This window comes from Asanoa hainanensis (assembly GCF_900188485.1).
In the GTDB taxonomy this organism is placed as follows: Bacteria; Actinomycetota; Actinomycetes; order Mycobacteriales; family Micromonosporaceae; genus Asanoa; species Asanoa hainanensis.
Map to the genome: position 1 here is coordinate 210,336 of NZ_FZPH01000006.1, position 56,912 is coordinate 267,247.

Below are 56,912 nucleotides of genomic sequence, written 5' to 3' on the forward strand. Positions count from 1 at the left end.
GTCACCTCGACACCCCGGCGCTGCAGTTCGAGGGCGATCCGGCCGCCGCCCACGCCGATGTCGAGCACGCGTCCGCGTACCCGCGAAAGCGCTCGATGGTCGTGATCCGGCCACGCTTCCGGCGGCTCGAGATAGGGGGCCGCGGGCGCGCCGTTGATCAGGCCGTCGTCACGCTCGATGATCTCGATGACGGGTCGGGGAAGCCGTCCACCGGCCAGCGGCCGAGGTCCGACCCCGGTGGCCACGGCGAGCGCGTCACGGATGAGCTCGCCGAACGCGTCACCGACAAGGGGTTGTTGCTGCTGCACCAGCCGAACTCTAGACACGCATCAGGGGCGGGACCCACACGGTTGACGTGTGGCTCCCGCCCCTGTCCGACGAACGTTCGACCGGGGGGTTGGTCAGTCGCCCTGGCGCTGCTGGGGAATTTGCCCCTGCAGCAGGGCGCGAACCTCGGATTCACGGTAGCGGCGGTGGCCGCCCAGCGTGCGAATCGCGCTGAGCTTTCCGGCCTTCGCCCACCGGGTCACCGTCTTCGGGTCGACACGGAACATCGACGCGACCTCTGCCGGCGTGAGTAGCGGCTCGGGTTCGTGCGTACGCGATGCCATCGGTCACTCCTCCACAGGTACCTATAGACATCGGCCGGGGTCCCGCCGGCCGACGCGTCTCTCATGGTCCGGCTAGTCCCCGATGTCCGACATGGGCCGAACGGCCGAACGTCCCTGGATGGACGGATGAGCAATGACCGATTTATGGCGATTTTATATGCCAGAAACCGCCTTATTTGGACTCTACGTCACCCTTCGTGTTCAGAGAAACACGAGGTTACCTCATTCAAGCCCACCTATTTGCACCCTAATTACACCGTTCGAGGAGCTGGATCGCGCGCCAACGAGTGACCAAGTTCTCATAGACCTCTGTGGCCCCATCAGCATCACCACGGGACAAAGCGGCCAGTCCGGCAGCGACCAGACCCGGCGAGTCGTCCTCCTCGAGGATGGTGTCCGAGAGCAGATCCACGAGCCCGCCGTAGTCGAGCTCGACCACCGAACGCGGGTGGAACTCCTCGAGCCACCGGGCGCCCTCCTCGACCGCCTCGGTGATCGGCGCGTCGCCCACCGACTTGCGCAGAACGGACAGCGCCCGGGAGGCCCGGCGGCGCGCCTTGGAGATCTCGGTGCGGTAGCGCAGTGACCGGCGGCCTTCGCGCAGCACGAGGTCGCGCTCGCCCAGGTCGACGAAGACGAACCAGCGCAGCGGCACGCCCCAGGTGGCGATCTGCTCGTGCACGCGGGGCACGCCGTGCTCCAGCACCCGGGCCCCGCTGCGCCAGTCGTCGACCACCGCGCGGGCCTGGCCGGCCAGCACCGGCGGCACGAACGCGTCGGCGATCACCGAGGGCACCCCGTCGCGGGCGCTGAGCGCCGCCTCGGCGACCCGCAGCCGCAGGTTCCAGGGGCAGACCAGCAGGGTGTCGTCGGCCTCCAGCACGTAGGCCTCTTCGGGCAGGTCGGGCAGCCGCGTCCAGCCGGCACCCAGACCCTCGATCACGGCGGTGCGCTGGCGGACCGGGCCCTCCTGCGGCGCGACGGCCCGACCCTCCCGCACATAGCGGCGCCAGAAGACCTGACGTTCGCGATCGAATGCGGTCAGTGGCTCGTAGACGCGCAGGTAGGAAGCGAACAGCGACGGCACGGCGCGATCCTCCCACGAATCGGTCCCGCTCCGTAACGACAGGTGACGCGCGTCCGCACCGGGTTGCCAACGGGAATATCGTCGTCGCAGAGACCTGCACCACCCCGCCGGTCTGACCCAGCATGCGTGCGCCCCACGAGGACGCACGTCGAACCCAGGAGCAGCGATGGGCGTATTCGCCAGCACGGAAGAATCGGACTCCACCGGCCACGAGCAGGTCGTCTTCTGCCAGGACAAACAGAGCGGCCTGAAGGCGATCATCGGCATCTACTCGACCGCGCTGGGCCCCGCGCTCGGCGGCACGCGCTTCTACCCGTACGCCAGTGAGGCCGACGCCCTGCGCGACGTGCTGGAGCTCTCCCGCGGCATGGCGTACAAGAACGCCCTGGCGGGTCTGGACCTGGGCGGCGGCAAGGCGGTCATCTGGGGCGACCCCGACAAGGACAAGAGCGAGAGCCTGCTGCGGGCGTACGGGCGGTTCGTCCAGTCGCTCGGCGGCCGCTACTACACCGCCTGCGACGTCGGCACCTACGTGGCCGACATGGACGTGGTGGCCCGGGAGACCAGCTTCGTCACCGGCCGCAGCGTCGAGCACGGCGGTGCCGGTGACTCGTCCGTGCTCACCGCCTGGGGTGTCTTCCAGGGCATGCGGGCCGCGGCCGAGCACATCTGGGGCAACCCGACCCTGGCCGGGCGCCGGGTCGGCGTGGCCGGGCTGGGCAAGGTCGGCAAGCACCTCACCGCCCACCTGATCGAGGACGGCGCCAGCGTCGTCGCCACAGACGTCAGCGAGCGCGCGCTCGAGTGGGTCCGGGCCACCTACCCCCAGGTGGACCTGGTCACCGACGCGTCCGCGATGGTCTCCGCCGACATCGACGTGTACGCGCCCTGCGCGCTCGGCGGTGCCCTGGACGACGACACCGTCCCCGCCCTGCGCGCCAAGATCGTCACCGGAGCGGCGAACAACCAGCTCGCCCACCCCGGCATCGAGAAGCAGCTCGCCGACCGCGGGATCCTCTACACCCCCGACTACGTGGTCAACGCGGGCGGTGTGATCCAGGTCGCAGACGAGATCGAGGGCTTCAACTTCGAGCGGGCGAAACTTCGCGCGACGCGGATTTACGACACCACGCGCGAAATCCTCCAGCTCGCCGAGGCCGAGGGCGTGCCGCCGGCGGTGGCCGCGGATCGCCTGGCAGAGCGCAGGATGGCCGAGATCGGCCGGCTGCGGACCATCCACCTGCGCTGACCAGAGCGCCCCTTACCGGCCGTGTCGCCGACCGCCCGTCGGTGGGCGATACGGCCGTCCGGCGACGCGCTGATCAAAAACGTGATCGACGCGCCGGCCGCACGGGGCAACCCGAGGTGTCGAACCTGGCCATCCCCATGTACCGTAAGAGCCACGAGAGATGCCTGACGTCATCGGGGCCCGCCTTCGTGCTGCCCCGAATTCTGTGCGAGGGGGTCGAGCCATGGGGCGCGGCCGTGCTAAGGCCAAGCAGACGAAGGTGGCCCGGGAGTTGAAGTATCACTCCCCGAACACCGACCTCGCCGCGTTGCAGCGAGAACTCGGCGGCAGCGGCAAGTCGGACCACGACTTCGACGACGACTTTGGCAACAGCCAAGTCGACGACGAAGACGAGGACGACAACGCAGTAGACGACGCTTCCAACAACTGGTCGTCGCACTCCCGCTGACCCCCAGGTCACCAACGAGCACGCGGGTCACACCGCGTGCTCGCCCGTGTCCAAGGGGTCAGCGGGCCGCTCGGTGTCTCAGCGGGGGCGGTTGTTCCAGTTGTAGAACGTCGGGATGTTCTCGAAGTGGTTCCAGGCGCACACCGCACCGCCGGCCGGATCGGCCGCCTCGGCGCGGGCCCGGCGTGCCTGTTCCGCCTCGGACAACAGTGCGCTCAGCCCTGCCCGGGCACCGGCGACCCGCTCCGTGAGGTCGTCGGCGTCGCCTCCGGCGGCTCGCTCGCCTTCGAGCTGGTCAGACGGCCGAAGGCTGGTGGTCTCGGGCATGCTGCAACACCCCTTCCAGTAGGCGGATCTTGCTGTTGCGGCAGTGGTCGGTCTCGGTCGTGTCGAACCGGCCGTGTTCGAAGTAGCGGTTGGCCGCGTGGGCACCGCCGCAGAAGCCGAAGTACGGGCAGCTCGCCCGGCACGCCTCCACGCCGTCGAGGAACTCGGCGACCCAGGGCGTGCGACGTGCCGCTTCAGCGATGATCTCGGTAAGGGGTGTCGCGAGGACGTTGCCGCTGCTGAAGTCACCGTGCCGGGGATCGTCGAAACCGGCCAGCTCCGGGGACAGCAGCACCACCGAGCCGTCGTACGCCACGGTGGGTATCGGGTCGAGCTGCCGGGGCAGCACGCTGTCGGCCAAGCCGGCGAGCACCGCCTCGGTGTAACGCAGCGACCACTCGATCTCGCGGACGTGGATCCGCGGATCCCGCCGCCAGGCCGTCACCAGCTCCGCCCAGAAGTCGACGACCTGCCCGGCGGGATGGGCGTTGCCCCGGGTGTTGGTGCCCTCGGTCTCCTCGATGTTGATGCCGAGCACGTCGCACCCGAGGTCGAGGAAGTAGTCGTAGAGCTCGGTCGCTCGGCCCGGCGCGGGGTCGGAGACCACGCACAGGGCGGAGTAGCCGATGCCGTGCGCGCGCAGCGTCTCGATGCCGCGCACGATCCGGTCGTACGCCGGGCGCCCGCCCCGGGTCACCCGGTCGCCGTTGCGCTCGCGCGGGCCGTCGACGCTGACGCTGACCCGCATCTCGTGCTCGGCGAAGAACTCGCACCACGCGTCGTCGATCAACGTCGCGTTGGTCTGCACGTGGTGTTCGACGCCGGCGTCGAACGGCGCGAGCAGCGCGGCCAGGTGCTCCCGGCCGACGGCCAGCGGCTCGCCGCCGTGCCAGACGACCGAGAAGCGGCCCTCGCGGGCCCAACGGTTGACCGGCCCGGCGACGGCGGCGGCTACCCCGACCGCCATCTTCCGGTCGGCGGACCGAAACGGGAGATAGCAGTAGGCGCAGTCAAGGTTGCACAGCGTCGTGGGCTGCATGACCACGTAGGAAGGCACGGGGGCGATGCCGCGCATCCCGGTGAACTGGGCCCGCTGGACAACCACCCGCCCTCCTCTCCCCGTCGAGGTGTCGAGGCAGGACTTTAGGTTAGGCGGCGCTGGCCAATCGGGTAAGACCCAATCAGGTGGGCGAACGATCACCTAGGTTCAGGCGCGGGGTCAGCCGCGCGTGTGCTGGCCGATCATCTGAACGGTCCCCGTGCCCTCGATGATCTCGCCGGCCTGCCAGGCGTCGATGCCGCGGCCGGCGAGGAACGCCAGCGCCCGGTCGGCGTCCTCGGGCGAGACGATGGCGAACATGCCGACGCCCATGTTGAAGGTCGACTCCATCTCCGGGTCTTCGATCCGGCCCTTGGACTGGACCAGGTCGAAGATGGGCTGCGGCTTCCAGGTGGACCGGTTGACCACCGCGTCGACGTGCTCGGGCAGCACCCGCACCAGGTTGCCGGGGATGCCACCGCCGGTGACGTGGGCCAGCGCCCGCACCTCGGCCTCGGAGATCAGCTTGAGGCAGTCGCGTGCGTAGATCTTGGTCGGCGTGAGCAGCTCCTCGCCGAGGGTGCGCTGCTTGCCGAAGTCGTCGACCACCGTGTCGAGCCGCATCCGGCCGGCGCCGAGCAGCACGTGCCGCACCAGCGAGTAGCCGTTGGAGTGCAGGCCGGAGGAGCGCATCGCGATGACGACGTCACCGACCTCGACCCGCTCGCGGCCGAGGATCTCGCTCTCCTCGACGACGCCGACGCCGGTCGCGGACAGGTCGTATTCATCAGGGCGCAGCACGCCGGGGTGCTCGGCCGTCTCGCCGCCGAGCAGGGCGCAGCCGGCGTAGCGGCAGCCGTCGGAGATGCCGGCGCCGATCTCGGCGACCTTGTCGGGGACGACCTCGCCGCAGGCGATGTAGTCGAGCAGGAACAGCGGCTCGGCGCCGCAGGCGACCAGGTCGTCGACGACCATCGCGACCAGGTCGATGCCGACCGTGTCGTGGATGTCGAGCTGCTGCGCGATCACCAGCTTGGTGCCGACACCGTCGGTCGACGAGGCCAGGATCGGGTTCTTGTAGCGCTTGGTGTCGAGCCGGAACAGGCCCGCGAAGCCGCCGAGGTCACCGAGCACCTCGGGGCGCTGGGCCTTGGCCACCTTGCTCTTGAGGAGCTCGACGGCGCGCTCGCCGGCGTGGATCGAGACGCCGGCGTCGGCGTACGTAACTGTGCGCTTGCGACTGGTCCGTCCGGATCCGGCTGTCCACGGCTGTAGACCTTCGGTGCCCGAGTTGTTGGCCGGGCCGCCGCCCCGCTCAGTAACGTGCGTCACGATTTCTCCCTTAACGCCTGACGCGCGGTGTCTCGCTGGAGACGCCGGCTAGGAATGGTGCGTGCCGCCGCCGTTGGAGCTGGCCGCCATCCGCTGGACGACCAACGGAAGGTCGCCCGGCTTGCCACGGTCGGCTCCGCCATCGCTGCGCTGCTCGGCTTCGGCGTCGACCCGACGCGCGACGCCTTCGAGCACGTGCTTGCCGATCAGGTTGCCGGCCGGCAGCGGGATGGGGTATTCCCCGTCGAAACACGCGCGGCACAAGCGCGTCTTCGGCTGCTCGGTCGCGGCCACCAGACCGCCGAGTGATACGTATCCCAACGAGTCGGCACCGATGGAACGCCGGATGCCTTCGTTGTCGAGGCCGTTGGCCAGCAGCTCCGCGCGGGTGGCGAAGTCGATGCCGTAGAAACACGGCCAGTTGACCGGCGGCGACGAGATGCGCACGTGCACCTCGAGCGCTCCGGCCTCACGGAGCATGCGGATGATCGCCCGCTGGGTGTTGCCGCGCACGATCGAGTCGTCGACGACGACGATCCGCTTGCCGCGGATGTTCTCCCGCAGCGGGTTGAGCTTGAGCCGGATGCCGAGCTGCCGCAGGGTCTGCGACGGCTGGATGAAGGTGCGCCCGACGTACGCGTTCTTCACCAGACCTGAGCCGTAGGTGATGCCGGACTCGGCCGCGTAGCCGATCGCGGCCGGCGTGCCCGACTCGGGCACCGGGATCACCATGTCGGCCTCGACCGGGTGCTCCTTGGCCAACTGGCGGCCGATCTGCACCCGGGCGGCGTGCACGTTGCGCCCGGCGATCGTGGTGTCGGGGCGCGCGATGTAGACGTATTCGAAGAGGCAGCCCTTGGGCTCCGGCACGGCGAACCGGAAGGAGCGCAGGCCGTCTTCGTCGATCGCGATCAGCTCGCCGGGCTCGATCTCACGGACGACGCTGGCGCCGACGATGTCGAGGGCCGCGGTCTCGCTGGCCACCACCCAGCCGCGCTCCATCCGGCCGAGCACCAGCGGGCGCACCCCGTAGGCGTCGCGGGCGGCGTAGAGGGTGGTCTCGTCCATGAACACGAAGCTGAACGCGCCCTGCAGGGTCGGCAGCACCTCGAGCGCGGCGGCCTCGACGGACATGTCGGGCCGGCCGGCGAGCAGCGCCGTGACCAGGGCGGTGTCGGAGGTGGTGGCCGGGTCGGTTGACAGCCCCCGCTCGGAGACCTCACGAGCCAGGTCGGCCGTGTTGACCAGGTTGCCGTTGTGCGCCAGGGCGATGGTCGTGCCGGCGCTGGTGGCGCGGATCGTCGGCTGCGCGTTTTCCCAGGTGGAACCACCGGTGGTGGAGTAACGCGTGTGGCCGATGGCGAGATGGCCGCGCAGGCTGGCCAGGGTGGGCTCGTCGAAGACCTGGGCCACGAGGCCGAGATCCTTGTAGACCACCACGCCGGAGCCGTCGCTGACCGCGATGCCGGCCGCTTCCTGGCCACGGTGCTGCAGGGCGTAGAGCCCGAAGTAGGTCAGCTTCGCGACCTCTTCACCCGGCCCCCAGACACCGAAGACACCGCAAGCATCTTGCGGGCCGGGCCGTTGGGGGTCGAGGTCCTGGCTCAATCGGCCGTCGCCTCGGGGCACCTACCGCTCCTCGCTGCTGAACTGCTCAACTTCCTGGCACGTCTTGCTCGGGCCAGTGTACGCGAGTTCGCGCCGGTCACCGTCGGCCACCTTGGCGGTGCTGACCGTCAGCCGACCCGTTCGGGCGACCCGGATTCTGGCGGCTCGGGGAGATATGGGGAGAGATCGGCCCGGCTTCCGGAGGCCTTGATCTTTCCCGCCGCGACGGCCTCCGCCCACGGGAGTCGGCCAGTGGCGACCAACACCCAGGTCACCCCGTCCATTTCGACCACATTAGAGGGGGTACCACGGGTATGTCGTGGTCCGGGAACGCATTGCACGGCGCCGTATGGTGGGACCCGCACCTCGACCGAGCGGCCGGGAACCCGCTTGGCGAGGTCGGTCAGCAGCGCACGCACGGCATCACGGAGAGTGACCAACTCGGGGCTTCCCCCGGCGTCGAGGGCAGCGAGGACGGCCGCCACCGCGGGTGACTTAATGTGCGCAGGGGACATGACGGGACGATACGACCTCTTCACGTTCCAGTTCCTTCGGCCCCTGGGTCGCGCTGATCCCGTCGGACAGGGCATAGTGACCGACGGTGTACTCGTTCGGGGGTGAGACCGGAAGGCGGTGGACGTGACAACACCACGACGAGCCTGGCGTTTGCGGGCCGGTGTGGTCGTGGCGCTGATTGCTGGCGCACTGGTCACAATATTTCCCAACCCCGCGCAGGCGGCACCGGAGAATGTGTCGGTCAGCGTTGGCAACGCGACGCTATCGCCCGGACAGACCGCGACCGTACGCGTTCGTTTCCGTAACGCGAGCACCGACACGGTCACGGCCTCCGTCAAGGTCACCAGCAGTTTCAGCGAGCTGAGCTGCGACCGCTGTGACGGCGACGTCGAAGACATCGCGCCGGGCGCTTTCGGACAGTTCGAAGCGCAGGTCCGCGCGGGTAACGTTCCTGACGGCCAGACCCGGTCCGGCCAGGTCAACGCGGAAATCACGATCAACGGTGAGAAGGCCACCGGCTCTCGCCCGATGTCGGTCCGTGGAAACCAGGCGCAGCAGCCGCCGGCGGTGGAGACGGTCAAGTCCATCAGCGGCAAGGTCACCAACCAGGCCGACGGCAAGCCCGTCAACAACGCGTACGTCGCGCTGAGCGACGGTGCCGGCAAGCTCCACGAGGACTTCGCCGACGACAAGGGCAACTACCGGTTCGAGGGCACCGAGCAGAAGCCGATCGCCCCGGGCCGGATCACCATCGGTGCTTCCAAGGACGACAAGCGGAACACCAAGGTCATCAACGTGAACGCCGGTGGCACCGCGTCGGGCGTGACGATCACGCTGCAGCTCGCGGTCGAGGCCACCGCCAACCCGAGCTCGATCCCGACCGAGCAGCCGCTCGACGACGAGGTCACCGAGGATCCCGAGTCGACCGACACCGCTGGCGCCGTCGACAACGCCAGCAACTCCGAAGATGGTGGCGGTTTCGGCAACTGGCTGGTCGTGCTCGGTGGCGGTCTGCTGGTGGCGTTCGGCGTCGGCGGCATCGTCTGGGTGATGCTGCGCCGCAAGGAAGGCGGGGACGACCCCGACGACCAGACCTCGACCACCGGCGTACGCCCGGCGGTGCCGGCGGCCGCGGGCGGCTACCGGGGCGGCAACGACGCGACCCGGATCGGCGGACCAGGCGGCGGAGCCCTCGCCGACGCACCGACGATGCTGCACACCCGCGCACCGGTCGACGAGTTCCCGGACCCCTACGGCGCGCCCATGCCGCCGCAGGGGCCGAGCTACGGCGGCCAGCAACAGCCCGGCTGGGGCGGCGGCAACAACGGCTACGGCGGCCACGCCACGCAGGCCGGCGGCTATGACCAGGCCACGCAGATGTACGGCGCCGCACAGCCCACGCAGTTCGGCAACGCGCCGGGCTCGGGCGGCGGCTACGGTGCCGGCGGCTACGGCGACGCGCCGGGCTCGGGCGCCGGCTACGGCGGCGCGCCGTCCTCGGGCGGCGGCTACGGCGCGGCACCGGGCGGCGGTTACCCGCAGGCCGGTGGCGCGGGCGGTGGCTACGGCGAGCGCTTCGACGAGCCGACCGGCCGCTACCAGCCGACCTCCGGTGGCGACGACTACGGCCAGCAGGGCGGCGGTGGCTACGGCCAGCAGCCGGCCGGCGGTGGCTACGGCGGCGCGAACGGCGGTTACGGCGACGAGCGCGGCTACGGTGCCGAGCCCAACGGCTACGACCAGGGCGGCAACGGCTATGGCGGTGGCGGCCAGCGCGGCGGCTACGACCAGGGCCGGGGCGGCGGCTACGAGGCCGGTGGCGGCTACGGCGGCGCGCCTTCGGGCGGCTACGACGAGACCCGCAACTACCCGGCCGGCGGCAACAACGGCTACGACCGCGGCGGCTACGAAGCCGGTCCTCCCCCGGGCTACGACCGGGTGCCGGAGCAGCGCGGCGGCGGCAACTACGGTGGCCCCAACGGTGGCTACGGCGACCAGGGCGACTACTACGAGGGCAACGACGGTCGCGGTGCCCGCCACGGCGGTCGCGGCGGCGAAGGTGGCCGCGGCGGCGACCGGCGCGAACTGGGCTGGCTCGACGACTAAGAACCGACATAAAAGAGGGGGCCGCTTTCGCGGCCCCCTCTTTTGCTTGCTGTATCAGCCGAACAGCTTCGGCATGGTCGACGTGTGCGCCTCGCGCAGCTCGTCGAGCGGCACCGAGAACTGGCCCCGGATGTCGAGCGCGCCGTTGTTGCCGTCGGTCACGCCGATCGGGCTCCACGGGACGCCCCGCTCGGCGCACAGCCCGGTGAACGCCTTCTCGTGCCCACGCGGCACGGACACCACGGCCCGGCCGGCAGACTCGCTGAAGAGGTAGACGAACGGCATCGAGCCCGCCGAGAAGTCCTCCGGCAGCGCGATCCGGGCGCCGACACCGTTGCGCAGGCAGGCCTCGACGAGCGCCTGGGCGAGCCCGCCGTCGGAGACGTCGTGCGCCGCGCTCAGGTGACCGACCCGGGACGCCTCGGCCAGCACCTCGGCCAGCGCCTTCTCCTTGGCCAGGTCGACCTTCGGCGGCACGCCACCGAGGTGCTCGTGGGTCACCCACGCCCACTCAGAGCCGGACAGCTCGTTGGCCGTCTCGCCGAGCAGGAAGATCAGGTCGCCGTCGCCGGTGGCCGGCTGGGCGAACCCGATCGGCACGCGGTCGGCGACGTTGTCGATCACACCGAGCACGCCGACCACCGGCGTCGGGTGGATCGCCGCGGCGCCGGTCTGGTTGTAGAAGCTGACGTTGCCGCCGGTCACCGGGATGCCCAGCTCGAGGCAGCCGTCGGCCAGGCCGCGGACGGCCTCGGCGAACTGCCACATGACGGCCGGGTCCTCGGGCGAGCCGAAGTTGAGGCAGTTGGTGACCGCGACCGGCTTCGCGCCGCTGACGGCGACGTTGCGGTAGCTCTCGGCCAGGGCCAGCTTGGCGCCGTTGTACGGGTCGAGCCGGGTGTAGCGGCCGTTGCCGTCGACCGACAGCGCGACGCCGAGCCCGCTCTCCTCGTCGATCCGGATCACGCCGGCGTCTTCGGGCTGGGCGAGCACGGTGTTGCCGAGCACGTACCGGTCGAACTGCTCGGTGACCCACGACTTGTCGCAGAGGTTCGGCGAAGCGATCATCCGCAGCAGGGTCGCCTTGAGATCGTCCGGGTTCGCCGGCCGGGGCAGCGTCTCGGCCCGGTCGGCCTGGAGCAGGATCAGGTCGGCGGGCTCGCGCATCGGCCGGGCGTAGACGGGGCCGTCGTCGACCAGCGAGGCCGGCGGCACGTCGACGACCAGGTGGTCGCGCCAGGTGATCCGGAGCCGGCCGGGCAGGCCGCTGACCTCGGACGGGGTGACCTCACCGATCGCGGTGGCGAGCACGCCCCACTTCTCGGCGACCCCGAGCACCTCGTCGAGCTGCTCGGGCTTGACGATCAGCAGCATCCGCTCCTGCGACTCGCTGGCGAGGATCTCGTGCGGGTCCATCGACTGCTCGCGCAGCGGCACCCGCTCCAGCCAGACCCGCATGCCGGTGCCGGCCGAAGCGGCGGTCTCGGTGAGCGCGCAGGTCAGGCCGGCGCCGCCGAGGTCCTGGATGCCGACGACCAGGTTGGCGTCGTAGAGCTCGAGGCAGGCCTCGATCAGCAGCTTCTCGGTGAACGGGTCACCGACCTGCACCGCCGGGCGGTTGGCCGCGCTGCCGTCGTCGAAGGTCGCGCTGGCCAGCACGGACACGCCGCCGATGCCGTCGCGCCCGGTCTTGGCACCCATCAGCACGACGATGTTGCCGGGGCCGGCGGCGTCTTTCTTCTGCAGCCGGTCGACCGGCAGCACGCCCAGGCAGAGCGCGTTGACCAGCGGGTTGCCCTGATAGGTCGGGTCGAAGACGACCTCGCCGCCGACGTTGGGCAAGCCCAGCGAGTTGCCGTAGCCGCCGATGCCGGCGACCACGCCGGGCAGCACGCGGGCGGTGTCCTCGTGGTCGGCCGCACCGAACCGCAGCGGGTCCATCACGGCGATCGGCCGGGCGCCCATCGCGAGGATGTCGCGGACGATGCCACCCACGCCGGTCGCGGCGCCCTGGTACGGCTCGACGAAGCTCGGGTGGTTGTGCGACTCGACCTTGAACGTCACGGCGAGCTCGTCGGTGATCTGGATGACGCCGGCGTTCTCACCGATGCCGGCGAGCATGCGGTCGTTCGGCGGCGCCTTCTCGCTGAACTGCCGCAGGTGGACCTTGCTCGACTTGTACGAGCAGTGCTCGCTCCACATGATCGAGTACATCGCCAGCTCGGACTGGGTCGGCCGGCGGTCGAGGATGCCGCGGATCCGCTCGTACTCGTCGTCGCGGAGCCCGAGCTCGGCGAACGGCTGGAGCTCGTCCCCCGTGGCGTTGGCCCGCTCGACGGTGTCGGGACCGTCCAGGTTGTCGTACGAGACCTGCGCCGGCAGCGACATCTCGCCCGCCTCGCTCGACGCCGTGTCGGGCTGAGTTGTCATGCCGAGGCCCCCGCCAGGTGCTTGAGAATCGAGGTGAAGAAGCCCAACCCGTCGAGCGACGGACCGGTCAGTGCCTCGATCGCGTGCTCGGGGTGGGGCATGAGACCGACGACGTTGCCGGCCTCGTTGGTCACTCCGGCGATGTCGCGCTCGGAGCCGTTCGGGTTGCCGCGCTGGTACGTCGCCACGATCCGGCCGTTGGCGGCGAGCTCGTCGAGGGTCGCCTGGTCGGCGACGTAGCGCCCCTCACCGCTCTTGAGCGGGACGAGCACGTCCTGGTCGGACTCGAACGAGTTGGTCCACGCGGTGTTCGTCGCGGTGATCCGCAGCCACTGGTCGCGGTTGCGGAAGTGGAGGTGGCTGTTGCGGGTGAGGGCACCGGGCAACAGGTGCGCCTCGCAGAGGATCTGGAAGCCGTTGCAGATGCCGAGCACCGGGAGCCCGCCGCGGGCACCATCGATGATCGACTCCATCACCGGCGCGAACCGGGCGATCGCGCCGGTGCGCAGGTAGTCGCCGTAGGAGAAGCCGCCGGGCAGCACCACCGCGTCGACTCCGTGCAGGTCGCTGTCGCCGTGCCAGAGGCGGACCGCCTCGCCACCGGCGACCCGGACCGCGCGGGCGGCGTCACCGTCGTCGAGCGAACCGGGGAACGTCACCACCCCGACGCGGGCACTCATGCCGGGTCACCCGCGGGGACGGCCTCGGCCTCGGCCGCCGGCTCGGCGACCTCCTGGATCGTGAAGTCTTCGATCACGGGGTTGGCGAGCAGCTTGTCAGCGATCTCGCGGACGCGCTCCGGGTCGGCCGCACCGGCGAACTCGATTTCGATGCGCCGGCCGATGCGCACAGAGCTGACGTCGCTGATGCCGAGCCGTGGCAGCGCGTTCGCGACCGCTTGGCCCTGAGGATCGAGGATCTCCGGCTTGAGCATGACGTCGACGACGACGCGAGCCACTTGGCACTCCTGACTTTTGTACACGGTAAGCGCGCCAAGAGTACCCGGTAGATAGACGCTGACCGGCACCCGCCCAGCCCTCGGACAGGCGTCGTGGACAGGCATTACACGTGAGTACGAGCACTCACGTGGCACTCATGTCCTCATTGCGACCACCATCAACGCGAGCCACCTGCCGTTGAGGAGACGGATGGGATTTCGGCCACACGGGCAGGCCCGCAACGCCGGTCGTATGACCTGGATTTGATGATTGTGAATGTATCGATGCTTAACTAGCGTCTCGGTAGTCCGATCCACCCCCTCGGATAGGAGCCCAGATGCGCACACGCCTGACCCTGGCCGCGCTCGCCATCGGCCTGACCGGCGTCTTCCTCGCACCCAGTGCGGCCGGCGCCGTACCCGTCGGCCCGACCGACCCGGCACAGATCATCGGTGGCAGCACGGTCGCCTCGGCGCCGTGGGCAGCCGCCGTGTTCAGCGGTGGCTCGTTCACCTGCTCCGGCACGATCATCGCGCCGACCTGGGTGCTCACCGCCCGGCACTGCATCAGCGGCTCGATGTCGGTCCGCGTCGGCAGCGTCAATCGCGGCTCAGGCGGCGTCACCCGCACCGTCAGCGCCACCTACACCCGCAGCGACCTGGCCCTGATGCGGCTCAGCAGCTCGGTGAGCACCAGCTACGTGACCCTGTCGAGCGCCTACCCGCCGGTCAACTCGACCAACACGATCTACGGGTGGGGCATGACCTGCTACAGCGGCTGCAGCGCCTCCACCGTGCTCAAGACCGCTTCCGTGCGGGTGACCAGCACCAACGTGACCGACGCGTACGGCGGCCGGGCGATCCGCAGCACCCGGATCAACGGCAACGCGTGGCGCGGCGACTCCGGCGGCCCGCAGTTCTACAACGGCGCGCAGGTCGGCGTCGCGTCGACGGCCGACGGCGTCAACATCCAGAACTACGGCAGCGTCGCCTACAACCGGGCGTGGATCACCTCCACCGCTGGCGTCTGAGCAACGCTCTCCCACAAGGCGTGGCGCCTCCCCTGCCCCGGGAGGCGCCACGTCTTTCTCGTCCTAGAGGATCGGGCGAGGCGAGTAGGCCGCGGCGGCCGGGTGTGCGCGCACGACCTCGGCGATCTTGTCGGCCACGGCCGCCACCTGGGCGCCGGCGGCGCCGACGAAGGCCGCCCGGTCGGCGACCAGCGCGTCGATCTCGCCCCGGCTCAGCCCCAGCCGGCCGTCGGCGGCCAGCCGGTCGAACAGGTCGTTGTCGCCAGCGCCCTTCTCGCGCATCTCCAGCGCCACGGCGACCGCGTTCTCCTTGATCACCTCGTGTGCCGTCTCGCGGCCCACGCCCCGGCGTACCGCTGCGACCAGGATCTTGGTCGTGGCCAGGAACGGCAGGAAGCGGTCGAGCTCGCGGGCCACCACCGCGGGATAGGCGCCGAACTCGTCGAGCACGGTCAGGAACGTCTGGAAGAGGCCGTCGGTGGCGAAGAAGGCGTCGGGCAGGGCGACCCGGCGGACCACCGAGTCGGACACGTCACCCTCGTTCCACTGGTCGCCGGCCAGCTCGCCGATCATCGACACGTAGCCGCGCACCACCACCGCGAGCCCGTTGACCCGCTCGCTGGAACGCGTGTTCATCTTGTGCGGCATCGCGCTGGAGCCGACCTGGCCGGGCTTGAAGCCCTCGGTGGCCAGCTCCTGGCCGACCATCAGCCGGATCGTGGTGGCCAGGCTGCTCGGCGCGGCGACCACCTGGGCCAGCGCGGTGACCACGTCGAGGTCCAGCGAGCGCGGGTAGACCTGCCCGACGCTGTTCAGCACCGACGAGAAGCCCAGGTGGGCGGCGACCCGGCGCTCGAGCTCGGCGACCTTGGTCGCGTCGCCGTCGAAGAGGTCGAGCTGGTCGGCGGCCGTGCCGACCGGGCCCTTGATGCCGCGCAGCGGGTAGCGGGTGATCAGGTCGTCGAGCCGCTGGTAGGCGATCAGCAGCTCCTCGCCGGCCGACGCGAACCGCTTGCCCAGCGTGGTCGCCTGCGCCGCGACGTTGTGCGAACGGCCCGCCATCACCAGGTTCTCGTGCTCGACGGCGAGGCGGGCCAGCCGGGCCAACGTCGCGACGACCCGGTCGCGGATCAGCTCCAGCGAAGACCGGATCTGGAGCTGCTCCACGTTTTCGGTCAGGTCCCGCGAGGTCATCCCCTTGTGGATCTGCTCGTGCCCGGCCAGGGCGGCGAACTCCTCGATCCGGGCCTTCACGTCGTGCCGGGTGACCCGCTCGCGCTCGGCGATCGAGTGTAGGTCGACGTCGTCGAGCACGGCCCGGTAGGCCTCGACCGCGCCGTCCGGCACGTCGATGCCGAGGTCACGCTGTGCCTCCAGCACCGCGATCCACAGCCGTCGCTCCAGCTTCACCTTCTCGGTCGGCGACCAGAGCGCGACGAGCTCGGGAGAGGCGTATCGGGCAGCGAGAACGTTCGGTACCTGGGTCACCCGGCCATTCTCTCAGGCCTAGATCGCGTGGCGTAGGTGACGGACGTCGCGGCTGAGCAGCATGGCCAGGGTGGCCAGGCCGATCAGGGCGGCGGCGCCGTGCAGGGTGTTTCGCACCCCGAAGTGCTCGGCGATCGGACCCGCCAGGACCTGGCCGATCGGCACCGCGAGGATCGAACCGAGCATGTCGTACGAGTAGACCCGGGCCAGCAGGTCGCTGGGCACGTGTTCCTGCATGGTGGTGTCCCACGCGACCGTGAACTGCTCGAGCGCGAAACCGACCGCGAACCCGGCCAGCAGCAGGACGAGCACCGTCGACGTGAGGCCCAGCGCCAGCACCAGCAGCACGTCGCCGAGGCACCAGAGCACGCCGTAGAAGAGCAGTCGGCCGGTCCGGACCCGCATCGCGACGAGGGCGCCGACGATCATGCCGGCGGTCTCCACGGCCAGGATCAGACCCCAGGTGGCCCGCCCGAAGCTGTCGTCGGCGACGACGGGGCCGAGCACGCTGATCGAGCCGGTCAGCGCGGCGTTGATCACGCAGAAGCCGGCGACCACCGTCCACAGCCAGGTGCGGCTCTTGAAGGCCGTCCAGCCGAGGCGCATGTCGGCGAAGATGCCGGTCCGGCTCGCCGCCTTTTCGACCTTGGCCACGCGGACCAGCGCGAACAGCAGGCCCGCGACCAGGAACGTGCCGGCGTCGACGGCGAGGCCCCAGCCCGGCCCGGCGAACGCGACCAGCAGGCCACCCAGCGAAGCGCCGGCGATCATCGCGCTGTTCCAGGCCAGCCGGTTGATGGCGTTGGCCTGCTGGAGCACGGCCGCCGGCACGGTCTGCGGCAGGATCGCCGAGATGGCCGGGAACGCGATCGCGGCGGCGACGCCGTTGACCGCCGAAAGGGCCAGCAGCAGCGGGATCGACGCCGTGCCGGTGAGCACGGTGACGGCGACGGCCGCCTGGGTCGCGCCGGCCAGCACGGACGCACCGACCATCACCAGGTGGCGGGGCAGCCGGTCGGCGATCACGCCGCCGAACAGCACGAAGATGACGTTGAACAGCGATCGGACACCGACCACCAGGCCCAGGTCACGGGCCGAGCCGGTGAGGTCGAGCACGGCGAAGGCGAGCGCGATCGGCGCCACCGCGTTGCCCAGCATGGTGGTGGTGCGGCCGGCGATCAGGTAGCGGAAAGCGCTGTGCCGCAACGGCGCCAGCATGCCGGGGCGGGGCGGTTCTTCGGTCGCGGGCGCAGCGGCGGGGGTGACCGTGCTCATTTCGCGTCAGGCTCCATTCTGAACAGTGCGATCGTGGCGTTGACCCGGATCGCGCCGGGGGTACGGGGTGCGACGGCGGCGAGGTGCAGGGCGCGGCTGGCGTTGGTGATCTGCTCCTCGACCTCGGCCCAGACGGCAGGGTCGACCCAGAGCTCGGCATCGGTGAGGTGGTTGCCCTGCGCCCGCATCAGCGAGCGGGACCGGCGGCGGAGCTCGGAGGCGAGGGCCTCGTAGATGAGCAGGTGGTCGGCCGTCCGCTCGGCGCCCTCGGGAATCTTCGGCTTCGGCGACTCGAAGCCGGCCTCAGGCAGGTGCCGGTAGCGCTTGGCCACGCCGCCGCGGATCTTCTCCTCGCCGGCGACCTCGATCTGGCCGGCGGCCAACAGATGCCGCAGATGATAGCTGGCGTTGGCGTGGGTCAGGTCCAGCTCCCGCGCCACGTCGGCCGCGGTCATCGCCGAACCGGTCAGCAGCGAGAGGATGCGCAGCCGCAGTGGGTGGGCCAGCGCCCGCAGCTTGACGGTCGGATCCTCATCTCCCAAAGACATGTTTGACAGTCTGGGCGATGCCCGCCCAGACTGTCAAACGTTCATTTGGGAGTTAGCGTTCCAGGATGGCCACCACGCCCTGGCCACCGGCGGCGCAGATGGAGATCAGGCCGCGCCCGCCGCCCTTCTCGGCCAGCAGCTTGGCCAGCGTCGCGACGATCCGCCCGCCCGTCGCCGCGAACGGGTGGCCGGCCGCGAGCGAGGAGCCGTTGACGTTGAGCTTGGCCCGATCGATCGCGCCGAGCGGGGTGTCCAGACCCAGCCGCTCCTTGCAGAACTCGGGCGACTCCCAGGCGGCGAGGGTGGCCAGCACCTGCGACGCGAACGCCTCGTGGATCTCGTAGAAGTCGAAGTCCTGCAGGCTCAGGCCGTTGCGGGCGAGCAGCCGGGGCACGGCGTACGCCGGTGCCATCAGCAGGCCTTCGTCGCCGTGCACGAAGTCGACCGCGGCCGTCTCGGCGTCGACGAAGTGCGCCAGCACCGGCAGCCGGCGCTGCTCCGCCCACTCGTCGGACGCGAGCAGCACGGTGGACGCACCGTCGGTCAACGGCGAGGAGTTGCCGGCGGTCATCGTCGCGTGCTCGGCGTCGGGACCGCGGGTGCCGAAGACCGGCCGCAGCTTGGCCAGCTTCTCCAGCGAGGTGTCGCCGCGCAGGTTCTGGTCGCGGGTCAGCCCTAGATAAGGAGTCACCAGATCGTCGAAGAAGCCCCGCTCGTACGCGGCCGCCAGCCGCTGGTGCGAGGCCAGCGCCAGCGCGTCCTGCGCCTGCCGGTCGACGTTCCAGCGCAGCGCGGTGATCGCCGCGTGGTCACCCATCGACAGCCCGGTGCGGGGCTCGGCGTTGCGCGGCGCCTCCGGCATGAACGCCTGGTGCGGCCGCAGCCGGGCGGCGGCGCGCAGCCGGGCGCCGGTCGTGCGGGCGGCGTTCATTTGCAACAGCGTGCGCCGCAGGTCCTCGTTGAGCGCGAGCGGTGCGTCGGACGTGGTGTCGACCCCGCCCGCGATGCCGGCGTCGATCTGGCCGAGCGCGATCTTGTTGGCAACCAGGATGGCCGCCTCGAGGCCGGTGCCGCAGGCCTGCTGGATGTCGTACGCCGGGGTGGTCGGGTCGAGCCGCGAGCCGAGCACCGCCTCGCGGGTCAGGTTGAAGTCACGCGAGTGCTTGAGCACCGCGCCCGCGACGAGCTCGCCGACCCGCGCGCCGGACAGCCCGAACCGGGCGATCAGCCCGTCGAGCGCCGCGGTGAGCATGTCCAGGTTGCTCGCCGCCGCATAGCGGCTGTTGGAGCGGGCGAACGGGATTCGGTTGCCGCCGACGATCGCGACTCGTCTGGTCTCCATCAGTCGCCTCCCTCCGGGGTTACCCGCAAGTAGGCTATCGCTATGAGCGACCGTTACGCGAGCTTCGCGAACTCCGGTCCCGGCCGCGCGCTGGTCAAGCGGTTGGGCCTCCCGACACCGCCGGTGCTGCGCCGCTACCACCCCGGAGATCCGCTGGTCACCGGCCCGGTCATGCTCGCCGGGGCGCCCGGCGGGCGGCTCGACGGCCCGGTGCGCAAGATGCTCACCATCGCCGGCGTCGCCCTCGACGGCGGGCCGCGCTGGTCGGCACTGGTGTTCGACGCGACCGGCATCGTCGACGCCGCGGGCCTGCACCCGCTCTACGAGTTCTTCCACGCCAACGCCCGGTCGCTGACCGCGGGCGGCCGCGTGATCGTGCTCGGCACCCCGCCGGCGGCCTGCTCCTCCCCGCGGGAGGCGACCGCACAGCGCGCGCTGGAGGGCCTGACCCGCAGCATCGGCAAGGAGTTCGGCCGGGGCATGACCGCCCAGCTGGTCTACGTCGAGCCGGGCGCCGAGGAGTTCACGGACTCGACGATGCGCTTCCTGCTCTCCGGGCGCTCGGCGTACGTGTCGGGTCAGGTCATCCGGATCGGCCAGGTGAGCTCGTCGCCGCTGACCGACTGGGACCACCCGCTGGAGGGCAAGGTCGCCCTGGTGACCGGCGCGGCCCAGGGCATCGGCGCCGCGATCGCCCGGGTGCTGGCCCGCGACTGTGCCCGGGTGGTCGTGCTCGACGTGCCGGCCGCCGGCGAAGCCCTGGCCCGCGTGGCCAACGAGATCGGCGGCCACGCGCTGCAGCTCGACCTGACCCGGCCGGACGCACCGTCCACGCTGGCCGCGCAGCTGCTGTCCCGGCACGGCAAGGTCGACATCGTGGTGCACAACGCCGGCATCACCCGCGACAAGACCATCGCCAAGATGTCGGCCGAGCAGTGGGACGCGGTGATCGACGTCAACCTGGCCAGCCAGGAGCGGATCAACGACGCGCTGATCCCGCTGCTGCCCGAGGGCGGCCGGATCATCTCGGTGTCGTCGACCAGCGGCATCGCCGGCAACCGCGGCCAGACGAACTACGCGACCTCCAAGGCCGGCGTGATCGGCCTGGTGCAGTCGATGGCCCCGATCCTCGCGCCGCAGGGTGTGACGATCAACGCGGTGGCGCCGGGCTTCATCGAGACCAGGATGACCGCCCGGATGCCGCTGGCCGCGCGCGAGGTCGGGCGCCGGATGAACAGCATGTCGCAGGGCGGCCTGCCGGTCGACGTGGCCGAGACGATCGCCTGGCTCGCCGCGCCGGGTTCGGCCGGTGTGACCGGCAACGTGGTGCGCGTCTGCGGCCAGATGTGGTTGGGTGCCTGATGTCCATCGTCGAGCTCGACGGCCCGCCGGAGCTGGGTCCGATCTACCGGCGGGCGGCGATCCGGGCGCTGCCGCGGATCGGCCTGATGCCCGGCACCGACAAGCGGCCGCCGATCGAGGTGCTGCCCGACGTCGAGCTCGTCGTGCGCGGGGTGACGGTCGATCGGAGCCACCTGGCCGACTACGACCGGGTGTGCGGGTTCCGGGTCGGTGACCAGTTGCCGGTGACGTATCCGCACGTGCTGGCAACGCCGCTGGCGATGCGGCTGATGACCAGCGCCGACTTCCCGTACCCGGTGGTCGGGTTGGTGCACGTCGCCAACAAGATCAGCGTGACCCGGCCGCTGGACGCCGCGGAGCGGTTCGACCTGTCCGTGCGGGCCGTCGACCTGCGGTCGCACGAGCGGGGCCGGCAGTTCGACCTGGTCTCGGTGGCCAGCGTCGACGGCGTCGAGGTGTGGCGGGACGTCTCGACCTATCTGCGGCGGGGCCGGTCTGCCCCTGGCTCTTCTGCGGCGGCGCGCGATGTGCCGCCACCGGCTTCCGCGACCTGGCGGGTTCCGGCCCGGGTGGGGGTCGACTACGCCCGGGTCTCCGGCGATCGCAACCCGATCCACACCTCGCGGCTGGGCGCCCGGCTGTTCGGCTTCCCGCGTCCGATCGCGCACGGCATGTGGAGCAAGGCCCGCTGCCTGGCCGCGCTCGAGGGCCGGCTGCCCGACGCGTACACGGTCGAGGTCGCCTTCAAGCGGCCGATCCTGCTGCCCGGCACCGTCGCCTTCTCGGCCACGCCCGGCGAGACCTTCGCGCTGCACGATCCGCAGACCGGCGCACCACACCTCATCGGCACCATGAGCTAACTGACACAACAGCCACGCCCTTGTCCGGCCCCACGGCCCGGGGTTATTCTCATCCTGAGTTATTCTTAGGCAGAGAAGTTCTCCGAGCGAGAAGGACAGACCGTGGTCAACGAGCAGGAGTTCCTGGCGGGGTACGACCCGCGGGCTTACCCCGCGGTGGCAGTCACGGTCGACGTGGTCGCGCTGACCATCCGCGACGGTGAGCTGCAGGTCCTGCTGATCCAGCGCGCCGCCCCGCCGTTCGCGGGCTTCTGGGCCCTGCCCGGCGGCTTCGTGCGGCCCGAGGAGGACATCGCCGTCGCCGCCCGCCGCGAGTTCGCCGAGGAGACCGGGCTGGGCGGCGAGCCGCTGCGCCGGGTCCACTTCGAGCAGCTCGCCTCGTACGGCACGCCCGACCGCGACCCACGCATGCGGATCTTCTCGATCGCCTACCTCGCCTTCGCACCCGACCTGCCCGAGCCCTCGGCCGGTTCCGACGCCGGCGACGCCGAGTGGCTGGCCGTGACCGCGCTGCCCACCCGGGAGCTGGCCTTCGACCACCGCAAGATCGTCGACGACGGGCTGGAGCGGGCCCGCTCCAAGCTCGAATACACGCCGCTCGCGACCCGGTTCGTCGGCGAGGAGTTCACCATCGCCGACCTGCGCGAGGTCTACGAGACGGTCTGGGGCCACCCGCTGCACGCCGGCAACTTCCACCGCAAGGTGCTCTCCGTGCCGGGGCTCGTCGAGGGCACCGGCGCGACCACCGAGCACGGCGGGCCGCGCGGCGGACCCCGCGCCCGCCTCTACCGGGCCGGCGACGCCAACCTGCTGCACCCCGCCCTGCTGCGCCCGGCCCGAGAGGAGACGGTCCGGTGACTACGTTGGAAGACGCGATCCGGCTGGTCAACGAGGCCGGGACCGACGAGGAACTGTTCGGTTCGGCGGACCCGCACCGTGGTTACCTGCGGCTGGCCGCGCTGCTGCACCCCGACCGGGCCGAGCCCGACGCCAAGGCGGCGGCGACCGACGCGTTCGTGATGCTCACCAACCGGTGGCGGGCCCGGGGCACGGTGGCCTTCGGCCGCTACCGGGTCGGTGCGGTGGCACACACCGGTGACCTGGCCAACCTCCACACCGTCGGCCGTGGGCTCTTCCTCAAGCAGCCCCGGCGGCCGGCCAACAACGACCTGATGGAGCGCGAGGCGACCGCGCTGCGCCGCATCGCGGAGGTGGGCGACCCGCGCTACCTGCCCTACGTGCCGCGGCTGGTGGACACGTTCCGGCACCGGGACCCGCGCAACGGGCAGGAACGCCGGGTCAACGTGCTGGGCTCCGTACCCCACCTGTTGAGCGTGGCCGAGGTGATCCGGATCCGACCGGACGGCCTGGACCCGCGCGACGCCGCCTGGATCTGGCGCCGCCTGCTGGTCGCGCTCGGGTTGGCGCACCGCGCCGGCGTGGTGCACGGTGCCGTGCTGCCCGAGCACATCCTGATCGAGACGACCGACCACGGCGTGGTGCTGGTCGACTGGTGCTACTCGGTGGTCGACGGGCTCGACCACGTGCCGGCGACGGTGCCGGCCTACGCCGACTGGTACCCACCGGAGATCCACAACCGACAGCCACCCGGGCCGGGCACCGACATCGCGATGGCCGCCCGCTCGATGATCGCGCTGATGGGTGGGTACGCCCCGGCGGCCCTGGTCGCCTTCGCCGACGGTTGCTCGCTGCCGTCGGTGCGGTCCCGGCCGGACGACGCCTGGGCGCTGCTCGCCGAACTCGACGACCTGCTCGAACGACTCTACGGCGCGCGGAAGTTCCGCCCGCTCAACCTTTAAGGAGGGCCCGACATGGGCAGCGGAGTCTGGTCAACCGACGTCTACGATGCCGCGGACCGCTACCGGCGGTCGAACGGCCACAGCGCCTTCGCCTACAGCGACAGCGGTGCGCGCACCGTCCACCACAAGCTCGACCCGCGCGGCACCGTCCGGGAGAGCCGGGACTCCCAGGAGCACCCGGACTCGCTGGCGATCGCGGTGGTCTTCGACGTCACCGGCTCCATGGGCGACATTCCCCGGGTGCTCCAGACCAAGCTGCCCAAGCTGCTCGGCCTGCTGCTGCGCAAGAACTACGCCCGCGACCCGCAGATCCTCTTCGGTGCGGTCGGCGACGCCACCTGCGACCGCGTGCCCCTGCAGATCGGTCAGTTCGAGTCCGACAACCGGATGGACGACGACCTCAGCCGGATCGTGCTCGAAGGTGGCGGCGGCGGCCAGATGACCGAGTCGTACGAGCTGGCCCTCTACTACCTGGCCCGGCACACCGAGCTGGACTGCTTCACCAAGCGCGGGCGGCGCGGCTACCTGTTCGTGATCGGCGACGAGCTCGCGTACGACCGGGTCAAGGCCCGCGAGGTGCGCAACGTGTGCGGCGACGACCTGAGCGAGGACATCCCGGTGCGCCGCATCGTCTCGGAGGTGCGCCGCAAGTTCGACACCTATTACCTGCTGCCGCGGGGCAGCAACTACGCCGGCAACACCAAGGTGCTCGACTTCTGGCGAGGGCTGCTCGGCCAGAACGCGGTCGAGCTCGACGACCCGGACGCGGTCTGCGAGACGATCGCCCTGCTGGTCGGGCTCGGCGAGGCCGCCATCGACCTGGAGGGCGGGTTGGCCGACCTGGCAGAGGTGGGTCTGCGCGCCGAGTCCGTCTCCACGGCGTTGGAGCCGGTTGACCAGGGACGCGGTCGGGTGCTGGCCACCTGGGGCCTGCCGACCACGCTCCAGGGCGACGACCGGATCAGCCGGCTATGAACCACGTGCTGGTAGCCGACCTGGGATACGGCGACGCGGGCAAGGGGACCGTCGTCGACTGGTTGTGCGCGAAGGGAATTGACGGCCGTCCGGTTGCCGCAGTGGTGCGGTACAACGGGGGCGGGCAGGCCGGCCACAGTGTCGTCCTGCCTGACGGACGGCGTCATGTCTTCGCTCAGTTCGGCTCCGGCACGTTGCGTGGCGTGCACACGCACCTGTCGCGGTTCATGGTGGTCGACCCCTTGGCGCTCGTCGTCGAGGCCGACCACCTGGCCGACATCGGGGTGCCGGACGCGTTCGACCGCCTCACGGTCGAGGGCGACGCGCTGCTCGCCACGCCTTACCACCGGGCCGCCAACCGCGCCCGGGAGATAGCCCGTGGGGCCCACCGGCATGGGTCCTGCGGCAAGGGGGTGGGCGAGGCTATGGGGTACGCGCTCGCCCACCCCGCCGACGCGCCCCGGGTAGCCGACACACTGGCGCCCGGGGTGCTCGGCGCGAAGCTGGCGGTGCTGCGGGACCGGCTGCTCGACGAGCTCGGCCCGCTCGAGGTGCCACCGGTCGACGCGACGGTCCGGGCGTTCAGCGCGTTCGCCGCGCGGGTGCCCATCGTCACGCGGGGCTTCCTCGGCAACCTGCTGGCCGTCGGCCCGGTGGTTTTCGAGGGAGCCCAGGGTGTGCTGCTCGACGAGTGGCACGGCTTCCACCCGTACACGACGTGGAGCACGACGACGTTCGACAACGCGGAGACGCTGCTGGGCGAGGCGGGTCACGGCGGCAGCGCGACGCGGCTGGGCGTGCTGCGGATCGTGACCACCCGCCACGGAAACGGCCCGCTGGTGACCGAGGACCCGGCGCTGCCGTTGACAGACCCGAACAACCCGACCAACCGGTGGCAGGGTCGCTTCCGGTTCGGGCACTTCGACGCGGTGGCGCACCGGTACGCGGTGGACGTGACCGGCGGTGTCGACGGGATCGCGCTGACGCATCTCGACATCGCCTCGCCGGCGCTGAAGTTCTGCGCCGCCTACGACTGGACCGACCGGTTGCTGCCCGGGCAGGTCGGCAACCTGAGCCGGCAGGAGGCACTGACCCGGCGGCTGTTCAGCACGCGGCCGCGTTACTCCTCCGCGCCGGTCGACTGGCCGGGCGCGGTGTCCGCGGCGCTCGACGTGCCGGTGGTGGTGACCTCGCACGGCCCGACGGCCGACGCCAAGCAGGTGCTCAGGCCGAACTGGGCTGCCAGAGCTCACCCCGCAACAGCTGGCGTGCGCCAAGCCAGCTGAAGTTCATCAGTCGCGCGGCCGAGTGGTCGGGGTCGGCCTCGGGGTGGTCGGCCAGCCAGTCGGCGATCGACTCGGCCGCGCCGACCAGGGCGTACGCGCTGGCGGTCAGGTCCTCGTCGCGGGCTGTTCTGCCCTGGCTCTCCACTGCCCTCTTGAGCATGCCGGCGACGACCTCGACGATGCGGGTGCGCAGGGCCGCGAGGTCGTACGACGGCCCGCTCCTGGCCTGGCGGTAGAGCACGGCCCAGCCGTCGCGGTGGGCGCCGACGAAGCCGAAGAAGCCGCGCAGGCCGCGCCAGAGCTGCTCGTCGGCGGGCAGGTCGTCGGCCACGACCGCCACGATCGACTCCAGCAGGCGGGTGCCCTCGCGGTGGACGCAGGCGCGGAACAGGTCGTCCTTGCTGCCGAGGTACGCGTACACCATGGGCTTGGAGATCCCGGCCTCTTCGGCGATCTCGTCCATGCTCGCGTCGTGGAAGCCGCGACGCGAGAAGACCCGCACGGCCGCGTCGAGCATCTGCTGCTCTCGCACCGCACGGGGAAGGCGCTTGAAGGTCGGCCCGCCTGGCACGCTTGCCAGCATATCTACCCCTGCGTAAGGTTACTCCGCAGTAGGTTACTTACTTTGAAGGGGTTACGCCGCGATGTCTGACTTTGATCCGGCCCAGTTCGCCTCGGTCGGCCCCAAGGAGTTCGCGCAGCTGGTCAAGTCCACCCCCGACGCGAAGATCGCCGAGATCATGTCGAGCGACGCCCGGGGCAAGGTGCTCGACCAGGTCTTCGAGCGGTTCCCGGCGCTGTTCCGCGCCGACCGCGCCGGCTCGACCAACGCGGTGATCCACTGGACGATCACGGGCCGTCCCGACGGTGGCGACGACACCTACGAGGTCGTCATCGAAGACGGCGCCTGCACCGTGTCCTCCTCGGCGGAGCGCGACCCCCGCCTGGCGCTGACCATGGGTCCGGTCGACTTTCTGAAGATCGTTTCTGGCAGCGGCAACCCGGTGATGATGTTCATGACCGGCAAGCTCAAGGCCAAGGGTGACCTGGGCCTGGCCGCCAACATCGCCAACCTTTTTGACATCCCCAAGGCCTGAGGCCTTTCGTGGCTGAGTTCTCGCTTGATCTGAACGAGGAACAGCGCGATCTACGCGACTGGGTGCACGGCTTCGCCGCCGACGTCGTGCGCCCGGCCGCCGCCGAATGGGACGCCCGCGAAGAGGCTCCCTGGCCGGTGATCCAGGAGGCGGCCAAGGTCGGCCTCTACGGTTTCGAGTTTCTGGCCAACACCTGGGCCGACCCGACGGGGCTGTCGCTGCCTATCGCTAGCGAAGAGCTCTTCTGGGGCGACGCCGGGATCGGGCTGGCCATCATGGGCACGTCGTTGGCTGTCGCGGCGATATATGGTTCGGGTACGCCGGACCAGCTCGTCGAGTGGGTGCCGCAGTGTTTCGGGTCGGTCTCCTCGCCGGCGGTGGCGGCGTTCTGTTCTACGGAGCCGGATGCTGGCTCTGATGTCGGGGCTATGCGTACGCGGGCTGTTTTTGATGCCGCCTCGGACGAGTGGGTCCTTTCTGGACAGAAGGCCTATGCCACCAATGGCGGGATCGCTGGTGTGCATGTCGTGACCGCCTCGGTGGATCCCGCTCTGGGGTCCCGTGGGCAGGCGGCGTTCGTGGTGCCGCCGGGGACGCCTGGGCTGGCTTCGTCGCGGAAGCTTTCCAAGTTGGGGCTGCGGGCTTCGCACACGGCTGACGTGTTTCTTGATGATGTGCGGGTGCCGGGGTCGTGTCTGCTCGGCGGGCGTGATGCGTTGGAGGCCCGGCTGTCTCGGGCCCGGTCGGGGCAACGGTCTTCTTCTTCGGCGGCCATGCGAACGTTCGAGACCACTCGGCCGACGGTGGGCGCGCAGGCGCTGGGTGTGGCTCGGGCCGCCTACGAGTACGCGCTTTCGTACGCCAAGGAGCGGGTGCAGTTCGGTCGGCCGATCATCGAGAACCAGGCGGTGGCGTTCGCGCTGGCCGACATGCGCACCGACATCGACGCCGCGCGGCTGCTGGTCTGGCGGGCCGCGTGGATGGGGCGCAACAACCGGCCGTTCACGGCGGGCGAGGGTTCGATGTCCAAGCTGCGGGCCGGTGAGGTCGCGGTGTCCGTGACCGAGCGGGCCGTCCAGATCCTCGGCGGCGCCGGCTATCTGCGGGACCACCCGGTCGAGCGCTGGTACCGGGACGCCAAGATCTACACCATCTTCGAGGGCACCTCCGAGATCCAGCGGTTGGTGGTCTCCCGAGCGATCTCGGGCCACCAGATCCGGTGACCGCGGCCCACGCCGTCCTTACCCTCGCGCGGCGTGGGCTCCTCAACCCGGGCTCGCCCCTTCGGGTCGCTCGCCAGATCTCTGTGTTGCGCCACTGGGGGTACGGCCTCGGCGGCTCGCTGCTGTCGGCGGCCGCGCGGTCGCCTTCGCGGGTCGCGCTGATCGATTCCTCGGGGTCTCTCAGTTACGCGGCGTTGAGCTCTTCGGCTTTGGCGATGGCTGGTGCGCTGCGGTCGTCGCAGGGCATGGGGCCGGGCGACCGGGTCGGGGTGTTGTTCGACAACGGCCGCGACTTCGTGGTGTCGGTGGCGGCGCTGTCGTTGCTCGGCGCGGACGCGGTGCTGATCAATACTGGGTTCTCGCCGACGCAGGTGGCCGCCGTGGTTCGGGATCACGGGCTGCGACTCGTACTGGATGCGCCGTCTTTGCCGCTGCTGCCTTTGCCTTTGTCTTTGCCCTTGTTGCCGCCTGGGCGGCCCGGGCGGACGGTGGTGTTGACGTCCGGCACGACCGGGACGCCGAAGGGTGCGCGGCGGCCGCATCCTGGTGGACCTGGTCCGCTGGCGGCCATCCTCGACCGGATCCCGGTGCGGGCCGGCTCGCGGATGTTCATCGCGGCGCCGCTGTTCCACACCTGGGGCTATGCGTCCCTGCAGCTCGCGATCGGGCTGCGGGCGACGGTCGTGCTGTCGCCGCGGTTCTCGCCGGCCTCCGCCGCGTCGCTCGTGCGTTCGCATGGTTGTTCGTCGGTTTTCGCGGTGCCGGTGATGCTCTCGCGCCTACTCGAGGCCGGGTGTGCGCTGCCCGGGGTCCGGGTGGTGGCGGTGAGCGGGTCGGCGTTGCCGGGAGACCTGGCGACGCGGTTCATGTCGGTCCACGGCAAGGTGCTCTACAACTTGTACGGGTCGACCGAGGTGTCATGGGCATCGGTGGCCACGCCGGCCGAACTTCTTCGATCGCCCGGCACGGCGGGCCGCCCACCGCGCGGGACGCGCCTGATGGTGCTGTCCCCGTCGGGCTCCCCGGTGCCGCCGGGCATCGTCGGCCGAATCTTCGTAGGCAACTCGATGCTGTTCGAGGGCTATACCGGGGGCGACCTCCCTGCGCCGGCAGCGGTCGACGGGCTGCTAGCCACCGGTGATCTCGGGAGGTTGGACGACTCGGGGCTGCTGACGGTCGTGGGGCGAGCGGACGACATGGTCATCTCCGGCGGCGAGAACGTGTTCCCGTCAGCGGTCGAAGACCTGTTGGCGAGGCTGGACGGGGTGCGCGAGGCCGCGGTGGTCGGCGTCCCGGACCCCGAGTTCGGCGAGCGACTGGCAGCGTTCGTGGTGCGCTCACCTGGTGCGACGCTGTCGGCCAACGACGTACGCGATCATGTGCGGCGCCTGGGTGCGAGATTCGCAGTGCCACGCGACGTCCATTTCGTGCCGTCCCTGCCCCGAACGACCACAGGAAAGATCATCAAGCGGTCGCTGGGCGAACTCGACCGGTAGCGCTGTCTGCTTACGTTGAACTACTCTGGGTAGTCATCCCGGCGCCTCCGTGCCTCCTGGTGACGCGACAAGTGCCACAGTCCGCGCATAACGGGTGGACGATCGTCGCCGAGAGTAGTCACTATCGGTGCATGCTCGATGGCCGAATGCCCAGCGGCGGAGCCGGCGACCACACCGGCCCCTTGGGCCGCATCCTGCACTTCGACGACATGGACGTGCCGTCCGACGTCGTCGACGCCTTGGCGCTGTCCAGCTTCGTCTCCGGCGACCAGCCCTGGGCGCGGACCAAGCGCCTCGACCGCGTACGCGCCGAGGCGACGCTGCTCCCCGCCAACGCGCAGCTGGCCCGGGTAGCGGTCGACGAGGGCCGCGACGCCCGGCTGGCGACCGGCGACGGCTGGACGGTCCGGGCGGTCCGCTGGCGCACCGGTGGCGCGTCCATCACGGTCACCGCGGTCTCCGAGGAACTGGCGGAGTCGATCCTCGCCGAGTGCACCGCGGGCGCGACCGAACCCCCGATGGTCGACACCCGCGAGGTCGAGATCGGCTTCTGGCACCAGTCACAGATGGGCCCGACCCGTACCGCCCGCAACGTGGCCTGCGACGAATGGCCCTCGATCCGCGAGAACTACGAGACGACCGCCGGCGAGGCGATCGACCGCCTGGCCGAGGTCACCCCCGAGACCGTCAACGGCCGGCTGCTGATCATGCACGGCAGCCCCGGCACCGGCAAGACCACTGCCCTGCGCGCACTGGCCCGCGCCTGGCGCGACTGGTGCCAGGTTGACGTCGTGATCGACCCGCAGCAGCTGTTCACCGACCCCGGCTACCTGGCGAAGGTGGCAGCCGGCGGCCCAACCGACAGCCGCCGCTGGCGGCTGCTGCTGCTGGAGGACAGCGACGACCTGATCCGCGCCGACGGCCTCACCGCCAACACCCAACAGCTGTCGCGCCTGCTGAACCTCACCGACGGCCTACTCGGCCAGGGCGGCAACGTGATCGTCGCGGTGACCACCAACGAGAAGATCGGCCGCCTCCACCCCGCGGTGCTGCGCCCGGGCCGCTGCGCTGCATGGCCCAGATCGAGGTCGGCCCCCTGCCGTACGAACAGGCCACCGCCTGGCTGGGCTCCTCGGTAGGCGTCGGCGCCTACGGCGCGACCCTGGCCGAACTGCTGGCCCTACGCGACGGCCGCCCCTCAGTCGCAACGCCACCATCGTCGGTCACGAGCGGCTTCTACCTCTAACAGACCCGTCACCACCGGCGCCCGCACCAGAGCCGAACAGCGAACCGCTCAGCCGCTGCGTCAGCCCAGGCAGGCCCGAACAACGTCCATGCCACCCAACGCTGCACCACGATTGGCAGTCAAGACCGCCGCGTCAGCAACTGGCAGGCTCGACTGACGTCAATGCCCACCCCGCACCGTCTCCATCGGCGTCCGCACAACCCCGGAGCAGCGAACCGCTGAGCAGCTGCCGCGTCAGCCCACGCGGGCGCGAACAACGTCCATGCCACCCAACGCCGCACGACGATCGGCATTCGAGGCCGCCGCGTCAGCAACTGGCGAGCTCGACTGACGCCGATCCCCCCGGCACCGCACGACGATCGACACGTCAGACCACTGCATCAGCCACAGGCAGACCCAGCCGACGCCGAAACCCACCCTGCACCGCACCACGATCGACAGCTCGGCCGTCGTGATCCGGGCCGCGAGGACGGTGTCGTCGCCGACAAACCGCGCCGCTCGCCACCGTCAACGCCAGCGCGGCCGCCAGACCACCGCGTCAAGCACAGGCGGACCCGAACAACCCATCCCGCCCAACCCCGCACGACGACCGACGCTAAGACCACCGTCTCAGCCTGAGACTGCCACCGACTGCGCCCCGATCCCCGTACGTCGGGACAAGCCGGCGGCGATGCCGTCGGGTCAGTCCGTCAGACCTAGCTTGCGCAGGAACCGACCGAAATGCGGATCGAATCGGTTGGGGTCGGCGTCGCGTAGCTCTTGCGCGGACCACCACCGCGTCCCGGTGAACTCTCGATCGTCCGCGACGAGTCGGTGCTTCTTGTCGACGTCGACCGGATACCACAGGCTCACGTCGGTATGCCCCCGATCGATCCCGACCGTCGTGGTGACGGTGATGAAGAGCGGTTCGCCCACCACCACCTCGAGCCCGAGCTCCTCGAACCCCTCCCGGCGCGCTGTCTCGGCCGGGTCTTCGCCGGGTTCGACGTGCCCGCCCGGCGGCAGCCATAGCCCGGCGTTGACGTGGTCGACCAGGAGCACGCTGCCGTCGCTCCGATCGACCGGCACGACATACGAAACCAGATGCCGCGGCGGCGTATCCGGCTTGATGCGCCGATAGACATCGCTGGTGCCGGCCAGCCACGCGAGCGTGTCGGCCCGGTGCTCGGCCTCGACCGCGTCAGCCGTGGTCATTCCCTCAACAAGATCTAAAACGCGAAGCGCACTCATCGTCGCCATTATCGTGGAGCGACCATGAAGGCCACCGCCCTGCTCCTCCGTTTCCTGCTCGAACTGGCCGCCCTGGCCGCGATCGGCTACGGCGGCTGGAGCATCGCGGACCCGATCTGGGCCCGTGCACTACTGGCCGCCGCACTCGTGGCAACGGCCGTCGCAGTCTGGTCGCGCTGGGTGGCTCCACGCGCCGCCCACAAGCTTCCCGATCCCCAACGCCTCCTTCCTAAATGGCTCGTCTTCGGCGGCGCCAGCGCCGCGCTGGTGGCGACAGGTCACTGGCTGCTCGGCGTCATCCTCGCGGTGCTCGCCGCCGCCGACCGGCTGGCGTTGTGGCGCCTCGGCGCGGACACCGGCGGCGAATCCCTGACTCCGCGGGCTTAGCGCCCCTCACCGTTCTTCGACATCGAGCTTGGTGGCGTAGGCGTCACGAAGGCTCTCCCAGCCGTACGCCCGCGCCGCGTCGCCACGGATGGGGCCGATCGGGTTCTCCCCCATCAGGTGGTCGGCGACATCCAGGCAGATGTGCCAACCGGCGGCCACCTGGGCGATCCACGACGGGTCTGCCAGGGTGTGGTGAAGCGTGAGCCGGGAGCCGTCGCCGGTCGGCGCCAAATCCCATCGCAGGACATCGGCACCCCAGGTGTAGGTCAGCGACCGTTCCGGATCGACCTCGGTCACCTCGACGGCGATGTCGCTGCGCTCGTCGCCGTCGATCATCGTCAGCGTGGCCGGGCCAAGCGTGGCCAGGTCACGGTCGGCCGTGTACGGCGCCCACTCGCCGAGGTCCGCGGGTGCCGTCAGGGCGCGCCACACCCGTGCGGGCGGGTGGGGGAAGGCGCGCACGAAGACGAGCGTCCAGCGACCGTCGATCGCCTGCTCGGCGCGCACGTCTGCCAGCGGGCCGGGTTCGTACGTTTCCATCACCGCTCCATCGTGTCGAGGTGTCGTGCCAGCTTGTCGAAGTGCTTCGTCCACAGCAGACGGTAAGGCGCGAGCCACTCGTCCAAGACCGCGAACTGCGCCGGCTCGACGTGGTAAATACGTTGCTGCGCCGCGACCCGAGACGAGACGAACCCGGCCTCGCGGAGCACCTTGAGATGCTTGGACACCGTCGGTTGGCTGATCGTCAGGGCGGCGACGAGCTCGCCGACGCTGCGATCGGCGTCGCGTAGCTCATCGAGGATGCGTCGGCGAGCAGGCTCGGCCAGAACGGCAAAGGCGTCAACGGGCACGCCGCCTAATATGGCCCCTTAGGAATATGTCTGTCAAGGCATACGCACAGCTCAAGAGTCACTACTGCAGTGCGCACCGAGTCACCGCGTCCCCGCAGGGACAGGCATCTTCGTCGCCTGCCGACTGCGGGTTGGGCGAGCGCTGACGCTCGCCGGACAGTTGGCAGATACCGAGGCCGCGTGTGGTCATTCATGGATGGATGGTCGCGCGGGGGTGTGACAGAAATGGCGCCGATGCGTCGCCGCGACGAAGTTTTCCACAGGCTCGTTTTTGACAACGACACCCGTCGTTCCGCGTGGTTAGAGTCATCGCCATGTCACGGGTGGTGGTAGTCAGCGGTGGGGGCACGGGCATCGGCCGAGCGGTCACGGTGTCCTGTGCGAAAGACGGCGACACGGTCGTCATCATCGGCCGACGGGCCGAAGTGCTTGCGGCGACGGCGACCGAGACCGGGGCGCATGCGATCGTCGCCGACGTCGGCGAGATAGCCGACGCGGAGCGAGCGGCCGCCGAAATCGGCGAGCGCTTCGGCCAGATCGACGTGCTGGTCAACAACGCGGGCGGCAACGCGGTGCTGGCGTTGCCCGATCCTGGTCCCACGGTCGGCCCGGTCGCACGGGCATCAGCGGCATGGACGGCCAACCTACGCTCCAATGTGTTGACCGCCGTGCACTTGACCGAAGCCCTACGCGATCTATTGGCCGATGACGCACGGGTCGTGCTGCTCAGTTCGATCGCCGCCTTCCGCGGCTCGGGCTCCGGCTCATACGGCGGCAGCAAAGCGGCCCTGCACCCATACGCGATCGACCTGGCCGCGGCCCTCGGGCCGCGCGGCATCACGGTCAACGTGGTCGCGCCGGGCTACACGACCGAAACGGAGTTCTTCGCCGACACGATGACCGCGCAACGCCACGAGACCCTGGTCGGCCAGGCCCTCAACAAGCGCGCCGGCCACGCCGACGACGTCGCCGCGACGATCCGCTGGCTGACCTCGCCCGACGCCGGCCACGTCACCGCCCAGATCATCCAAGTCAACGGAGGCGCCCTACCGGGCCGCTGAACCGCGCCGCGAGTGGGACACCGCGGGAGCCGCAGCAGGCGCTACGCGGCGAATGACGGCCCGGCAACGCCGGGCCACCAGCCGACGAGCGGCAGCCGCCGTCGTCCAGTTCGCGCCCGTCACTGATCGCCCGGCCGCCAACCCACGAGCGGCAGGCCCGTCTTCTAGCTCGGCCCGGTCGGAGATCACCCGGCACCAACCCACGAGCGGCAAACCCGCCGTCCAGCCCAGCCCCGTCGCCCATCGCCCGCCACATCGCTGCGTTGATCGACCGGGCAGGCGCTAGTCGACGACTGCGCCGCCGGAGGCGTTCAGGACCGTGCCAGTCAGGGCTCGGGCGCGGTCGGAGGCGACAAACGCGGCCAGTTCGGCGACCCGGTTGACGGTCAAGGGCTCGCCGAGCGGGCTTCCGGCGCCGGCTGCCTCGACCACCTGCTCGAACGACATGCCGAGGCGGGCCGCGGCATCGCGCCACATGCGTTCGGTCAGGGAACCGAGGCGGGTCGCTGTTTCGGGGATGCCGGTCAGCCGGAGGCAGACCACCCGGGTGCCGCGCGGGCCGAGTTCGGCGGCGAGTTGGCGGGTCATCGTCTCCACTGCCGCCGACGCGCTGCCGAATGGGCCCGTCGTCGCGACCGGCACGCGGGCCATGGGGGTCGAAAGCATGATGATCACACCGTCGGTCATGTGTACGGCGGCGGCTTTGGCGATGTTGAATGCCGCTCGCACCGCATCGGCGATGGGTTGGACGACCGTGTCCGCACTCATTTCGATCAAGGGCATTCCTTGTGCTCCGCCTTCGAGAGCGACCGCGTTGACGCAGATGTCCAGGTTGCCGACCTGAGCGGCGTACGCGTTCACCGCCGCCTCGTCGAGCACATCCAGCACCTTTGTCTCGGCCGGCTCGCGGCCGAGCGTGCCGATGTCGGCGGCCACCGCCTCGAGCGCGGGGCCAGTTCGGCCTACGAGATGGACCAGAGCACCTTGACCTGCGAAGACGCGAGCGATCTCGCCGCCGATCGCGCCGCCACCGCCGTACACGATCGCCTTTTTGTGAACGAGCATCAGCGTTCCTCCGAGCAGTATTCGTAGATCATCTCCCGCGTTACGGCGACATTTCCGGCGATTGCTCATCGCGGATGCCGCAGGGGGCTCTCGTGGCCCTAGGGTCAGACCCATGAAGTTGCTCGTGACCGGCGGAGCCGGCTATATCGGGTCTGTTGTCGTGCATCAACTGCTCGACGCCGGCCACACGGTCGAGGTCATCGACGACCTGTCGACCGGGCACGTCGGTTCGCTGCCGGGGGAGGTCATGCTGCACAAACGCGACCTCCATGAGGTCGGCGAGGTGCTGACACCCAACGCGGGATTCGACGGCGTGCTGCACTTCGCGGCCAAGATCGCCGCTGGCGAGTCGGTGGAGCGACCCGAGCTCTACTGGCACACCAACGTCGCCGGCTCGCTTGCCCTGCTCGACGCGATCCGCGTGGCCGGCGTACAACGTCTGGTGTTCAGCTCGACCGCCGCTGTCTACGGCAACCCGAGCACGCTTCCGATCACGGAGCAGGCGACGGTCGCGCCGACCAACCCGTACGGCTGGACCAAGCTCGCCGTCGACATGGCCATCGCGCACGCGGTCAAGGCGCACCAGCTCGGCGCGACCAGCCTGCGCTACTTCAACGTGGCCGGCGCCGCGCTCGACGGCCCGATCCCGCTCGGCGAATGCCACGAGCCGGAGACCCACCTGATCCCGGCCGCGCTCGAGGTGGCCGCCGGCCTGCGACCGAGCCTGCGGATCTTCGGTGGCGACTACCCGACCCGCGACGGTACGTGTGTGCGCGACTACATCCACATCGAGGACCTCGCCGCCGCGCACCTGCTCGCCCTGGAGGCAATTGACCCAGGTCGACACAAGATCTACAACTTGGGCAACGGAAAGGGCTTCTCCAACCTGCAGATCGTCGAAATGGTCCGCGCTGTGACGGGCGAGGAGGTGAAGGTCTCACCCGCTCCACGGCGCGCCGGAGACCCGGCTACGCTCATCGCGTCGTCGGTCCGGGCACGCGCTGAGCTGGGCTGGGTCGCCGCGAAGCCCGACCTGGCATCGATCGTGGGGGACGCATGGACCTTCTTCCAGACGCGCCGCATCGCCGGCTCAACCGGCTGACCGGCGAATGGGTTCTGGTCTCACCGCACCGCACGGCTCGCCCATGGCAGGGCCAGGTCGAGGAGACGACACAGGAGAAGCGCCCCGAGTACGACCCGTCCTGCTACCTGTGCCCCGGTAACACCCGCGCCGGCGGGGTCAAGACGCCGGTGTACGACTCGACGTACGTGTTCGACAACGACTTCGCCGCCCTGCTGCCCGAAGCGGCGGGCGGCGGGGTCGACGACGGCCTGTTGGTCGCGCGGCCGGAGCGCGGGCTCTGCCGGGTCGTGTGTTTCTCGCCCCGGCACGACCTGACGCTCGGCGGGATGTCGCAACCGGCGCTTCGCACGGTGGTCGACACCTGGGCAGACCAGTACGCGGAGCTCGGCGCCCTCGACTGGGTCGGGCACGTGCAGATCTTCGAGAACCGCGGCGCGATGATGGGTGCCAGCAACCCCCATCCGCACGGCCAGATCTGGGCGACCGAGAGCCTGCCCAACGAGCCGGCGAAGGAGCTCGCGCAGCAGGCGGAGTACACCGGCGACTGCCTGCTCTGCGACTATCTCGCCGCCGAGCTGGGCGACGGCTCGCGGATCGTCGACAGCAACGAGCATTTCGTCTCGCTGGTGCCGTTCTGGGCGGTGTGGCCGTTCGAGACGCTGGTGCTGCCCCGAGTTCATCACGGATCGTTGACCGATCTCGACGGTACGGACCGCGACGGGCTGGCCGACATCCTCGGCCGGGTAACCCGGCGCTACGACCGGCTGTTCGGCATCACGTTCCCGTACTCGATGGGCTTCCACCAGCGTCCGACCGACGGCGGCGACCACCCGAAGGCCCACCTGCACGCCCACTTCTACCCGCCGCTGCTGCGGTCGGCGACCGTCCGCAAGTTCATGGTCGGCTTCGAGCTGCTCGCCCAGCCGCAGCGGGACATCACGCCGGAGAGCGCGGCCCAGCGGCTGCGCGACCTCGACAGCGATTGACTTTCCCCGCGGTCGGGTAATTGACCGACCATGGGGCTCTCGGCTGACGAGCGCGCGCAACTCCGGTCCAATGTGGAGCAACGTCCGACCGCACCGATGCGGTGGATCCTGCTCGCGATGTTGGTCGGGTTCGGCGCGCTGGCGGCCATCTTCGCGGCGCGAGGTGGCACGAGCGAGCTATCCCGACCGTGGAACATCGTCCTGCCGCTGCTCCCGTTCGCGGTCCTCGTCGCGTTGTCCGCGCCGCTGCTCATCCGCGGCCATCGCCGGTCGGGCACGCCGCTGGTCGAAGGCGCCGATGCCAGGACGCGGCGGGCCGTGACCCGGGCGATCCGTGCGGGCTATGGGCCCGACTCGCGCATCGATGACCTTGTGGTCGACCTGCGTGAGCAGGGAACGGCCCGGCAGCTTGGCCTGGCCGCGACCGTCCAGGTGGTAGGGGCGCTCGGGATCGGCGCCGCGGCCGTCGTCGCCGACGAGCCGATCGCGCGTGTGCTGCTCGCGCTGGCCACCCTAGCCCTGCTGGCGTCGGCCGGTCTGCTGTTCCAGCGTCAGCGCCAACTGCTCGCCTACCGACCCACCACGGGTCCCGCGACAGACCGCAGCAACGTGCCACTTCCCACGACCGGCCACACCAACCTGCCGCGGTTGAGGCGTCCGGCGTCCACCCACGAGGACGTGCTGCCTCCGTCCACCGGCCACGACAGCGTGCCCCTGGTCACGGACTCCGCAACCGGACGCGGCAACGGACCGCCAACCGGGACCGACCACGGTGACACCCAACCGGTCGCGCGTCCCGCGACCGCCCACGAGAACGTGGCGCCTCCGGCCACGGGCCATAGCAGCGGAACGTCCGCCACTAGTTCGGCAACCGCCCTCAGCGCCGCGCCGCCAGCCGCGACCGACCAAAGCAACACAACCGTTGACGCGGACCGCGACCGCGGGCGATAACGCGGCGGCTCCCGCCGCAGACCACAGCGACGCGACAAAGCTCATAGGCTCGGCGAGGGCCCCGGTTACGCGCCGCCAGCCGCGACCGACCGCGGCAACGCCCCCACTGGCCATCCTGACCGGGATCGACCACGACAACGTGCCGCCTCCCGCCACCGACGACGGCAACCGGACGCCAGCCTCGGGTTCCGCGACCGGTCTCAGCAACAGAACGCCGACCGCGACCGACCACGGCGACGGACCGCCGGCCGCTGTGAAGGGCGATTGACAGCGGCCGGGCGGAGCTCCGGTCGTCAGCTGGCATATACCTCCAGCTCGGATAGCTGGCCTGCCGGCCAACCTGTGTTCGCGGTGATGTTGACCCGCACGTACCGGGTCGAGGACGCGGTGAAGGTGACGGTCACCGCGTTGCCGTTCGCCGGGTTGAACACCCGTCCGGCGGAACCGGAAAGGGTGCTCCAGGAGGACCCGTTGGTGCTGCCCTGGATCGACAGGGTCTGGGTGCGGGTCTGCCAGGCGGTCTGGGGCGGCAGTTTGAGCACGACCCGGCCCACCGAGGTCGCCGCGCCGAGGTCAACCTGCACCCATTGCGGGAACACGTTGTTGGGGCTCTCCCAGTAGCTGTTCGCGTTGCCGTCGACGACGTTGCCCGAGCCGTAGCTCTGTACGTGGCCGCTCTCCGCGGTCGCCTTGCCCTGGGCGAGGTTGGTGTTCGCCGGCGGCGCGTTGGTCGTCGTGGTGACCACATTGGAGGCGCCGGAGACGTTGCCGGCGTTGTCGCGGGCGACCACCGAGAAGCTGTAGCTCGTGTTCGGCGTCAGGCCAGTGACCGTGTGCGACGTGCCACTCGGCGAACCGACCACACTGCTGCCCTGCCGCACGTCATAGCCGACCACCGTGCCGTCGTCGGTCGACGCCGTCCACGACAGCGAGACACTGGTCGTGGTCTTGCCGGTCACGGTCAGGTTGCTCGGCGCGGTGGGCGGGCTGCCGGGGTTGCCGGTGCCGCCGTAGACCTCGAACTGCGCCACCTGGGCGGCCGGCCAGCCGGTGTTCCCGCTGATCGTCAGGCGGACATAGCGAGCCAGCGAGGCCAGCACCGTCAGCGTCGCGGTGTTGCCGGAAGCCGGGTTGAACGTCACCCCGGCGCTCGGCGCGAGGGTCCCCCACTGCGAGCCGTTGGTGCTGCCCTGGACCAGGATCGTCTGGGTGCGAGTCTCCCAGCCGGGCGGCAACTTGAGCACGACCTGGTTGACCTGGACGGAGCTGCCGAGATCGACCTGGAGCCACTGCGGGAACGCGTTGTTGGCGCTCTCCCAGTAGCTGCCGACGTTGGCGTCGACGACGTTGCCAGCGACGAAGCCGCCGTTCTGGGAGCTGGCCGAGGTCGGCTTGTTGAGTGCCAGGTTGCCGGTCGGCGGGGCCGGTGGGCCGGTGCCGTTGTCGGGCTGCGTGGGCCGGGTGGCGGTCAGGGCGAGCTGGCCCTTGAGCATCCGGCCGCCGTCGGCGGTGATCCGCAGGTAGTAGTCCGACGTGCAGAACGTGCCGTCCTCGTCCAAAGCCCGGATGCCAGCCCCGGCCGGCGTGGTCGCCTGCGTCTCGGAGGTCTTGGCGATCTGGTTGCCTTCGTTGTACTCGTCGAACATCGACACGTAGAGGCCAGCCGCGCCCAGCCGGATCATGTTGTAGAGATGCCGCCAGTAGAAGTCACCGTGCCGGCGATGCCCCGACGACAGGTCTCCCGGCATCACGCACGGCTGGTAGTCGATCCCGTTGGCGTTGCAGTCGGCCTGGTCCGGGACATTGACGTTCGTGTAGAACGAGTCCAGGCCCGCCAGGTCGCCGGTGCGGCCGACCATCCACGGCGAGATCATGTTGAACGCGTGGTAGACCTCGGAGAAGCCGGGACGCGAGTCGTTGATCCCCTGCCGCCAGTAGGTCGGGACCCCGCCGATCACGTAACAGCCCTGCGCCTTGAACCAGTTGACGACATCGAGGCAGGCGGCGGGTGCGAACGGGCGCCCGTCGTCGTTGAAGCCGAAGCCCCAGATGCAGACGACCGGTTTGCCGTTCTGCCGGGCGTACGCGGCCGACGCGGTATGTGCCGACATCTTGGTGGACCAGTCGGTCTTGATCTGCGACTGCATGCTGGTCCAGCTCGTGACGTCGTACATGATGTAGAACTTGCGCCCGTACTTCTCGGCCGCGGCGCGTACCTTCTGCGCCATCGTGTCGCGGGTCGGGCCCTCGTCGCCGAACGGGTTGAAGCGCTGCAGCGCGGCGGTGTCGCAGTTGTACTGCTGCATCCACTTGAAATGCGTGTCGACCGTCTGGTCGTCGTACGACGAGAACAACTGCGCCGGCTGCCCATTGCCCAGATTCGGGTACGCGGTCGAATAACCACTCGTGTACTCGCGCATGTCCGGCCACGACACGATCGTCGTGTTCGACGGCGACGGCGGCTGGAACCGGTCCCGCGACCAATGCCACCACCCACCGATCGGCGCACCGTCACCCGGACAGGCGAACCACCCCTGATAGCCGACAGAGACCTTGCCAACCACGTCACCCGGCGGGCTCGCCGCGCTGGCCGGACTGGCCAGGACGGCAGCCAGTTCGGTGGTGGAGACGGCGGCCAGGGCGGACCCGGCGGCCACTGAGGTCACGAATCTTCGGCGCGAGACCGCCATGTCTACCGCTCCTTGGGGGGTCGGGACGGATCGACGGTCATCGTCGCAGGACACGACGCGATCACGCAATACTCGTACGCTTTCTTGCAATGTCTTGACAGCCGGCGCGCAAGAATCGACAGCTAGCCATCGGACCGCATGGCGATCGAATATTTTCGGGCCGGTGTTAAGTTCTTGCTCCACTCTGCCCGGTTTTCTACGATCATCGCCATGCCCGATGTCCTCGTAGAGGCGGCCGGCCTCGTCAAGCGCTACCCGCCGCGCGACCGTCACGGCACGGCGTTCACCGCGGTCGACGGCATCGACTTCGTCCTGCGGCGCGGCGAGTCGTTCGGCTTCCTGGGCCCGAACGGTGCCGGCAAGTCGTCGACGATGCGGATGATCGCGTGCGTGTCGCCGCCGACGTCGGGCACGCTGCGGGTGCTCGGCATGGACCCGCTCACCCAGGGCCGCGAGATTCGGGCCCGGCTCGGTGTCGTGCCGCAGGACGACGCGCTCGACCGGGACCTCACTGTCCTGGAGAACCTGCTGATCTACGGTCGCTATTTCGGGCTGCCCAAGGCGACCATCGCCACCCGCAGCGCGCGGCTGCTGGAGTTCGCCCAACTCGCGGAACGGGGCGGCGAACGGGTCGACGCGCTCTCCGGCGGCATGCGGCGGCGACTCACCATCGCCCGCTCGCTGATCAACGAGCCGGAGATCCTGCTCCTGGACGAGCCCACGACGGGGCTCGACCCGCAGGCCCGTCACGTGCTGTGGGATCGGCTGTTCCGGCTCAAACAGCAGGGCGTCAGCCTGATCCTGACCACGCACTACATGGACGAAGCCGAGCAGCTCTGCGACCGACTGGTGGTGATGGACAAGGGCCACATCGTCGCCCAGGGCTCGCCGGCCGAGCTGATCGCGGCGCACTCGACGAAAGAGGTGCTCGAGTTGCGCTTCGAGATCGGCGAGCAGGACAAAGCCGTGGCGAAACTTCGTGACGCCACGATCCGCGACCGGTTGGAGGAGCTGCCCGACCGGGTGCTCTGGTACACCGCCGAAGGCGAGGCGGCGCTGGCGGTCGTCCATCAGATCGGCCTGCGACCGGCCACGGCGATGGTGCGGCGGGCCAGTCTCGAAGACGTGTTCCTCGCGCTCACCGGCCGGACGTTGGTGGACTGATGGCGACCGCTGACGCGATGGCGCTGCGGGCCTTCCAGTACTGGATCCTCCGGTACCGCCGCACGTGGCGCGGCACCGTGGTGATCAGCATCGCGAACCCGTTGCTGTTCCTCGTAGCGATCGGCGTCGGTCTGGGCCGGCTGGTCGGCCCCGACGCGGCGGCCCTCGGCGGCGTCGACTACCTGGCGTTCTTCGCACCCGGGATCCTCGCCGCGGCCGCCATGCAGAACGGCATCATCGAGGCCGCCTTCCCGGTAGCGGTCAACCGCGGACCCGGCGGCGCCTACCCGGTGGCAGCCGGCACCCCGCTCGAACCCGAAGACATCCTGCACGGTCATCTCCTCTTCATGGCCTCGCGCGTGGTGCTGAGCGCGGCGGTGTTCGTGGCGGTGATGGTCGCGTTCGGTGCGGCGCGCTCCCCGCTGGTGCTGCTGACGTTGCCGGCCGCGGCCCTCACCGCGATGGCGTTCGCGCTGCCGTCGGCGGCGTGGGCGGTGACGCTCACCGACATCCGGCCGGTGAACGGCATCTTCAAATGGGTGGTGATGCCGCTCTACCTGTTCTCCGGCACGTTCTTCGCGGTGGAGCAACTGCCAGCGGTGGTACGGCCGATCGTCTACGCGACTCCGCTGTGGCACGGCGTCGACCTGTGCCGCTCACTGAGCCTCGGCACCGTGTCGTGGCCGCTCGCGCTCGTCCACATCGGATATCTGACGTGCCTGTGCGGGCTCGGTTACCTGATGGCCCGCCGCCTGTACCGGCGTCATCTCCACGCGTGAAGGGAAGCCGAACCGTGTCGTCCGCCCACCTGATCGTCGTGCGCCATCTCTGGGTCCTGCGCCACGGCCGGCCGTGGAACCTCGTCGTGAACGGCATCTTCGAGCCCTTCCTCTATCTCCTGTCGATCGGTGTCGGCATCGGCCAGCTCGTCAGCGGCGAGTCCGGTGCGACGGCCTACGCCGCTTTCGTGGCGCCCGCCCTGCTCGCCACGTCGGCGATGAACAGCGCGGTCAACGAGACGACGAACAACGTGTGGTGGCGGGTCCGGTTCGACAAGATCTACGACGCGATCGTCACCACGCCCATGCGGATCGGTGACATCGCGTTAGGTGAGATCGCCGCGTCGGTGCTGCGCAGCACGCTCTCGTCGACCTGCTTCTTCGTCGTCATCCTCGCGCTCGGCATGGTGCACTCGGCGTGGGCGGTGCTCGCAGTTCCGGCCGCCGTGCTGATCGCGTACGCCTTCTCCGCCGCGGGCCTGGCCGCCGCCACGTATATCCGCGAGCCGCACCACCACCAGTACCTGCAGCTCGTCATGCTCCCGATGTTCCTTTTCGCGACCACCTTCTATCCGTTGTCGATCTATCCACCGGTGCTCCAGGCACTGGTCGCGGCGCTGCCGCTCTACCAGAGCATCGAGCTCATGCGGGGTCTGACCACGGGCGACATCGGCATGGGCATGCTCGCCGCCGTTGCCTATCTGCTGGTCATGGGCACTGGCGCCACCTGGCTCGCGCGTCGCCGGCTTGCCGGTCTCCTGTTGACCTGACCCTCGGCCGACTCGTTGCACACCGTGACGGCACGTTGCCGGGCTGCGAATCCGGGCTCCGCCCGCCCTGTTGCCGATCGAGGACTGTGGCGGTAGGACATAGAGACGCATGCTGATCCGGGAGGGGCAATGAAGCTCGGAAAGATCGCAGTCGTCGCTGTCGTGGCCGCGGCAGGGCTGGTGGTGCCGGGCTCCGCCCCGGCGTTCGCGCACGGCACTGAGCCGCCCAGGGACCCCACCGCGGTGGGATATGGCGGAGCGGTCTCGACCGTCGACCCCACCGCCACCGCGGTCGGCCTCGACGTGCTCCGCAGGGGAGGCAACGCGGTGGACGCCGCGGTCGCCGCCGCCGCGACCCTTGGCGTCACCGAACCGTTCTCCGCCGGCATCGGCGGCGGGGGCTTCTTCGTCTACTACGACGCCAAGACCCGTCGGGTGCACACGATCGACGGCCGCGAGGCGGCGCCCCGCGCGATGGGCGAGAACGCGTTCCTCAAGCCCGACGGCACGCCGATGGCGTTCCAGGAGGCTCGGGTCAGCGGCATCTCCGCCGGCGTGCCCGGATCGCTGCTCACCTGGAAGGAAGCCCTGCGCAAGTGGGGAAGCCGATCGCTGCCCGCGGCGCTGGCCCCGGCGGCCGACGTCGCCCAGCGCGGGTTCACCGTCGACTCGACGTTCCGTCAGCAGATCGCCGACAACGCCGCCCAGTTCGCGCAGTTCAGCTCGACACGCGAGCTCTATCTGCCTGGCGGGCAACCGCCGGTGGTCGGCTCGCGGTTCCGCAACCCGGACCTGGCCGACACCTATCGGGAGATCTCCCGACACGGCACCGACGTCTTCTACGAGGGCCGGATCGCCCGCGACATCGTGTCGACGGTGCAGCACCCGCCGGTCGCCGCGGATCCCGCGGTGCCGTGGCAGTTCGAGATCCGGCCGGGTGGCATGACGCTCGCCGACCTCGACCGCTACGAGGTCCGCTTCCCGGCGCCGACCAAATCCGACTACCGCGGCTACACGGTCTACGGTATGTCGACGCCGTCGAGCGGCGGCATCGCGGTGGGCGAGGCGCTCAACATTCTGGAGCAGTTCGACCTGTCCGGCATGAGCGCGGTCGAGGCACTGAACCTGTATCTCGAAGCGAGCGCGCTGTCCTTCGCCGACCGCAACCGCTATGTCGGCGACGACACCTCGCAGCGGCTGCTCGACGAGTTGCTCCGTGACCGATTCGCGGCCGAACGGGCATGTCTGATCGACCCGGCGAAGGCGCTCACCAAGCCGGTGGCGCCCGGTAACCCGGACGGCCGCTACGGCGACTGCGCGACCTCGGCTTCCGTGGCGGACGGCAACCCCGGGCAGAGCACGACCAACCTGACCGTTGCCGACAAGTGGGGCAACATCGTCGAGTACACCCTGACGATCGAGCAGACCGGCGGTAACGCCATGGTCGTGCCGGGCCGAGGATTCCTGCTCAACAACGAGATGACCGACTTCAACTTCGTCCAGACGCCGGGCGCTCCGCCCGACCCGAACCTGCCCGCCCCGGGCAAGCGGCCGCGCTCGTCGATGTCGCCGACGATCGTGTTCGACGACGGCAAGCCGTTCCTCGCCCTCGGCACCCCGGGCGGCGCGACGATCATCACCACCGTGCTGCAGATGCTGGTCAACCGCATCGACCTCGGCATGACGCTGCCCGAAGCGATGGCGGCACCGCGTGCTTCGCAACGCAACAGCGCCGCTCCGCAGGCGGAAGCCGCATTCATCTCCGCGTACGGCGCTGAGCTGGCCTCTCTCGGTCAGCCCGCGTTCGTGAGCACGCCCGAGCTCGGTGCCGCGACGGCGATCGAGTTCACCAGGCACGGCATGATCGCCACAGCCGAGCCGGTGCGCCGTGGTGGCGGTGCGGCGGGCGTCGTGCGCCCCGATAAGTCCCACTGAACCCTCCCGTCGACGCGGCGGTGACGAGCTTTCGTCACCGCCGCGTCCGTTGTGGTCGGTGGCCCCGACGTGACCGATTTAGTGTCGGCCTCCCGCGAGCGCCGAATTGGGTTATCCACAGGCAGGAAGTTATCCACAGCCCACTTGCGCGGTCCCTCGCCGCCTGCCACAGCCATCTACACTGGGCGCACGGACAGTCACAACCACCGATGTGCTGGTTGAGCTGCCGGTTCCACAGCGACACGGGCGGGTGAGATGAAGCAGTCCAGGCACCGACTGACACGCGCGCGATGGCTCGCGGCGACAACGGCCGTGCTGACGGTGGCGACGTTGCCACTGGTCGCCACGCCCGCCCACGCCGACACCGTGCGTTCGCTGTCGTGGCAGCTCGACTCGCTCCGCATCTCGCGTGCCCACCAGATCACCAAGGGCGCGGGCGTGACGGTGGCGGTCGTCGACACGGGTGTGCAGGCCACGAATCAAGACCTCGTCGGCCAGGTCGTCCCCGGCAAAGCGTTTGGCAATGACGTGGCCCCGGACGGCCGCACTGACCCCGACCAGAACGTCAGCCACGGCACGGGCATGGCGAGCCTCATCGCCGGGCGGGGCGGCGGCCAGCAGCGGCTGCTCGGCATCGCGCCGGAGGCCAAGATCATGCCGGCTGCGGTCGGCATGGCCCGCGAAACGATGGCACCAGCCGTGAAGTGGGCGGCTGACCAGGGCGTCGGCGTGATCAACATTTCGATGGAACCGAGCTCGACGTTCTTCTCGACCGAGATCAACGACGCCATCGCGTACGCGCAGCAACGCGACGTCGTCGTGGTGGTCAGCGCGGGCAACCAGGGCGGTGAGGTCAGCTCGTTCGCCCGGCTGCCTGGTGTGGTGTCCGTTTCGGCGATCGACCGCAAGGGCGTGCTGTGGGAGGGCTCCAACAGGGGGCAACAGCTCGCGGTGAGCGCGCCCGGCGTCGACGTGATCATGTCCGTCAACCAGGGCAACGGCTACGGCGTCGGCGATGGCACCAGCCCGGCCGCGGCGATCACCTCCGGTGTCGTCGCCCTGATCCGCTCGAAGTTTCCCGATCTCGACGCCGCCAACGTCGTCAACAGACTGATCAAGACCGCCACGGACAAGGGCGACAAGGGTCGCGACAGCCAGTTCGGCTTCGGCATCATCGATCCGGTACGCGCGTTGACCGCGGATATCCCGACCGTCACCGCCAACCCACTCGGTGTCGCCGCTGCCACGCCCGATGACAAGGCTAGCGGTTCCGGGACCGACGAAAGCGGCGACGACGGCTCTGGCCTCGGCATCAAGGTGCGCGCCGACTGGGGTGGCCTGCTGGTCTACGGCCTCGGCTGCCTCGTGGTGGTGGCCGCGATCGTGATCCTGATCGTCTGGTCGAGCCGTCGGCGCCGCCGGCGGTCGCCCGGTCAGCGACAACCTGGCGGGCCCTATCCGGGGCCACCGGGGCAGTGGGGCGGTCCGCCACCGCCGGGCAACGGACAGATCCCGCCGGGGTACGGGTCGCAGCCGGGATACGGCCTGCCGCCCCAACAGCCGCACTACCCGCCACCACCGGCGCAGCCGACGTACGGTCAGCCGCCGCAGCCGCCGGCGTTCGGGCCGCCGCCGACGCAACCGGGCTACGGACCGCCACCACCACAACAGCCCGGCTACGCGCCGCCACCGGCGCACCCCGGCTACGGACCGCCGTCAGGCCAGGCCGGATCCGGACCACCACCGGCGCAGCCCGGCTACGGACCGCCATCGGGTCAGCCTGGCTCCCAGCCGCCACCGGCGCAGCCAAGCTACGGACCGCCTTCAGGCCAGGTCGGCTACGGACCGCCGTCGGGTCAGTCTGGCTCCGGGCTGCCCGGCCAACCGGGCCAGGGCGCAGGTTTCGGCGCGTCCGCTCCAGGCGGCGGGACAGCGGCGCCGCCGCCGGGTATTGGCCAGCCGCCGAGCGATCAGCGGCAACCACCGTCGTCGGGTGACCGGTAAGGTACACATTGACGTCCGGCACCATTTAGGCAGCCGAGACCTGGGGAGAACTAATGGGGGACAAGTTCGAGTCCGGGAACAGCGAACTCGATGCGCAGGTCGAAAGCTACAAGCGGATCGACCAGAACACTGTGGAGGTTCGCCTCAAGGACGGGTCGATCCTCACGGTTGACAACAACGGTGACCGGATCACCACCGATGTGGACCGGCCGTTCGCCTTCGACATGAAGTTGGACCAGGCCAACGTCGGCACGTCTCGGCCGGACGTAGCTCCTGCCGGACTGACCGAGGGGGCGCCTGGCGGCAAAACCGGCGTTGATCTCGAGTCCTTGGAGACGACACAGAGGTGGCTCCGCGAACGAGCCGAATATCTGGGCCGGCTCTACTACGCGATGCCCGGCATCCTGGAGAAGATCGACGGCCCGGCGAGCGGCGGGACGCCCACGCTGGGCGGCCATCGGGGCGCGACGATGGTGCACACCAAGCACACCGCGCTCTACACGTCGTTCCGTGAGGGGCTCAAGCAGACCATCGAGCAACTGCACGACACCGCGGACGCTCTTGGAAAGATCAAAGAGAACTACGCTGCGGCTGAGGAACGCAATGCGCTCACCGCTCAGCAGTGGGAGTCGATCTTCGGTAAGGCCGCCGCGAAAGAGCATCAGATCTAGCGATCTGCCAGGGGAGGGAAGAGCAGATGGCTCTCGACTGGACGACCATGGTCAACCACGTCGTCATCGCCGGGCGTCCCGCTGATGTCGAGGACGCCGCTCTTGGTTGGCAGGAGCTGATCGGCAACGTACGCGACGTCTGCACGTCGCTGGACCAGGACATCAAGGGCATCGACGCGTTCTGGACGGGCAAGGCCGCAGACGCGTTCGCCAAACGGGTCACGACCATGAGCGAGGGGCTCAAGAAGGTCTCGGACAGTGCCGCCCCCGAGGGCGGCACGGGCATCGTCGAGACGCTGCGCACTGCGGCGCAGGATCTTCAGGCAGCCCAGGCAGCGATGCCGGTGCCGGGGAGCATGCTCGGCGAGCTCATGGCCGCACGCGACGCCCGGATCACGCTCGCCCCCGGGATCCTCGAGATCGAGCTCGAGTCCGGCTTCTTCAACAACGCGCCGATGAGCTTCGCCGGCTGGGTGGGCGACCAGTTCCGCAAGCTGCTCACGGATGTCGAGGAAGACGCGCGCCGGGCGTACGACACGGTCAGCTCGCAGCATGAAGCAACGGCCGACCGCGCGCCGACCGCGACTACGGTCGGCAACGTCAGCATCCCGACCGTCGAAACCCCGGATCTCGGTGGCGGAGGCCCAGGCGTCGGCGGCGGTGGCATGCCGAGCATCGGCAGCGCCGGCGGTGGCGTGGGCGGCTACGACCCACCCAAGCCGGGCAGCAGCGGCGTCGGCAACATGCCCGGCCTGCTCGACGGCTCACCGATCGACAAGCCCACCAGCCCGGACCTGGGCGGTTACCAGCCCGGCTCCGGCCTCGCCGGGGCCGGCGGAGGCCTCACGACCGGCACCCCGGGCCTGGGCGGCGGGCTGGGCGGCGGCGGCCTAGGCTCCGGCGGTCTGGCTGGTGGCGGTCTCGGCGGCGCCGGTTTGGGGAGCGGTGGCGGGGGCATCGGTCCCGGCGGCCTCGGAAAGCTTTCCGGCGGCGGCTCCCTCGGCAAACCGGTCACGCCCTCCATCGCACCGATGGCCGGTGGCGGCGCCGCCGGCCGAGGTGGGGGCGGGACTCGCGCCGCCGGAGGTCGGCTGGGTGCCGGTGGCGGCATGGCCGGCATCGGCGGTGTCGGTGGCGGCGCAGCCGGCGGCGGCCGGGGCGGCGGAGCGGCCCGCGGTGGCGCGGGCATGGCCGGGATCGGCGGCGCCGGCGCTGGCGCGGGCAAGGGCGGCGCCGGAAAGGGTGCCGCTGGGCGCGGTGCCGGCTTCGCCGGTGGCCCAGGCGCGTCGGGCGCACACGGCGACGAGGACGAGTACGACAGCTGGCTCTACGAGGACGAGAACGTGTGGAACGAGGGAACCGACGTTCCTCCGCCTCCGGTCCTCGGGAACTGACCAACCAGGCACAACCCGTGTTCCGAGACCGAGCGATCGAACCCATGCCCGCCGCGACAGCGCCCGAGCCGATGCCGCCTGCCCGCAGGCCGCTAGGCGCCCACGGTGCCGCGCCGGCCGGGACGCCGCTAGGCACAACACGGCCGCGAACCACCAGCCAAGATCGACCGCGCCAAACGCCGCACGCCGACCCAGCCGGATCGGCCAAGACGCCACCACCGACGACGCGGCCCACAACCACGAACAGCGGAGCACCGCATCAAACGCGGCATACCGAGCCGGCCAGACCAGTACACACGCGACCGTCGACCACCCAGCCCCCGACGACCACCGACCGACGACCGCGGCAACCGCCGCACGCTGGCGCAGGCCGGGCGGGCTGGACGCGACCACTGACGATGCGAGCCTCGACTGCCAGCGACGGGCTGCGGCACCAGCTGGATTTCGGCAGCCGCGTTCGACGTCGGGCGCTTCGCGGTGGTCGCGGGCGTCGTGTCACCCGGGCGTTGGCGGCCGTCGCGGCCGCGGCGGTGGTGGCATCGGCGGCCGCGATCGGGTTGAGTTCTCCAGCCTCCGCGTCCCCCGGGCTCTCGTATGTGAAGGCCCCGGAATGTGGGCCGCCCGAAAAGGGCAAGCCGATGACGCAGACCCCCTGGCCGCTGCAGCGGATGCGTCCTGACCTGGCCTGGCCGATCAGCGAAGGCGCCGGGATCACGGTCGCGGTGATTGACTCCGGAGTGTCGCCCAATCCCCCGGCGCTGGCCGGCAAGGTGCTCGAAGGGCGTGACTTCGTCGAGCCTTCGAAGCTGGGTCAGTGTGACGAGGTGGCGCACGGCACGGTGGTCGCCGGGGTCATCGCCGGGCGTACGCCGGGGGGCTCCGTGTTCACGGGGATCGCGCCCAAGGCCATGATCCTGCCGATCCGGGTGTTGCCCGACCTCGAGAAGGACTTCGACCCGGGCAGACCCAACGTCATCGCCGAGGCGATCGACTACGCCGCTTCGCACGGTGCCGACGTGATCAATCTGTCGCTGACCACCGATCCGACTCCGGTGTTGGAGCAGGCGATCAACGACGCTCTCGCCCAGAACATTGTGCTCGTCGCGGCGGCCGGCAACGACGGTGGTGGCGACGGGCAGAACCAGAAGGCGTATCCCGCCGCCTACGACGGGGTGATCGCCGTCGCCGGCATTGATCGGGAAGGGCATCACGTCGCCACCTCGACCTCGGGCGCCTATGTCGACGTCGCCGCGCCAGGCGCGGAGGTCGACGGGCCGATGCCGCGGGGTGACGGGTACGCACAGTTCACGAAGGGTGGGACGAGCTTCGCGAGCGCGTACGTCTCGGGGCTCGCGGCACTGATCCGGTCGGCAGATCCGAACTTGAAGCCGGCCGAGGTCGCGGAACGGATCGCCACGACCGCCGACCATCCGCCGGAGGGGCGCAACGACCTGGTGGGTTATGGCGTCATCAACCCGTACCGGGCCATGACGGCGATCACCGGCGCTCCCAAGGCATCACCGCCGGCGGTGGCCCTCGACCCGGTAGCGCTGCCCGCCGACCCGATGGGCAACACGCGGACGCTGGCGACCTGGACCGCGGCGACCTTGGCCGTCCTGGCCCTGGTCATCGCGCTGTGCGCCGCGGTCGTGCGCGGCACCCGGCGGCGCAGGCTCGGCGACAGTCCGGCCGTGGCATCGGTGCCCCGCCGGCCGCGCGCGGAGCGCACTGGCCCGGGGGACGCGAAGGTCACCGCGCCGAAGGTACGCAACCGGGGCGCGACCAAACGACCTGCCGGTGCCCCATCGCCGACCGCCACGCGACCAGCGACCGCCGCCGGCGAGCGTCATCAACCGCTGAGCTGGCAACCTGGCGCCCAACGAACGTCACCGACCCAGCAGGCAGGAAGCCAGGCGACGCCGAACTACAGCGGCCGAGCCCAGGTGCCTCCCTACTAACCAGCCGTAGACAAGCGACGGACGCCCAACGCTGAACGCAAGTAGGCGGGTCGGCGCGGCAGTTCGTTCTGGCGGTCTGCCGGGAGCTCAGGTCTGACGCGCAGCGCGGCCCTAGGCTGACGCCTGGGCCGCGCTTGGCGGATCGTGCGGTTGGGTGGTCAGCCCCAGACCTTCGCGTTGTTGGCTTCCGTGGTGATGTAGTTCTGGTTGGCTACGCCGACGGCGGCGCCGATCTCGTGCAGGATCGCGTTGATGTCGGCGACGGCGGAGTCCCATTGGGCCTGGTAGCCCTGGTAGGCCTCGCGGTCGGAACCGTTCCACTGCATCTGCTGCAGCTGGGAGCGGAGGCTGTCGAGGCGGCCGTCGATCGTCTTGGAGATCGACTGCATCTGCGACTGCGCGTTTTCGAGCGCGGCGTAGTTGACTTGGATCGGCTGCGACATGGTCTCGATGTCCTTCGCTCAGGTCACTACGGGTTCAGGGCCGAGTTGAACTTGTTAATCATCTCGTTCTGCTGCTCGTCGTTGACCTGGTGCGTCGTGCCACCCTGGTCGAGCAGGTCCGCGATGTTGTCCAACGCGGTCAGCAGCTTCGTGACATCGCCATTCCAGCGATTCATCAGGTTTTGGAACCCCGCGGAAGCCTGGCCCTGCCATGCGACAGCCAGATCGTCCAACACGCCCCAAAGCCGCTTGAGATCACCGTCGACATCAGACCTTGTCGACCGCACATCCCCCGCAGCCTTGTGGAGCGTCGCGGCATCAACCAAGAACGGCTGACCCATAACACTCACCCCTCGCTTGACTCGTGCGACACGTCCAGACTTACCGTAACGGACGCGGGCATCATGGCGCAGCCCCGGATCGTCATGGCTCTATCCAGGCCGTCTGCACCAACTGCTGTCCGTCCTGCCGACGAACCAACGTGCCGCGGCCCGGCGGTTGCGGGCTCGGCTTCAAAGAGCCGACCAGCGCGCCCTCTTCCGGCTTGCCGGACATCAGGAAAACGGGCGAGTCGATCTCGCGCATTCGCTGGATGACCTGCTCGTAAAGGGCGCGCGACGCACCACCGACGCGCCGGGTCAGGATCAGGTGCAGGCCGATGTCGCTGGCCTGCGGCAACAGTTCCACGAGTGGCGACAGTGGATTCTGGCCGACGCTGGCGACCAGGTCGTAGTCGTCGACGATCACGAACAGCTCGGGGCCGTGCCACCAACTGCGGTTGCGTAGCTGGTCAGGCGTGATGTCCGGCCCCGGCAGCCGCTGCTTCATCGACGACTGCAGGAAACCGACCATCTCGTTCAGGACAGTCGCCGACGGCGCATAGCCGAGCAGGTGCTCGCCGGAGATCGCATCCAACAAACCGCGCCGGTAGTCGACGATCACCAACCGCGCTTCCTGTGGCGTATATCTCTCCACGATGGACCGCGCGATAAGCCGCATCAGGTTGGTCTTCCCGGACTCGACGTCGCCGAAGACCAGCAGGTGCGGGTCCACCGAGAAGTCGATGCGGACGGGCGCCAGGTGCGACTCGTTGAGGCCGACCGCGATCCCCGGCCCCTCGGTGCCGGCCAGCTTGGTCAGCTCGTCGACCGGCAGACGACGCGGCAGCAGACGGACCTTCGGCGCCGGCGGGTGCACCCACGACTCGGCCACCGCGGCGACCATCGCGGCCGTGCCGTCGACCAACGTCTCCGGGTCACCGAGACCGTCAGCCCGGGGCAATGCGCTCAGATAGTGCAACTTGTCACGAGTCAGACCGCGACCGGGTACGCCGGTCGGCACGTTGAGCGCCGCCCGCCGGTCGATCTCGGATTCGGTCGGGTCACCCAACCGCAATTCCAACCGGGTGCCGAGCAGGTCGCGTACGTTCATCCGCAGCTCAGCCCACCGGTTGACCGTGATCAGCACGTGGATGCCGTAGCCCAGTCCGCGCGCCGCGAGCTTGGTGATCCGCGCTTCGAGCTCCTCGAAGTCCTCGCGCAGCGTGCCCCAACCGTCGACGACCAGGAACAGGTCGCCGAACGGGTCCTCGGGGAACCGGCCGGTGGCCCGCATCCGCCGGTACGCGCCGATCGACTCGATGCCCCGCTCGGCGAACCGCTGCTCGCGCTCGTCGAGCAGCGCCGTCGCCTCGCCCACCGACCGCCGCACCGCCTCGATGTCGCGCCGACCGGCCACACCGGACATGTGCGGCAACCCCGCGAGGCTACGCAGCGTGCCGCCGCCGAAGTCGAGGCACATGAACGCCACCTCGCGCGGCGTGTGGGTCAGGGCCAGCGACGAGATCAACGTACGCAGCAACGTGCTCTTGCCGGACCGCGGACCACCCGCGATCACGGTGTTTCCGGCCGCGCCCGACAGGTCGACCACCAGCGGATCGCGCCGCTGGTCGTAGGGCCGGTCGACGACACCCACCGGCACCGCGAGCCGCCCGAGGCCAGGCCAGCCAAGGGCCTGCAATCCCCGGTCCGGGTCGCGCTGCAGTTGCGGCAACAGCGCGTCCAGCGACGCCGGCAGGTCCAGCGGCGGCAACCACACCTGGTGCGCCGGCGGACCCTGACCACGCAACCGGCCGGTGACCACGTCGAGCATCGTGACCTGCCGCGCGGGCCCAGGACCGGCGGCGGCAGCGGTCTCGACAGGCTCAGGAGGCGCCACCGGCAGCTTCGGCATCGGAACATGCGCCATCCGGTACGGCACGACCGCACCCTGCACCCGCGCCTTGGCCGCCTGCGTCGCCGCGCTCGCCTGCCGATACGGACCGGACACATAGGCACCACGGAACCGCAGCATCGTCGACGTGTCGATCTTCAAGTAACCATGGCCAGGCGCGTTGGGCAGCTCGTACGCGTCCGGCACGCCCAACACGATCCGGCTCTCGACCGCCGAGAAGGTCCGCAGACCGATCCGGTACGACAGGTGCGTGTCGAGGCCACGCAACCGGCCCTCTTCGAGCCGCTGCGAAGCCAGCAACAGGTGGATGCCCAGCGACCGCCCCAACCGGCCGATCTGCAGGAACAACTCGATGAAGTCCGGCTTGGCGGCCAACAACTCGCTGAACTCGTCACAGATGATCAGCAGGCTGGGCAACGGCTGGAGGTTCTCACCGCCAGCACGCGCCCGCTCGTACTCGTGCCGCGAGACGTAGTTGCCGGAAGACCGCAACAACTCCTGCCGCCGCTGCAGCTCGCCCGCGATGGCGTCGTGCATCCGGTCGACCAGCGGCAGCTCGTCGGACAGGTTGGTGATCACGGCGCTGGTGTGCGGCAACGCGTCCAGCGACGCGAACGTCGCACCACCCTTGAAGTCGACGAGCACGAAGTTGAGCTCTTCGGACGAGTGGGTGATCGCCAGCGCGGACACGATCGTGCGCAGCAGCTCGCTTTTGCCGGAACCGGTCGCGCCGATGATCAGGCCGTGCGGGCCCATGCCCTCAAGCGCCGACTCCTTCAGGTCGAGCTCGACAACGCCGCCGTCGGGGCCGAGGCCGAGCGGGATGCGCAACGTCTCCCGCACCGGACGCGGGCGCCAGTTGCGCCGCGGGTCGACTGCCGCCGCGTCGCCGACACCGACCAGCTCGGGCAGCTCGGGGCTGCGGGACAGCGGCTCCTCGCTGGTGGTCTGGTGGGACAGCCGGTACGGCGCGAGCTGGCGGGCGACCGCCTCCGCGGCGGGCACCGCCAACGTGTCCGCCTTGCCGAGCGGCGTACTCCGGTTGCCCTGGTTGACCTCGATCCGGTCGCCGTTGACCGTCAAGGCCAGCAGCCAGCGGCCGGCATCACGCGGCACGGCACCAGACAGGTCGAAGACCGTGGTGCCGAGCAGGCCCGGGCCGGTGAGCTGGGCGGCGGCCGGCGCCTCGCCACCGTCGAGGATCACGACCAGGTGCGCCTGCGTGGTCAACGCCTTCGCCGACGGGTTGAACCGGCCGCGGCTGCTCAGCTCGTCGTCGAGCGCGTCCTCGAGCTCGGTCATCGAGTCGAACACCAGCCGGACGGGACCGGCGCCGTCGACCTTGCGGTCGACCTGCACGTGCGGCAGCCACTTGAGCCAGTCCCAGTCGCCGACCCGTTCCGGCGCCGCGACCAGCGCGATGCGCACGTCCTCCGGCGAGTGGAAGGTGGCCAGCTGGGCAATCGCGGCCCGAGTCACCGCCAGCACCCGGTCGCGCTCGCCGCGCAGCGACACCCGGCCGAACGCGCGCATCGACAGCGCGATCGGCAGGTCCGGCACGGCGCGGAAGGTGCTCATGAACCGGCGCAGCGCGATGGCCGACATCGGCTCGAGGTCTTCGACCGGCTTGGTCTCCGGCGGCGTGACGTCGACCGCGAGCTGCTGCGGACCGACAGCGACCCGGATCTGCCCGAAGTCCTCATCGGTCGACCGGCGTTCCCACATCCGGCGCGAGGCGGCCAGCGACCACAGCGCGTCCGGCGCCGGGTGCACCCACATCGCGGCCGACCGCTGCTGGTCGGACGCGCGGCGTACCCGTTTGCGGATCTGGGCCAGATAGCGCATGTAGTCACGGCGCTCGGCGTCGAGCTCGGCCTTCTTGTTGCCGTCGCCGCCGCCCATCGAGCCGATCGCCATGCCGAGCATGGAGACGCCGAACAGGCCGCCGGCGATCCAGGTGACGGCACCGCCGCCGCGACCCGCGTACAGGAAGGCCATGGCACCCACGCCACAGACCATGGGCAACACCATCAGCAACTGGCCGATGCCGCGTGGGAGCTGCTCGGGCAGCTCCGGGGGCGACTCGACCAGCAACTCACCGCGCGGCATGGCAGGGCCAGGCCGACGAGGTGGCCGTCGGAACAGGACGGTGCTCAACGCCAAATCCTCCCCAGGGGCGGGTGGACACCGGACCGTGGCCATCGTATGTACTCTGCCGGAAGCGGTGGCGCCCGCGATACGCCCGGGTGCGACCGATCGACGAGGAGGGGACATCGTGGCGGGCGCGATGACGGCCGGATCGAGCCGCGTGACCATCGTGGCGCCCAAGACGCGGGTCGATTTGGCCCTACCGTCCGACGTGCCCCTCGCCGACGTGCTGCCGACCGTGCTGCGGTTCGCGGGCGACCGGCTCGCCGACGAGCCCGACGGCCGTTACGGCTGGTCGCTGGCGCGGTTGGCCGGCCCGGCGCTGGACATCGCCCAGTCGCCGGCGCAGTTGGAGATCCGCGACGGCGAG

The 56,912-nt window shown here is 70.1% G+C and carries 51 protein-coding genes and 1 pseudogene (2 of these 52 cut by a window edge); 28 read left to right on the top strand and 24 right to left on the bottom strand.

From position 1 onward, the window contains the following. From CHC05_RS17190 to CHC05_RS17200, 3 genes are all read right to left on the bottom strand, one after another. A protein-coding gene (locus tag CHC05_RS17190) for a class I SAM-dependent methyltransferase (RefSeq protein WP_089249924.1) crosses the window boundary here: on the bottom strand, positions 1 to 308 show its start. 484 nt of this gene lie to the left of the window's left edge; 308 of the gene's 792 nt are visible here — the first part of the coding sequence; the start codon lies at positions 306 to 308; its stop codon lies off the left edge, out of view. 93 nt (positions 309 to 401) lie between these two features. Further along, positions 402 to 611, bottom strand: a complete 210-nt coding sequence (locus tag CHC05_RS17195) for a BldC family transcriptional regulator (RefSeq protein WP_007073996.1) — start codon at positions 609 to 611, stop codon at positions 402 to 404. 247 nt (positions 612 to 858) lie between these two features. Next, a complete protein-coding gene (locus tag CHC05_RS17200) occupies positions 859 to 1,698 on the bottom strand; it encodes a DUF8083 family protein (RefSeq protein WP_089249926.1) in 840 nt (279 codons plus the stop codon). 166 nt (positions 1,699 to 1,864) lie between these two features. On the opposite strand from CHC05_RS17200, the gene CHC05_RS17205 reads away from it, so the two are divergent. Both CHC05_RS17205 and CHC05_RS17210 read left to right on the top strand, forming a co-directional pair. Beyond that, positions 1,865 to 2,947, top strand: coding sequence for a Glu/Leu/Phe/Val family dehydrogenase (locus CHC05_RS17205; RefSeq protein ID WP_089249928.1), 1,083 nt, complete (start codon positions 1,865 to 1,867; stop codon positions 2,945 to 2,947). 223 nt (positions 2,948 to 3,170) lie between these two features. Beyond that, entirely contained in the window at positions 3,171 to 3,395 is a 225-nt protein-coding gene (locus CHC05_RS17210) for a DUF3073 domain-containing protein (protein ID WP_089249930.1), read from the top strand. A 78-nt stretch (positions 3,396 to 3,473) separates the two neighbouring features. On the opposite strand, the gene amcA is transcribed toward CHC05_RS17210, so the two are convergent. The 5 genes from amcA to CHC05_RS17235 all read right to left on the bottom strand — a co-directional run bounded on the left by amcA (position 3,474) and on the right by CHC05_RS17235 (position 8,216). Beyond that, positions 3,474 to 3,722: a multiple cyclophane-containing RiPP AmcA gene (gene amcA, locus CHC05_RS17215; protein ID WP_089249932.1), complete on the bottom strand. Its 249-nt coding sequence runs from the start codon at positions 3,720 to 3,722 to the stop codon at positions 3,474 to 3,476. Beyond that, on the bottom strand, positions 3,691 to 4,797 hold the full coding sequence (amcB, locus tag CHC05_RS17220; RefSeq protein WP_089249934.1) for a cyclophane-forming radical SAM peptide maturase AmcB: 1,107 nt from the start codon (positions 4,795 to 4,797) through the stop codon (positions 3,691 to 3,693). The genes amcA and amcB overlap by 32 nt, the downstream gene beginning before the upstream one ends. A 144-nt stretch (positions 4,798 to 4,941) precedes the next feature. Beyond that, positions 4,942 to 6,093: a phosphoribosylformylglycinamidine cyclo-ligase gene (gene purM / locus CHC05_RS17225; protein WP_089249936.1), complete on the bottom strand. Its 1,152-nt coding sequence runs from the start codon at positions 6,091 to 6,093 to the stop codon at positions 4,942 to 4,944. Between the two features lie 48 nt (positions 6,094 to 6,141). Further along, positions 6,142 to 7,722 carry an amidophosphoribosyltransferase gene (gene purF, locus CHC05_RS17230; protein WP_245870946.1) on the bottom strand — a complete coding sequence of 527 codons (1,581 nt, stop codon included), beginning with the start codon at positions 7,720 to 7,722 and terminating at the stop codon, positions 6,142 to 6,144. Between the two features lie 107 nt (positions 7,723 to 7,829). After that, positions 7,830 to 8,216, bottom strand: coding sequence for a sterol carrier family protein (locus CHC05_RS17235; RefSeq protein WP_089249938.1), 387 nt, complete (start codon positions 8,214 to 8,216; stop codon positions 7,830 to 7,832). A gap of 169 nt (positions 8,217 to 8,385) precedes the next feature. Between CHC05_RS17235 and CHC05_RS17240 the strand changes: the two genes are divergently transcribed. Continuing rightward, entirely contained in the window at positions 8,386 to 10,323 is a 1,938-nt protein-coding gene (locus CHC05_RS17240; protein ID WP_179266230.1) for a carboxypeptidase regulatory-like domain-containing protein, read from the top strand. 57 nt (positions 10,324 to 10,380) lie between these two features. Here the strand turns inward: CHC05_RS17240 and purL are convergent. The 3 genes and pseudogenes from purL to purS all read right to left on the bottom strand — a co-directional run. Continuing rightward, positions 10,381 to 12,711: pseudogene (purL, locus tag CHC05_RS17245) on the bottom strand (phosphoribosylformylglycinamidine synthase subunit PurL); the annotation flags it as partial. 38 nt (positions 12,712 to 12,749) lie between these two features. Further along, positions 12,750 to 13,433: a phosphoribosylformylglycinamidine synthase subunit PurQ gene (gene purQ, locus CHC05_RS17250; RefSeq protein WP_089249944.1), complete on the bottom strand. Its 684-nt coding sequence runs from the start codon at positions 13,431 to 13,433 to the stop codon at positions 12,750 to 12,752. After that, positions 13,430 to 13,711 (bottom strand): phosphoribosylformylglycinamidine synthase subunit PurS, encoded by a 282-nt coding sequence (gene purS, locus CHC05_RS17255; RefSeq protein ID WP_089249946.1) that lies wholly within the window; start codon positions 13,709 to 13,711, stop codon positions 13,430 to 13,432. Before purS ends, purQ begins: the two co-directional genes overlap by 4 nt. Before the next feature lie 317 nt (positions 13,712 to 14,028). Between purS and CHC05_RS17260 the strand changes: the two genes are divergently transcribed. Further along, positions 14,029 to 14,721, top strand: a complete 693-nt coding sequence (locus CHC05_RS17260; RefSeq protein WP_089249948.1) for a S1 family peptidase — start codon at positions 14,029 to 14,031, stop codon at positions 14,719 to 14,721. Positions 14,722 to 14,784: 63 nt separating this feature from the next. Here CHC05_RS17260 and purB read toward each other — a convergent pair whose 3' ends face one another. Genes purB through CHC05_RS17280 form a run of 4 tightly spaced genes read right to left on the bottom strand, consistent with a single transcriptional unit; the run spans position 14,785 to position 19,377 of the window. Then, complete coding sequence (gene purB / locus CHC05_RS17265; RefSeq protein ID WP_089249950.1) at positions 14,785 to 16,209, bottom strand: adenylosuccinate lyase; 1,425 nt, start codon at positions 16,207 to 16,209, stop codon at positions 14,785 to 14,787. 18 nt (positions 16,210 to 16,227) lie between these two features. Then, positions 16,228 to 17,484: an MFS transporter gene (locus CHC05_RS17270; RefSeq protein WP_245870948.1), complete on the bottom strand. Its 1,257-nt coding sequence runs from the start codon at positions 17,482 to 17,484 to the stop codon at positions 16,228 to 16,230. Continuing rightward, complete coding sequence (locus tag CHC05_RS17275; protein WP_089249951.1) at positions 17,481 to 18,032, bottom strand: ArsR/SmtB family transcription factor; 552 nt, start codon at positions 18,030 to 18,032, stop codon at positions 17,481 to 17,483. The genes CHC05_RS17270 and CHC05_RS17275 overlap by 4 nt, the downstream gene beginning before the upstream one ends. Before the next feature lie 52 nt (positions 18,033 to 18,084). Then, on the bottom strand, positions 18,085 to 19,377 hold the full coding sequence (locus CHC05_RS17280) for an acetyl-CoA C-acetyltransferase (protein WP_089250389.1): 1,293 nt from the start codon (positions 19,375 to 19,377) through the stop codon (positions 18,085 to 18,087). Positions 19,378 to 19,416: 39 nt separating this feature from the next. On the opposite strand from CHC05_RS17280, the gene CHC05_RS17285 reads away from it, so the two are divergent. The 6 genes from CHC05_RS17285 to CHC05_RS17310 all read left to right on the top strand — a co-directional run bounded on the left by CHC05_RS17285 (position 19,417) and on the right by CHC05_RS17310 (position 25,677). Beyond that, on the top strand, positions 19,417 to 20,736 hold the full coding sequence (locus tag CHC05_RS17285; protein WP_089249953.1) for a 3-oxoacyl-ACP reductase: 1,320 nt from the start codon (positions 19,417 to 19,419) through the stop codon (positions 20,734 to 20,736). Continuing rightward, positions 20,736 to 21,596: a MaoC/PaaZ C-terminal domain-containing protein gene (locus CHC05_RS17290; RefSeq protein ID WP_089249956.1), complete on the top strand. Its 861-nt coding sequence runs from the start codon at positions 20,736 to 20,738 to the stop codon at positions 21,594 to 21,596. The genes CHC05_RS17285 and CHC05_RS17290 overlap by 1 nt, the downstream gene beginning before the upstream one ends. Positions 21,597 to 21,698: 102 nt before the next feature. Beyond that, positions 21,699 to 22,454 carry an NUDIX hydrolase gene (locus CHC05_RS17295; protein WP_089249958.1) on the top strand — a complete coding sequence of 252 codons (756 nt, stop codon included), beginning with the start codon at positions 21,699 to 21,701 and terminating at the stop codon, positions 22,452 to 22,454. Next, entirely contained in the window at positions 22,451 to 23,416 is a 966-nt protein-coding gene (locus CHC05_RS17300) for a protein kinase family protein (RefSeq protein WP_245870950.1), read from the top strand. The genes CHC05_RS17295 and CHC05_RS17300 overlap by 4 nt, the downstream gene beginning before the upstream one ends. A 12-nt stretch (positions 23,417 to 23,428) precedes the next feature. Further along, positions 23,429 to 24,391, top strand: coding sequence for a hypothetical protein (locus tag CHC05_RS17305; protein WP_089249962.1), 963 nt, complete (start codon positions 23,429 to 23,431; stop codon positions 24,389 to 24,391). Continuing rightward, positions 24,388 to 25,677, top strand: coding sequence for an adenylosuccinate synthetase (locus CHC05_RS17310; RefSeq protein ID WP_089249964.1), 1,290 nt, complete (start codon positions 24,388 to 24,390; stop codon positions 25,675 to 25,677). The genes CHC05_RS17305 and CHC05_RS17310 overlap by 4 nt, the downstream gene beginning before the upstream one ends. On the opposite strand, the gene CHC05_RS17315 is transcribed toward CHC05_RS17310, so the two are convergent. Further along, positions 25,616 to 26,260: a TetR/AcrR family transcriptional regulator gene (locus CHC05_RS17315; RefSeq protein ID WP_089249966.1), complete on the bottom strand. Its 645-nt coding sequence runs from the start codon at positions 26,258 to 26,260 to the stop codon at positions 25,616 to 25,618. The two genes, CHC05_RS17310 and CHC05_RS17315, sit on opposite strands and share 62 nt — an antisense overlap. A 61-nt stretch (positions 26,261 to 26,321) precedes the next feature. Between CHC05_RS17315 and CHC05_RS17320 the strand changes: the two genes are divergently transcribed. The 4 genes from CHC05_RS17320 (at position 26,322) to CHC05_RS17335 (ending at position 30,632) form a co-directional block, all read left to right on the top strand. After that, positions 26,322 to 26,774: an SCP2 sterol-binding domain-containing protein gene (locus CHC05_RS17320; protein WP_089249968.1), complete on the top strand. Its 453-nt coding sequence runs from the start codon at positions 26,322 to 26,324 to the stop codon at positions 26,772 to 26,774. Between the two features lie 8 nt (positions 26,775 to 26,782). After that, positions 26,783 to 27,997, top strand: a complete 1,215-nt coding sequence (locus tag CHC05_RS17325) for an acyl-CoA dehydrogenase family protein (protein ID WP_089249970.1) — start codon at positions 26,783 to 26,785, stop codon at positions 27,995 to 27,997. After that, complete coding sequence (locus tag CHC05_RS17330; RefSeq protein WP_089249972.1) at positions 27,994 to 29,493, top strand: AMP-binding protein; 1,500 nt, start codon at positions 27,994 to 27,996, stop codon at positions 29,491 to 29,493. The genes CHC05_RS17325 and CHC05_RS17330 overlap by 4 nt, the downstream gene beginning before the upstream one ends. Positions 29,494 to 29,624: 131 nt before the next feature. After that, a complete protein-coding gene (locus tag CHC05_RS17335) occupies positions 29,625 to 30,632 on the top strand; it encodes a DUF5925 domain-containing protein (RefSeq protein WP_218824576.1) in 1,008 nt (335 codons plus the stop codon). Positions 30,633 to 31,420: 788 nt separating this feature from the next. On the opposite strand, the gene CHC05_RS17340 is transcribed toward CHC05_RS17335, so the two are convergent. Beyond that, positions 31,421 to 31,933: an NUDIX domain-containing protein gene (locus tag CHC05_RS17340; RefSeq protein WP_218824577.1), complete on the bottom strand. Its 513-nt coding sequence runs from the start codon at positions 31,931 to 31,933 to the stop codon at positions 31,421 to 31,423. Between the two features lie 60 nt (positions 31,934 to 31,993). Between CHC05_RS17340 and CHC05_RS17345 the strand changes: the two genes are divergently transcribed. Then, a complete protein-coding gene (locus tag CHC05_RS17345; protein WP_089249976.1) occupies positions 31,994 to 32,356 on the top strand; it encodes a YrdB family protein in 363 nt (120 codons plus the stop codon). A 6-nt stretch (positions 32,357 to 32,362) separates the two neighbouring features. Here CHC05_RS17345 and CHC05_RS17350 read toward each other — a convergent pair whose 3' ends face one another. Further along, positions 32,363 to 32,896 carry an SRPBCC family protein gene (locus CHC05_RS17350; RefSeq protein ID WP_089249978.1) on the bottom strand — a complete coding sequence of 178 codons (534 nt, stop codon included), beginning with the start codon at positions 32,894 to 32,896 and terminating at the stop codon, positions 32,363 to 32,365. Continuing rightward, on the bottom strand, positions 32,896 to 33,207 hold the full coding sequence (locus CHC05_RS17355) for an ArsR/SmtB family transcription factor (protein ID WP_089249980.1): 312 nt from the start codon (positions 33,205 to 33,207) through the stop codon (positions 32,896 to 32,898). Before CHC05_RS17355 ends, CHC05_RS17350 begins: the two co-directional genes overlap by 1 nt. A gap of 314 nt (positions 33,208 to 33,521) precedes the next feature. Between CHC05_RS17355 and CHC05_RS17360 the strand changes: the two genes are divergently transcribed. Then, positions 33,522 to 34,268: an SDR family NAD(P)-dependent oxidoreductase gene (locus tag CHC05_RS17360; RefSeq protein ID WP_089249982.1), complete on the top strand. Its 747-nt coding sequence runs from the start codon at positions 33,522 to 33,524 to the stop codon at positions 34,266 to 34,268. Between the two features lie 282 nt (positions 34,269 to 34,550). On the opposite strand, the gene CHC05_RS17365 is transcribed toward CHC05_RS17360, so the two are convergent. Further along, positions 34,551 to 35,402: an SDR family NAD(P)-dependent oxidoreductase gene (locus CHC05_RS17365; protein WP_218824578.1), complete on the bottom strand. Its 852-nt coding sequence runs from the start codon at positions 35,400 to 35,402 to the stop codon at positions 34,551 to 34,553. A 43-nt stretch (positions 35,403 to 35,445) separates the two neighbouring features. Between CHC05_RS17365 and galE the strand changes: the two genes are divergently transcribed. From galE to CHC05_RS17380, 3 genes are read left to right on the top strand one after another with little or no spacing between them, the layout of a single operon-like run. Beyond that, positions 35,446 to 36,435: a UDP-glucose 4-epimerase GalE gene (galE, locus tag CHC05_RS17370; RefSeq protein WP_089249984.1), complete on the top strand. Its 990-nt coding sequence runs from the start codon at positions 35,446 to 35,448 to the stop codon at positions 36,433 to 36,435. After that, the gene (locus CHC05_RS17375; protein ID WP_089249986.1) at positions 36,390 to 37,403 is read left to right on the top strand and encodes a UDP-glucose--hexose-1-phosphate uridylyltransferase; all 1,014 of its coding nucleotides are present in this window, start codon (positions 36,390 to 36,392) and stop codon (positions 37,401 to 37,403) included. Before galE ends, CHC05_RS17375 begins: the two co-directional genes overlap by 46 nt. A 30-nt stretch (positions 37,404 to 37,433) precedes the next feature. Beyond that, positions 37,434 to 38,354 (top strand): hypothetical protein, encoded by a 921-nt coding sequence (locus CHC05_RS17380; RefSeq protein ID WP_144022636.1) that lies wholly within the window; start codon positions 37,434 to 37,436, stop codon positions 38,352 to 38,354. A 293-nt stretch (positions 38,355 to 38,647) separates the two neighbouring features. Here the strand turns inward: CHC05_RS17380 and CHC05_RS17385 are convergent, their stop codons facing one another. After that, the gene (locus CHC05_RS17385; protein WP_089249990.1) at positions 38,648 to 41,044 is read right to left on the bottom strand and encodes a galactose-binding domain-containing protein; all 2,397 of its coding nucleotides are present in this window, start codon (positions 41,042 to 41,044) and stop codon (positions 38,648 to 38,650) included. A gap of 204 nt (positions 41,045 to 41,248) precedes the next feature. Here CHC05_RS17385 and CHC05_RS17390 point away from each other — a divergent pair, with 204 nt between their 5' ends. The 8 genes from CHC05_RS17390 to mycP all read left to right on the top strand — a co-directional run bounded on the left by CHC05_RS17390 (position 41,249) and on the right by mycP (position 51,719). Beyond that, positions 41,249 to 42,208 carry an ABC transporter ATP-binding protein gene (locus CHC05_RS17390; protein WP_425426791.1) on the top strand — a complete coding sequence of 320 codons (960 nt, stop codon included), beginning with the start codon at positions 41,249 to 41,251 and terminating at the stop codon, positions 42,206 to 42,208. Beyond that, the gene (locus CHC05_RS17395) at positions 42,208 to 42,987 is read left to right on the top strand and encodes an ABC transporter permease (protein ID WP_089249994.1); all 780 of its coding nucleotides are present in this window, start codon (positions 42,208 to 42,210) and stop codon (positions 42,985 to 42,987) included. The genes CHC05_RS17390 and CHC05_RS17395 overlap by 1 nt, the downstream gene beginning before the upstream one ends. Positions 42,988 to 43,001: 14 nt before the next feature. Then, positions 43,002 to 43,757: an ABC transporter permease gene (locus CHC05_RS17400; RefSeq protein WP_179266231.1), complete on the top strand. Its 756-nt coding sequence runs from the start codon at positions 43,002 to 43,004 to the stop codon at positions 43,755 to 43,757. Between the two features lie 129 nt (positions 43,758 to 43,886). After that, entirely contained in the window at positions 43,887 to 45,692 is a 1,806-nt protein-coding gene (gene ggt / locus CHC05_RS17405) for a gamma-glutamyltransferase (protein WP_089249998.1), read from the top strand. Positions 45,693 to 46,013: 321 nt separating this feature from the next. Then, positions 46,014 to 47,696: a S8 family serine peptidase gene (locus CHC05_RS17410; protein ID WP_179266232.1), complete on the top strand. Its 1,683-nt coding sequence runs from the start codon at positions 46,014 to 46,016 to the stop codon at positions 47,694 to 47,696. Between the two features lie 53 nt (positions 47,697 to 47,749). Beyond that, positions 47,750 to 48,367 carry a hypothetical protein gene (locus tag CHC05_RS17415; protein ID WP_089250002.1) on the top strand — a complete coding sequence of 206 codons (618 nt, stop codon included), beginning with the start codon at positions 47,750 to 47,752 and terminating at the stop codon, positions 48,365 to 48,367. Positions 48,368 to 48,393: 26 nt separating this feature from the next. Continuing rightward, positions 48,394 to 49,761, top strand: a complete 1,368-nt coding sequence (locus CHC05_RS41510) for a WXG100 family type VII secretion target (protein WP_089250004.1) — start codon at positions 48,394 to 48,396, stop codon at positions 49,759 to 49,761. 638 nt (positions 49,762 to 50,399) lie between these two features. Then, positions 50,400 to 51,719, top strand: coding sequence for a type VII secretion-associated serine protease mycosin (mycP, locus tag CHC05_RS17425; RefSeq protein ID WP_179266233.1), 1,320 nt, complete (start codon positions 50,400 to 50,402; stop codon positions 51,717 to 51,719). Between the two features lie 158 nt (positions 51,720 to 51,877). Here the strand turns inward: mycP and CHC05_RS17430 are convergent, their stop codons facing one another. From CHC05_RS17430 to eccCa, 3 genes are all read right to left on the bottom strand, one after another. Beyond that, positions 51,878 to 52,162 (bottom strand): WXG100 family type VII secretion target, encoded by a 285-nt coding sequence (locus CHC05_RS17430; RefSeq protein ID WP_089250008.1) that lies wholly within the window; start codon positions 52,160 to 52,162, stop codon positions 51,878 to 51,880. A gap of 26 nt (positions 52,163 to 52,188) precedes the next feature. After that, entirely contained in the window at positions 52,189 to 52,503 is a 315-nt protein-coding gene (locus CHC05_RS17435) for a WXG100 family type VII secretion target (RefSeq protein WP_089250010.1), read from the bottom strand. 82 nt (positions 52,504 to 52,585) lie between these two features. After that, a complete protein-coding gene (eccCa, locus tag CHC05_RS17440) occupies positions 52,586 to 56,551 on the bottom strand; it encodes a type VII secretion protein EccCa (RefSeq protein ID WP_089250012.1) in 3,966 nt (1,321 codons plus the stop codon). Between the two features lie 118 nt (positions 56,552 to 56,669). On the opposite strand from eccCa, the gene eccD reads away from it, so the two are divergent. Then, positions 56,670 to 56,912, top strand: the 5' portion of a protein-coding gene (gene eccD, locus CHC05_RS17445) for a type VII secretion integral membrane protein EccD (protein ID WP_245870954.1). The gene runs 1,155 nt beyond the window's last position; the window shows 243 of its 1,398 coding nt (coding positions 1-243); it begins with the start codon at positions 56,670 to 56,672; the stop codon falls past the right edge of the window.

What these genes read in the sequence shown, in the direction of transcription:
- CHC05_RS17350 (WP_089249978.1), bottom strand. Translation starts at nt 32,896, where the DNA reads ATGGAAACGTACGAACCCGGCCCGCTGGCAGACGTGCGCGCCGAGCAG.
- CHC05_RS17275 (WP_089249951.1), bottom strand. Translation starts at nt 18,032, where the DNA reads ATGTCTTTGGGAGATGAGGATCCGACCGTCAAGCTGCGGGCGCTGGCC.
- CHC05_RS17385 (WP_089249990.1), bottom strand. Translation starts at nt 41,044, where the DNA reads ATGGCGGTCTCGCGCCGAAGATTCGTGACCTCAGTGGCCGCCGGGTCC.
- CHC05_RS17210 (WP_089249930.1), top strand. Translation starts at nt 3,171, where the DNA reads ATGGGGCGCGGCCGTGCTAAGGCCAAGCAGACGAAGGTGGCCCGGGAG.
- CHC05_RS17415 (WP_089250002.1), top strand. Translation starts at nt 47,750, where the DNA reads ATGGGGGACAAGTTCGAGTCCGGGAACAGCGAACTCGATGCGCAGGTC.
- CHC05_RS17205 (WP_089249928.1), top strand. Translation starts at nt 1,865, where the DNA reads ATGGGCGTATTCGCCAGCACGGAAGAATCGGACTCCACCGGCCACGAG.
- CHC05_RS17380 (WP_144022636.1), top strand. Translation starts at nt 37,434, where the DNA reads ATGGGGCTCTCGGCTGACGAGCGCGCGCAACTCCGGTCCAATGTGGAG.
- CHC05_RS17365 (WP_218824578.1), bottom strand. Translation starts at nt 35,402, where the DNA reads ATGAGCAATCGCCGGAAATGTCGCCGTAACGCGGGAGATGATCTACGA.
- CHC05_RS17270 (WP_245870948.1), bottom strand. Translation starts at nt 17,484, where the DNA reads ATGAGCACGGTCACCCCCGCCGCTGCGCCCGCGACCGAAGAACCGCCC.
- ggt (WP_089249998.1), top strand. Translation starts at nt 43,887, where the DNA reads ATGAAGCTCGGAAAGATCGCAGTCGTCGCTGTCGTGGCCGCGGCAGGG.
- CHC05_RS17285 (WP_089249953.1), top strand. Translation starts at nt 19,417, where the DNA reads ATGAGCGACCGTTACGCGAGCTTCGCGAACTCCGGTCCCGGCCGCGCG.
- mycP (WP_179266233.1), top strand. Translation starts at nt 50,400, where the DNA reads ATGACGCAGACCCCCTGGCCGCTGCAGCGGATGCGTCCTGACCTGGCC.
- CHC05_RS17360 (WP_089249982.1), top strand. Translation starts at nt 33,522, where the DNA reads ATGTCACGGGTGGTGGTAGTCAGCGGTGGGGGCACGGGCATCGGCCGA.
- CHC05_RS17260 (WP_089249948.1), top strand. Translation starts at nt 14,029, where the DNA reads ATGCGCACACGCCTGACCCTGGCCGCGCTCGCCATCGGCCTGACCGGC.
- CHC05_RS17395 (WP_089249994.1), top strand. Translation starts at nt 42,208, where the DNA reads ATGGCGACCGCTGACGCGATGGCGCTGCGGGCCTTCCAGTACTGGATC.
- CHC05_RS17340 (WP_218824577.1), bottom strand. Translation starts at nt 31,933, where the DNA reads ATGACCACGGCTGACGCGGTCGAGGCCGAGCACCGGGCCGACACGCTC.
- CHC05_RS17345 (WP_089249976.1), top strand. Translation starts at nt 31,994, where the DNA reads ATGAAGGCCACCGCCCTGCTCCTCCGTTTCCTGCTCGAACTGGCCGCC.
- galE (WP_089249984.1), top strand. Translation starts at nt 35,446, where the DNA reads ATGAAGTTGCTCGTGACCGGCGGAGCCGGCTATATCGGGTCTGTTGTC.
- CHC05_RS17320 (WP_089249968.1), top strand. Translation starts at nt 26,322, where the DNA reads ATGTCTGACTTTGATCCGGCCCAGTTCGCCTCGGTCGGCCCCAAGGAG.
- CHC05_RS17315 (WP_089249966.1), bottom strand. Translation starts at nt 26,260, where the DNA reads ATGCTGGCAAGCGTGCCAGGCGGGCCGACCTTCAAGCGCCTTCCCCGT.
- CHC05_RS17235 (WP_089249938.1), bottom strand. Translation starts at nt 8,216, where the DNA reads ATGTCCCCTGCGCACATTAAGTCACCCGCGGTGGCGGCCGTCCTCGCT.
- purQ (WP_089249944.1), bottom strand. Translation starts at nt 13,433, where the DNA reads ATGAGTGCCCGCGTCGGGGTGGTGACGTTCCCCGGTTCGCTCGACGAC.
- CHC05_RS17375 (WP_089249986.1), top strand. Translation starts at nt 36,390, where the DNA reads ATGGACCTTCTTCCAGACGCGCCGCATCGCCGGCTCAACCGGCTGACC.
- CHC05_RS17430 (WP_089250008.1), bottom strand. Translation starts at nt 52,162, where the DNA reads ATGTCGCAGCCGATCCAAGTCAACTACGCCGCGCTCGAAAACGCGCAG.
- CHC05_RS17335 (WP_218824576.1), top strand. Translation starts at nt 29,625, where the DNA reads ATGCTCGATGGCCGAATGCCCAGCGGCGGAGCCGGCGACCACACCGGC.
- CHC05_RS17290 (WP_089249956.1), top strand. Translation starts at nt 20,736, where the DNA reads ATGTCCATCGTCGAGCTCGACGGCCCGCCGGAGCTGGGTCCGATCTAC.
- amcA (WP_089249932.1), bottom strand. Translation starts at nt 3,722, where the DNA reads ATGCCCGAGACCACCAGCCTTCGGCCGTCTGACCAGCTCGAAGGCGAG.
- amcB (WP_089249934.1), bottom strand. Translation starts at nt 4,797, where the DNA reads ATGCGCGGCATCGCCCCCGTGCCTTCCTACGTGGTCATGCAGCCCACG.
- CHC05_RS17310 (WP_089249964.1), top strand. Translation starts at nt 24,388, where the DNA reads ATGAACCACGTGCTGGTAGCCGACCTGGGATACGGCGACGCGGGCAAG.
- CHC05_RS17305 (WP_089249962.1), top strand. Translation starts at nt 23,429, where the DNA reads ATGGGCAGCGGAGTCTGGTCAACCGACGTCTACGATGCCGCGGACCGC.
- CHC05_RS17435 (WP_089250010.1), bottom strand. Translation starts at nt 52,503, where the DNA reads ATGGGTCAGCCGTTCTTGGTTGATGCCGCGACGCTCCACAAGGCTGCG.
- CHC05_RS41510 (WP_089250004.1), top strand. Translation starts at nt 48,394, where the DNA reads ATGGCTCTCGACTGGACGACCATGGTCAACCACGTCGTCATCGCCGGG.
- CHC05_RS17195 (WP_007073996.1), bottom strand. Translation starts at nt 611, where the DNA reads ATGGCATCGCGTACGCACGAACCCGAGCCGCTACTCACGCCGGCAGAG.